Raw genomic sequence first — 55,930 nt, 5'->3', positions numbered from 1 at the left:
GCGTCTTCTTGGCGAATTCCTTCATCGCCGGGTCGTCGCCGGAATTGGCATAGGTGGAAAACAGCGCGACCGCGTCCTTATGCGCGTCGGTCTGCATCGTGATGTATTTGGTGTCGAAGTCCTTGCCGCTCGCAGCCTTCAATTCGTCAAGCATCTGCTGCTCCTTGGGCTGCAGTCCCGGCGCGGCAGGCTTGATCGAAGCCGTCGTCTGACCCTGGCTGAGTGCGGCTTTAAACTCCTCGCCGGCCTTGGTGTGGTCCTTGATCATCTGCGCGGCGAAAGCCTTGACGTCGGACGAGGCCGACTTTTCCTCGGCCAGCTTACTCGACTGGATCTCGAACGTGTTGGCATTCGGCACCGTCGTGACGAAGGTTTGTGTGTCGACCTTGTTCTCGGTCACCATCGGTCCCGCGGCGTCTGAATTGTCCGACTGGGCGAACGCGGCGGGCGCGCCGGCAAGAAGCGCGACGGCGACCAGGGGCAGCAGCGTTTTCATCTCAAATCTCCGATCCGAAACAGCCCCTCCGCCATCCCCAACGCGGCACCGGCGTCGGGGGTTGCGTGGAAAGAAGCCCCCACCGGCCCGCCGTCGGTCCTGCGTCGGCTGTTTCGCCCGCCAGGCGGCCTGAGACCGCGCCGCGTCAGCCCTTCACCCCACCGGCGGTGAGGCCGGACACGATGCGGCGCTGGAAGACCAGCACCAGCGCCACCAGCGGCACGGTGACGATCACCGAAGCGGCCATGATGTTGCCCCAGGGGATCTCGAACTGCGAGTTGCCGGAGAGCAGCGCGATCGCCACCGGCACGGTGCGCTGCGTGTTGGTTGAGGTGAAGGTGAGCGCGAACAGGAACTCGTTCCAGGCGCTGATGAAGGCGAGCAGCCCGGTGGTGGCGAGCGCCGGCCACATTAGCGGCAGGAAGATGCGCGTGAGAATGGTCCATGGCCCGGCGCCGTCGAGGATCGCCGCTTCTTCGATCTCGACCGGCAGGTCGCGCACGAAAGTGGTCAGCACCCAGACGGTGAACGGCAAGGTGAAGATCATGTATGACAGGATGAGCGCCAAGAGCGAATTGTAGAGGTGCAGCGCCCGGATGATCTCGAACAGCCCGGCCAGTGCCGCGACCTGCGGAAACATTGAGACCGACAGGATGGCGAGCATCAGCGCCGAGCGCCCGCGGAAGCGTATGCGCGCCAGCGCGTAGGCCGCGGTGACGCCGAGAAACAGCGAGATCGCGACGACCGCGCCGGAGACGATCAGCGAATTGACGAGATTGCGCAGGAAAGGGCCTTCGCTCAGCACGTTGCGGTAATTGGCAAGACTGAACGATTTCGGCCACAGGCCAGCCTGGAACAGTTCGGTTCCCGATTTCAGGCTGGTGACGATCGCGTAGTAGAACGGAAACACCGCGACGAAGACGATCGCCAGAAGCAGCAGGTAGAAGCCGGCGCGCTTCAGCAACCTCATGTCAGCGGCCTCCGTCCAGGCTCAGCCGGCCGATCCGGATATAGGCGATGGTGAGCAGGCCGATGATCAGGAAAAGCAGCGTCGAGGCGGCGGAGCCATAGGCGAACTTGTCGAACTCGAACAGGTTCTCGCGCGCGAAGATCGACATCGACTTGGTCTGCACGTTGTTGGGCGTCAGCACATAGATCAGGTCGAAGATGCGCAGCGCGTCGAGCGCGCGGAAGATCACCGCCACCATCACCGCCGGGCGGATGAGCGGCAAGGTCACCCGCCAGAAGATCTGCCAAGGGCTGGCGCCGTCGAGCCTGGCCACCTCGAGGATCTCGCGCGGCAGCATCTGCAGGGCCGCCAGGATCAGCAGCGCCATGAACGGCGTCGTCTTCCAGATGTCGACGATCAGCACGGCGATCATCGCTGTGTCGGCGCTGGCGGTCCAGGCGATCTTGGCGTGGATCAGGCCGAGATAGAGAAGCGCGGCATTGATGATGCCGAACTGGTCGTTGAGCATCCACTGCCACATCTTGGCCGAGACGATGGTCGGGATCGCCCAGGGAATGAGGATCGCCGCCCGCACGATCCCACGTCCCGGGAATTCGGCGTTGAGCGCAACCGCCACGATCATGCCCAGCACCGTCTCGCAGGCCACCGACACCACGGCGAAGCGTACCGTGTTCCACACCGCGCGCCACCAGACCGGATCGACGAGCAGCCCGTCATAGAGCAGGCGGCCGCTCGGCAGACGCAGCACCGAAAAGTAATTGTCGAAGCCGATCCATTGGCGCGCGTCCAGGTCGGCCAGTGAAGCATCGGTGAAGCTGTAATAGACCGTGCGCAGGAACGGCCAGCCAGCGACGGCGGCGAGCACCAATAGCATCGGCGCGAGAAACAGCCAGGCCGTGCGCACGCGTTGGCGCATCAGCGGCGATCGCCTTGCCGCACTCACCAGCCCTTGCCTTTCAGCCTGGTCAGCCTCGCCGCGAGATCGGCCAGATTGTCGGCGGCGGTGCCTTGGCCGGAGATCGTGTCGTGCACGGCAGTCCAGAACTGGCTGGATGCCTCGTTGTACTTGATCCTGGCGGTTGCCGAGGGACGCGGCCGGGCATCGAGGAAGATCGGTTTCCAGCGCGGCACGATCGGCTGCTGCCTGGCGATGTCGGGGTCGTCATAGAGCGCCGGGATGGTCGGCAGGTTGGATGTTTTGAGCGTCCGGTATTTCTGCATCTCGCGCGACGCGATGAACTTGACCAGCTCGATCGCCTCACCTGGATGTTTCGAATATCTGGAGACGGCAAGGTTCCAGCCACCCAGCGTGGCGACCGGCCGTCCGCCTTCGCCGGCCGGCAGCGGCGCCACGTCGAACTTGCCCTTGATCGGCGAATTCTCGCTGTTGCCGAGCGCATAGGCATAGGGCCAGTTGCGCATGAAGACGGCATTGCCGGTCTGCCAGACCCCGCGCGTTTCTTCCTCCTGATAGGCGAGCACGCCCGGCGGCGCGATGGTGCCGATCCAGCCCTTGACCATGTCGAGCGCCGCGGCCGCTTTTGGATTGTCGATGGAGATCGTGCCGTCCGGCTCGATGATCCCGCCACCGCCATTCGACATCACCCATTCGAGCGCGTTGCAAGTCAGCCCCTCATAGGCGTTGCCCTGGAAGACGAAGCCCCAGATGTCCTTGTTGCCGGCTGCCCGCTCCTTGTTCATCACAAGCTTCGCGGTATCGGCGAGCTCCTTCCAGGTGGTCGGCACCTTGGCACCGTATTTGTCGAGCAGATCCTTGCGGTAGTAGAGCGCCGGCGCATCGGTGAAGATCGGCAGGGCGACCAGCCTGCCGTTGACCGTCTGCGACTTGACAATCGACGGGAAATGCTCACCCACCACATCCCTGGTCGCCTCGGTCAGGTCGAGCAGCTGGCTGGCAAGCTGCGGCGCCCAGATCACGTCGGTCTGGTAGACGTCGATATCGCTGCTGCCGGCGGCGAGCCAGAGCCGGTATTGGCCGAACTGGTCGGTGGTCGAAGGCGGGATGACGACGATGTCGACCTTGTTGCCGCTCTTTTTCTCGTAACGGTCGAGTATCTTGCGCAGCACCTTGATGCCGTTGCCGGTGTCGCCCGACACGATCGACAGCTCCACGGCTCGCGCTTGAACGGCGCCGAGCATGATGCCGGCGGCCAGGAATGCCAAAGCAAGTTTCACGGGATTGCGGACCTCCCTGCGCGACCGGCGACGCGCAGGTCGCGGCTCATCAAGGCCCCTGCGTTGAATGCGCGACGCCGCTTAGGGTTCCCGCGCTTATGCGCGCCGACCGGGCCGGCGGGTCGGTGAAGCCGATCCCGGTTGGCCCGACCGTGTTGCTGGCCCGCTCCGTCCACCTCGCTTCACGCAAAGCGGACGGGCTCCGAAACCCCCGCCCCGGAGCCCGCCTGGGAGTGGCTGACGCATGCCGGCACAGCCTCCTCCGACGCCTTGCCCGCGTCGATCCGCCGATCGGCCGCCCGGCACGACGACGAATTAGCATGCCCTAACGTCAGCCTATGTGAAGCCGTTCACAATGCTCGCGCGCAGGTGATTGCAACGCCGCGCCGGGAGCCTCCAATCCGGCCCGCCGCGCCTTGGGCGTCAGCCTTCCCAGCCGACCGGGATCATGCCGAGCCGTTCGTAGAGCCGGAAGGCCGTGGTGTTCTTCACACTATTGGTCTTGAGATCGACATGCGTCGCCCCGCGCTCGCGAAACGTCAGGAACACCTGCCGCATCAGCGCCTCGCCGAGGCCCTGCCGTCTCGATTCCGGATGGACGGCGAGGTCCTTGACGAAACCGGACGTCCAGCAAAGCGCCGCGCCCGCCAGCAGGCCCTTGGCGTCGATCGCCAGGAAACAGAGAGCGGGATCGAACTCCGCATCGCCGGCAATGCGCGGCCACCATTCGTCGAACGGCCCGTCGGCGCCGTCGTCGAACACCTCTTCCAGCAGCGCGTGCAAAGCCTGCGCATCCCGGTGCTCGAACGCGCGCATGACGAAACCTTCCGGCCAGTGCGGCGCGGTAAGCGTATCGTCGAACAGCTTGCGCAGGCGGATGTCGTTGGCAGCCGGCGGGCGAGGCGTTGTGTTTTCATGCATGGCGCTGTCTCGAACGCCGCGCGCGACCTGACCCTCGGCTCAGGCGTCGGGTTGCAGGCGGCGGCGCTTGCGGTCGACGCCAAGGCCCGTCGCCTCGAGCAGGCCCTTGCGCTTGGCGTCGTAATAATAGCCGGTCTGGTAGAGCATGTCGGCCCGCTTGGCGTTGCCGCCCGAAACCAGCCAGGCGCCGCGCAGATATTTCACCGCGTATTTGAGATTGGTCTCGGCGTCGAATAGGCCGGTCGCCGGTCCGTCATAGCCCATGCCGCGCGCCGTCGCGTGCTTGATCTGCATCAGTCCCCAATGGCCATGGTTGTAGGCTTTCGGGTTGAAGGTGCTTTCACGATTGACGACATGGCGCACCAGGTCGATCGGCACCTCATAGATCGCGGAATATTTCTCGATCAGCCGTTCGATCTCGCCGCGCGGGCCGCTGGCGTGCTGCTCGGGTTGGCCGGGTGCCGCAAGCAGCGCCGGATTTTCCGGCAACACATAGGCGACCTGCTGGACGCCGGGCATCGGGGCGACTTTCGCCGACCGGCCGGTGACCGGCATGGCAACGCCCGCGGTCGTATAGACCGCCGCTCGGCTGATGGATCCCGGGCCGGTCGGCGAGCCACCGGCGGTCAGCACCGGCGGCGGCGGAAACTGGCCGACGAGCGGCGTCGAACCAGCGAAAGCCGCCGGCTGCGCCAAGGCTACTCCGGACTGGGGCGCACCGGGCTGGGCAGGTGGCGGCAACAGCGCGCTTTGCGTCGCGGGCGAGCCTGGCGTGGTTGCCGCCGCAACGGCATCGCCGGTCAGCGCCGCGGTCTGCACCTGCGCGAGGCCGGAAGGTTCTGGCAGCACGGCCACCGTTTCAGGCAGCGCGAGGGTCGGGGTGTCGTCCGCGGCGGCAGGTGTCGAGGCTTCCGCAAGCGCGGGCGCGGTCTTCATCTGCGAGGTCGAGGTGCAACCGCTCAGACCAGCAGCGGCAACGAGCACGCCGATCGCGGTGAATATGATTTTAGCGGGCAAGCCGTGCGGATCCGGTTTGTCGGTTGTTAAGGAGTCCTTACACCAGCGATTCACACCCGGCAATCGGGGCCACCCGGCGGTTTTCGGGTGGCGACAACAGGGCGGAAGTGCCATATTGTTCTGGATATGTACTCGTTTTTCGCTGTTTTGCGGAAGGAATACGTCATGAAACCCACATCCCAGATCACGGCCGGCCACGCAGTGTTAGAAACAGTGATCGGCTTCATGGGCGTCGCCTGGAGCGAGAAGGGCCTGATCCGGCTTTGCCTGCCGCAACGCAGCCGCGAAGCTGTCGAGCGCCGGCTGCTTCGCCACCCCGGCGTCTCAGCCTCGACAGACCAGCCGTCCTGGGTGGTCGATCTGATCGCCTCGATCAAGGCCTATGCGGCCGGTGAGGACGTCGACTTCTCCGGCGTGCCGGTCGATCTCGACGGCGTCGACGATTTCCGCCTCGCCATTTATGACGCGGCGCGCAAGCTCCGCTTCGGCGAGACCACCACCTATGGTGAACTGGCCAAGCGCGCCGGCCATGCCGGCCTTCCGCGCGAAACGGGCGCGGCGCTTGGCGCCAACCCGGTGCCGCTGGTCATTCCGTGCCACCGCATCCTGGCGGCCGGCGGTAAGATCGGCGGCTTCTCCGCGCCGGGCGGCTCGGCCACCAAGGAAAAGATGCTGGCCATGGAAGGCGTGCGCGTCGGCCCGCCGCCGGCCGTGCAGGCCTCGTTCGGGTTCTGAGAACACAGAGCAATTCCAGGAAAAATGCATAGCGGTTGGGCTCGGCGGCTGCGCCGTGGCGTTCCGTCCGGAATTGCGTCAGACAAAGAAGATAGAGCGGTTCGGCGTTTCCGTGAAACGCCGAACCGCTCTAGTCTTGCAGGAACCGGCGGCGGAAGCGCCGGTCGAAATCCGGACGCTTGCAGACATAGACCATGCAGGACCTGATGTCGGCGCTCGGCACGTAGGCGCGCGCCCTCACTTCGCCCGCGTTGCAGAAGCGCTCGTCGCGCACGTAGCGGTCGTAAAGCGGCAGCCCCGGCACGCGCGTCGACTGGTAGCGCAGGATGACGGCGCCCTGTCTGGCGATCGTCGCCTGCACCCGGTCGCAGCTCATGCGCGTCGGATCGTAGCGCGACACCGCCTGCGCCTCGGCGGCCAGCAGCAGGAAGCAGGCGGCAAGCAAAACGGTCTTCATGGTTCCTCTCCATGGAACGGCAAGCATCTCATCCCTCCACAACGCGCGGCCGCTGTCAAAACTTCCATGCAACCGCGAGCAGCGCGCCTGCAACCCGTCTTGTATTCCTTCGCAAACTGTCCTATATGCGGGCCATTGAATTTGGCCGATCGATCGGGCCTCGCGATCCCTCGCGTTTGCTGACGTCTCCAAAATTTCGATACCACCGGCCGGACTTCGGGTCTGGTCAAACGAAAGCAAATGTGGAAGGGCATTTTACATGGCAACTGGTACGGTCAAGTGGTTCAACGCCACCAAGGGCTACGGCTTCATCCAGCCTGACAATGGCGGCGCGGACGTTTTCGTCCACATCTCCGCTGTCGAGCGCGCTGGCATGACCAGCCTCGCCGAAGGCCAGAAAATCAACTTCGAGATCGAGCAGGACCGCCGCACCGGCAAGTCCGCTGCTGGGTCTCTTAGCAAGGCAGCCTGATTTGGCTTAAGCATTTTGCAGCCAAGCGGAATCGCTTGGCGTTGCAGAAATGCGGCTAAGCAAAGGCGCGCGCCGGACGAAGGTTCGGGGCGCGCGGCAAGTCACGGATGTACTGACGGTCGCGCGAGAAGCGCGCCGGAGCGAAAAGACCCGACAAGCTGGAACAGCAGATAGCTGCCAGCCCGGACCAGACGCTCCCGATCAGGCTACCGGCAGAGGAAGGCGGGCATTGCCCGCCTTTTTTGTTGTCCGGATTTTGGCGATTGGCCTCCTTCTCCCCGTTCACGGGGAGAAGTGCCCGGCAGGGCGATGAGGGGCAGCGCGACGGATCGGGAATAGCGTTGTTCGCTCCGCCCCTCCAGATCGCAAATTAACGTCAAAAGCTGGCGCCGCCCCTCATCTGGCTGCCGCCATCTTCTTTCCGTATAGTGTCGGGGAGAAGGACGCTCCCGCCAAAGTTTTAGCCAATCGCCGGCGCTGCCTTAAGGCACCCACTCGATCGGCACATGCCCCTTGTCCGCCTCGACCCGCTTCAGCCAGGCGGCGACCGCCGGATAGGCGTCGAGCTGGAAGCCGCCCATTCCGGCGGTGTGGGTGTAGGCGTATAAAGCAATGTCGGCGACGCTATAGGCGTTGCCGGCGAAAAATTCGTTCCGCTCCAGATGCTGGTTCATCACGCCGAGCGCCTTGTTGCCGCGCTCCAGCGTCTGCGCCAATCGTTCCGCCGTCGCGTCCTTCGCCCGCTCCGGAAAAGTCAAAAGCGCCTTGCGCACCGCGATATAGGGCTCATGGCTGTATTGCTCGAAGAACAGCCATTGGTAGGCCAGAGCGCGTTCATACTTGTCGGCGGGCAGGAAGCGTGTGCCTTCGCCAAGATAAAGTAGGATGGCATTGCTCTCGGCGATGCGCCTGCCGTCGTCGAGCTCGAGCATCGGCACCATCGCATTCGGATTCTTGGCGACATAGTCTGGCTTTCGCGTCTCGCCGGTATGCGAGCTCACCTCGACCCGGGTGAAGGGGATGCCGAGCTTCGCCATCAACAGCCGCGGCTTGTAGCAATTGCCGCTGTCGGCCATGTCGTAAAGGATCATGCCTCTTGCCCTCTCGAGTCTTGCCGGAAGGCTCTAGCGCGCGGGGTTGGGTCTCATCCAGTGATTTGTTTTTGAGAAGAACCATCAGCGATGCTGATGCGTCTTTTTGTGGTCGGCATCAGCGATGCTGATGCAGGGGCACGACCTTGTTGCCGGCGCCGAGCAGGGCGTCGACGGAAAGCGGTTCTTCCTTGAAGATCGTGCCGGCGAGCGCCGGACGGGCGAGATGGAAACCCTGCAAAAGGTCGACCCCGCCCTCGAGCGCGACGCGCAAATGCTGTGCGTTCTCGATGCCTTCGACCAGCACTTTGGCGCCGCGCTCGTGCAGCGTCGCCACCAACGGCCGGAAGAAGCGTTCAGCGGCGGCATGGCGGCAGAGCTCGCCAAACCAGGCGCCGTCGATCTTAACGATGTCGGGTGCAAGCAGATCGATGCGCGCCTCGGTCGAATGCCCCGTGCCGAAATCGTCGATGGCGATGCGGATGCCATCGCGCCGCATTTCGCGCACCAGGCTGGCAAGAACCTGGTCGTCGGCTGCCTGCTCGGTGATCTCGCAGACCAGCAGGCTGGGCTCAAGCTCCAGATCGTCGAGATGCCTGGTCATCAGCCGGATCTCGGCGAGCGCCCGTCCGAGATGGTCGTTGATGGTCGGATTATAGTTGAAGAACAGCGTCAATCCCTCGACGCCGATGTTGCGATAATTGCCGAGATGCAGCATCCGGCACATCGTTTCGACAAACAGAAGGTCGGGCGCGGGAATGCCGCCGAAGAAGACCGAAGAGGCTACCGGCTGCGCGACGCGGCGCGGCTCGATCAGCCCCTCGACGGCGACGGCTCTGAGCACCCTGCCCTCCGGCGCGAAAATCGGCTGATAGGCGCTCCACAGCCGGAACTCGCCATAAACGCCGAACTGGAGGCCGATCTCGTCGGCGAAGATCGCCTCGGCGACGTTGCGCCGCCTGTCTGGTTGTCCGCTCATGGCGTGACCTTGCGCCCGAATACCCTTGCCGGCCGTCCGTGCGGCGTTGGAGCCGCCGGGCTTGCGGCGGCCGATGCCTTGCTGTCTCCGGTCGAAGGCTGCTGCGTGCCCTTGCTGAAAACGCCAAAGCTGGTGGGGGCAAGTTCCGGCCGGGCAAGCACATAGCCCTGCACCATGGAGGCGCCAGACCTCTCGGCAAGCTCCAGCTGCCAGCCTTCCTCAATGCCCTCGAAGACGGTGCGGATGCCCTGGTTCTCGAAGCTCTGCACCATCGCCGTCAGCAAGGCAAAGCCCGCGCCGGACTCCATCAGATGGGTGATCCAATGCGCGTCGAACTTGACGATGTCTGGTTTGAGTTCCTTGATCCGGTTGATGTCGGATTCATCGGCGCCATAGTCGTCCACCGCGATGCGGAAGCCGTTGGCCCTCAACGCCTCGACAAAATCGTAGAGCGTTTCCTGCGAGGCCGATTTCTGCTCGGTGACCTCGCAGACGATACGGCGCGGATCGATGCCGGCTTCGTGCAGCACCAGCCGCATGTCGCGCAGGGCCTTGTCGGCGATGCTGCGATCCGTGAAGACCGACGGATCGAAATTGACGAAGATGGACGCCTCTTGTGGCAGGCAGGCGCCGGCGTTCAGAAGATGCAGAGTGCGCGTCAGCGCCTCGATATGCAGCCGGTCGGCCGCCGGGCAGGTACCGAAAAATGTCCCCGGCGACTGCGGCTCGCCGTCGCGGAACGGCCGGATCAGCCCCTCGAAAGCGGCGACCGAAAGCTTGCCCTCCTTGAAGGCGAAGATCGGCTGGAACGCGCTCTGCAGCGTATAGATGCCCCAGACACCGGTCGAGGTGCCGTCATCATGACGGATGAGGTGGGCAAGCCCGATGCTGCGCGACAAGGTTTCTCGCTCCGCGAACAGGCGCAATCCGATCTGCGATCCTGCCAGCCAAGGGTTTACCGGCCGTTGATGAATTTAGCGTTGCCGCTCACGCCTCCTTGACCTCTGGCTCATCGCACAATGCTTGCGCTCCGCGCCACGATGCGACATGAGAGGCGCCGCGGCCGCTCCTGGCCGCTTTCCTAGGAGACATTTTGTCATGGCCTTTCTCGCCGACGCCCTTTCCCGCGTTAAGCCTTCCGCGACCATCGCGGTGACGCAGAAAGCGCGCGAGCTGAAAAATGCCGGCCGTGACGTGATCGGCCTCGGCGCCGGCGAGCCGGATTTCGATACGCCCGACAACATCAAGAACGCGGCGATCGAGGCGATCCGCCGCGGCGAGACCAAATATCCGCCGGTTTCCGGCATCGTGCCGCTGCGCGAGGCGATCGCCAGGAAGTTCAAGCGCGAGAACAACCTCGACTACCGGCCGGAGCAGACCATCGTCGGCACCGGCGGCAAGCAGATCCTGTTCAACGCCTTCATGGCGACGCTGAACCCCGGCGACGAAGTCGTCATCCCGCGGCCCTACTGGGTGAGCTATCCCGAAATGGTGGCGATCTGCGGCGGCACGTCGGTGTTCGCCGACACCTCGATCGACAACGGCTTCAAGCTCACACCGCAAGTGCTGGAAAAGGCGATCACGCCGAAGACCAAATGGCTGTTGATGAATTCGCCGTCGAACCCCTCGGGCGCCGCCTACACGGAGGCCGAGCTCAGGGCGCTGGCCGACGTGCTGCTCAAGCATCCGCATGTCTGGACGCTGACCGACGACATGTATGAGCACCTGACCTATGGCGACTTCGTCTTCAAGACCATCGCCGAGGTCGAGCCGAACCTCTATGAGCGCACGCTGGCCATGAACGGCGTGTCGAAAGCCTATGCCATGACCGGCTGGCGCATCGGCTATGCCGCCGGCCCGGTGCCGCTCGTCAAGGCGATGGACATGATCCAGGGCCAGCAGACGTCGGGCGCCTGCACCATCGCGCAATGGGCTTCCGTCGAGGCGCTCGACGGGCCGCAGGATTTCATCGCCAAGAACAAGGCGATCTTCCAGGGCCGGCGCGACCTAGTCGTCTCTATGCTCAATCAGGCGCGCGGCATCTCCTGCCCGTCGCCGGAAGGCGCCTTCTATGTCTACCCGTCCTGCGCCCAGCTGATCGGCAAGAAGACCAAGACGGGCAAGGTCATCGACACCGACGAAGCCTTCTGTTCCGAACTGTTGGAGGCCGAAGGCGTCGCGGTGGTGTTCGGCTCGGCCTTTGGGCTGGGGCCGAACTTCCGCATCTCCTACGCCACCTCGGACGCGCTGCTGGAAGAAGCCTGCACGCGCATCCAGCGCTTTACCGCGTCGCTGACCTGATCGACGCCACGTTGTCACATTGGAGAACCCGGCTTCGGCCGGGTTTTTTGTTGGCCTTAGCCGCCATATTGCTCCGGCGTGACCGCTTCCAGCCAGTCGGCATGGACGCCGTCCAGCGCCTCCTGCATGGCGATATGGGCCATGGCGGTTTTCGCCCCGGCGCCATGCCAGTGCTTTTCGCCCGGCGCGAAGGAAATGACATCCCCTGCCCTGATCTCTTCGATCGGTCCGCCCCAGGTCTGGGCAAGCCCGGCGCCGGAGGTGACATAGAGCGTCTGTCCGAGCGGGTGCGTGTGCCAATGCGTGCGTGCGCCGGGCTCGAAGCTGACCAGCGTCGCCCTGAGCCTTGCCGGCGCCTCCTTCTCGACGATTGGCGTCTGCAACACGCGCCCGGTAAAGTATTTGTCCGGCGCGATGACTGTCGGCACTGAGCCGCACGCAATGATCTTCATCGTCCAATCCTTCTCGAATAATGCTTCGCTGGAGTAATTCCAGGAAAAGTGTGAGCGGTTAAGTTCGGCGCCTTCGCCGTAACCTTCCGTCCGGAATTGCGTAAAAACAAAGAGATGGAGCGTTTCGCCGTTTCCGCGAGACGGGTGAACCGCTCCTGCCTCGTCTTGCGAAGCAGTTTCATCCCGATGCGCTGTTGACGCAACCGGCCTTTTCAGCCGCCTGACGACCGCGTCGAGGCCCGCGATAGAGGCTCGTTAGCCGGTCAACAAACTGTCATAAATCGTTGCTTTTTAACCATAAAACGCCACCGCTCAATCCGGCGCTGATTAATGCCGCGGAACGGTCGCCGAACTCAGTGTTTGTTAACGGCTGAAGCCCTAGCCATGTCGCGTGCTGTGGGGGCGCGGACATGAGTATCTTGGCGACAATCAAGGATCACAGCGGCCGTATCTATCGCGGCATCCAGGCTTTGCTCGTGATGAGCATCGCCGCCACCTGGCTTGCGGCTTTCGCGCTGACGGAGAACGCCTCCCGCGCAGGCGCGCTGGTGGTATCGGTGGCATCGACCTTAATGGCGCTTCTGGTGTTGATGTATATGCGCGCGAGCGTCGTCCAGCGCCTGCAATCGGCGGCGGATGCCGAGGCCGAGAAGCATCGCTTTCTCACCGTCGATGCCATGACCGGGGCCATGACCCGGCGCTATTTCATCGAAGCGCTGGGCGACTGGTTGGGTGGCTTGCGCAACCGTCGCCAGGCAAGCCTGCTTTTGATCGACCTCGATCATTTCAAGCAGCTCAACGACACGTTCGGCCATCAGTTCGGCGATCTGGCGCTGGCGCACCTGGTCGCGGAAGCCCAGCGCATCTTCGAGGACGGCGTCATCGGCCGGCTCGGCGGCGACGAGTTCGGCATCATGGTTCCGCATGGCGACGTCGCCATTATCAACAAGGACGCGCGCCGGCTGCTGGACGCGATGCGTGCCGGCAAGAGGCATGAAGGCAAGATCATTCCCCTGTCGATCTCGGTGGGCGTCGCGCTCGCGCCGTTGCATGCTTCGAACGGCGCTGAATTGATGCTGCTGGCCGATCTCGCGCTCTACGAAAGCAAGGCCGCCGGTCGCGGCCGCATCACTGTTTTCGATGAGGAGATGCTGTCGGATAAGCGTTATCGCCGGCTGGTGGAACGCGAACTGCGCGCCGCGGTCTATCTCGGCGAGCTGGAGCTGCACTATCAGCCGATCGTCAATCCCGACGGCTCGGTCGACGCGCTGGAAGGCTTGATCCGCTGGCGTCACCCGGTGCGCGGTTTGATCTCGCCGGCGGAATTCATCCCGATCGCCGAGCGCTCGACGCTGATCGACATGATCGGCGAGTGGGTCTTCAAGCGCGCCTGTGCCGATGTCGGGCATTTTCCCGGACGGCGTATCTCGATCAACGTCTCGGGCGAGCAGTTGAAGCGCGACGAGATCGTGACGATGTGCAACCGGATCCTGCGCGAAACCGGCCGGTCCGCATCGCAGTTCATCATCGAGATCACCGAGACGGTGGCGACGGCCGCGACGCCCGAGGTTCTGAGGCGCCTGGAGGCGCTGCGCGGCCTCGGCTTCCACATTGCGCTGGACGACTTCGGCACCGGCCATTGCGGCTTCAACTATCTGAAGTCGCTGCCCATCGACAGCGTCAAGATCGACCGCTCCTACATCCGCAGCCTCGCCCATGACCAGGTGGCGCAGATCTTCGTTTCCGCACTTGCCCAGATCGCCCGCATCCAGGACATTGCCATCGTCGCGGAAGGCGTCGAAACCGCGGAGGAATTCGCCCTCGCCAGGACCGCCGGCTGCAGCCGTTTCCAGGGCTATTTCTTCGGCAAGCCCGCGCCGCGCGACAAGGCAAGCGCGTTGTGTGCAGCCGCCCGCGAACCGCTCGCCCTCACGGCCTGACATAGGAAATGGTGGCCTGACGACTCCAAGCCGGCGAACATCCTATTTTTCTTGCCCTCCCGGCGAACCCGTGTGACGATGGCTTTGGGAAGGGGTGGATAAACCCCGCCCGCGACGGCCGAACAGGCCGGCCGCCGCTCTGCATAGGGTGCGATCGGACGCAAAACCGGTTTCCACTTTTGCTGATCGCTCTCTTGGGAAACGCCTGAGTGGAGGTCAGCCATGGGTACTCGCGCCGGAGGACGACGCACGGGACCGAAATGCATCGCCATAATCGGTCCCTTCGCAAGCGGTAAGACGACACTTCTCGAAGCCATACTCGCCCGCACGGGCGCCATTCCCCGCCAGTCACCAGTTTCGTCGGGCAACACTGTTTCCGATCATTCGCCCGAGGCCCGCGCTCACGCCATGAGCGTCGAGGCGACCTTCGCCACCACCGATTTCATGGGCGAGCAGATCACCTTCGTCGACTGCCCCGGCTCCATCGAATTCGCCTTCGAGGCCGAACCCGTGCTTGCCGCTTGCGACCTCGCTGTCGTCGTCGCCGAGGCCGACGAGAAGAAGATCCCGGCACTCCAGCTCATCATGCGCAAGCTCGACGATCTCGCCATTCCGCGCATCCTGTTCCTCAACAAGGTCGACAAGGCGATCATGGGCGTGCGCGACACGCTGAAGATGCTGCAGCCGGCAAGTTCTGTGCCGCTGCTGCTGCGCCAGATTCCGGTGCGCAAGGACGGTGTCGTCATCGGCTCGATCGATCTGGCGTTGGAACGCGCCTACATCTACCGCGAATATGCCGAGAGCCAGGTCGCCGACATCGCGAACGACGACAAGGCGCGCGAGCTGGAGGCGCGGTTCTCCATGCTGGAGACGCTTGCCGACCATGACGATCACCTGATGGAGCAGTTGCTGGAGGAGATCGAGCCGCCGAAGGATGCGATCTTCGATGATCTCTCGGCCGACCTGCGCGCCGGCGCGGTGACGCCGGTGCTGATCGGCACGGCCGAGAAGGGCAATGGCGTGCTGCGCCTGTTGAAGGCCATTCGCCACGACGCGCCCGATGTCGAGGCAACCAGGAAGCGCCTTGGCGCGCCGGACGGCCAGACGGTGGTGCAGGTGATGAAGACCATCCACACTGCGCATGGCGGCAAGCTTTCGGTGTCGCGCGTGCTTTCCGGCCAATTGGCCGACGCGGCCGAGCTCTTCCTTTCCAACGGCGACACGGCGAAGGTTTCCGGCATCTACAAGATGCTCGGCAAGGACCAGACGAAGCTGACATCCGCCAAGGCGGGCGACACGGTCGCGCTCGGCAAGCTCGACGACGTCAAGACCGGCCAGACGCTGAGTTCGGCCAAGGGCGGCATCCGGCCATTGGTCACGCTGGAACCGCCGCAGCCTGTCTTCGCCTTCGCGCTTCGCCCCAAGGAGCGCAAGGACGAGGTCAAAATGTCCGCGGCGATCCAGCGGCTTGCCGAGGAGGATCCATCGCTCAGCCTGCGCCACAACCAGGATTCCGCCGAAACCGTCCTGTCGGGCCACGGCGAAATGCATCTGCGCGTGGTTCGCGAGCGCCTCGAGGGCAAGAACCAGATCCCGATCGAGGGTCATGCCCCGGCGGTGCCTTACCGGGAGACGATCCGCAAAGCAGCGCAGCAGCGCGGCCGCCACAAGAAGCAGTCCGGCGGCCACGGCCAGTTCGGCGACGTGGTGATCGAGATCAAGCCGCTGCCGCGCGGATCCGGCTTCCAGTTCTCCGACACCATCACCGGTGGCGTGGTGCCGAAAACCTACATTCAGTCGGTGGAGACCGGCATCCGCGACTACCTGAAGACAGGCCCGCTCGGCTTCCCGGTTGTCGACGTCGCCGTCAACCTGTCGGACGGCTCCTACCATGCCGTGGACTCCTCCGACATGGCCTTCCAGATGGCGGCGAAGCTCGCGATGAAGGAAGGCATGACCGCCTGTTCGCCGGTCCTGCTGGAGCCGGTGATGAAGGTCGAGATCGTCACGCCTTCGGACGCGACCTCGAAGATCATCGCGCTGATCCCGCAGCGGCGCGGCCAGATCCTCGGCTATGATGCAAGGCCCGACTGGCCCGGCTGGGACGTCGTCGAGGCGACCATGCCGCAGGCCGAGATCGGTGACCTGATCATCGAGCTGCGCTCGGCGACCGCCGGCGTCGCCAGCTACAAGGCCGCTTTCGACCACATGGCCGAGCTCACCGGCCGGCTCGCCGACGAGGCAATGAACGCCAACGGCAAAGCCGCCTGAGCAGGTCGCAGACTTCTGTTGAAGATATGAAAACGGCGTCCGGATGATCCGGACGCCGTTCCTATTGAGGACCGTTTTCCTGGGAGGCAACGGCTGGTCCGCCGCATCCGGAAAAATGGTTCGGACGCGGTGCTTGCCTGAGCCCGGTCTTCCGAGTGATGCCCCCATCTCCCGAACCGACCAACCGCGTCCTATCCTCTACTTAAACCATAGAGTTCGTCCGCGACATGTTACCCGATGTTACATGTCACTGTTACGTGGTGGATCCAGTCGTTTTTTTCCCGGCTCGAAGGCACGCGGGCAACAAAAAAGCCGGATCAATAAAGATCCGGCTGAGTTGATTGGAAGTGCCGATTAGGGCTAACCTCCAGAGGGGAACACTCGAGGGCGCTAATGGGAGGAGAACGCGCCCTGGAGATGACACTATATATGTGCTCATCATGCCCAAGAAACAAGCATCTATTTTGCAACACACGCATGCAAAAAGACGCAGGCTGTGGTCCAACCTATTCCTGGAACCCATAGGACCAGAAAAATCGCCGATTCCGGTGCGTTTCCGGCCCTAAGGCGACTGCTTAAATGCAAAATCGAGCTGATTTTGCTCGGAAATATGCGAATCGGCGAAATGATGTCGATTTCGGCAAGCCGAGTTTATTTTTACGGCAGGAGACCGACGATGCGAATTTTTTCGGCAATCGCCGGCAGCGCGCTGTTCCTTGTCGTTGCGCCCGGCGTCGTCGCCGGCCTGGCGCCATGGCTCTTGACCGACCGCTATCGCAAACCTCTGTCGGCTCTGCCGGGCTTCGTGCCTGCGGGCTCGCTTCTCGTGGTCGGAGCCGCCGCCATCCTGCTTCATGCCTTTGCCCATTTTGCCCTCGAGGGCCTGGGCACGCCCGCTCCCGTGGCGCCGACCGAGAAACTGGTCGTCGGCGGCATCTACCGCCATGTGCGCAACCCCATGTACGTGGCCGTCCTGGCGATCATCCTTGGTCAGGCGCTGATCTTTTCGAGCTGGGCGGTGCTGGTCTACGGCCTGATCGCCGCCGCGGCGATGGTCTCGTTCGTCAAGGTCTACGAAGAGCCGACGCTCGCCAACCGCTATGGCGCGGAATACGAAACTTACCGCCGCGCCGTCCCCGGCTGGCTGCCACGGCTGACGCCGTGGCGCGGGCAGTAGTTTCTAGGCCGGGCGCTTTTAGTAAGACCAGCTACGGGCCTTGGCGATGATGAAATCGCGAAAAACGTGCAGCTTCGCCTGGTTCTTCATCGCGTCGGGATAGGCGAAATAGGTATCGAAGGACGGCACCTCGGTCTCAGGCAGCAACTGCACCAGGTTCGAGTCCTTATTGATCACATAGTCCGGCAGCATGGCGATGCCGGCGCCGCCCTGCACGGCCCGCTTGATCGACAGGATGTCGTTGATCTGCAGCGTCGGCACCCGCTGCGCGCCCTCGAAATCGCCGACAGTCTCCAGCCAGTTCAGCTCCGACAGATGCGAAGGCACCGGCACGCCGAAGGTGACAATGCGGTGGTTTCTGAGCTCGGCGATCGAGGCCGGCCTGCTGAACTTGGCGATATAGGACGGCGCCGCGTAAAGGTGGAAATGCACCGTGAACAGCCGGCGCTGGATGAGGTCGGGCTGCTGCGGCTGGCGCAGCCGGATCGCGCAATCGGCCTGGCGCATGGTGAGGTCGAGCTCCTCATTGGCGAGGATCAGCTGCAGGCTGATCTCGGGATAGAGCTCGATGAATTCCTGCACCCGTTCGGTCAGCCAGCCGGCCCCCAAGCCCACCGTGGTCGTTACCCTGAGCACGCCCGACGGCCGGTCCTTGGTCTCGGTCAGCCGCGTCTTGATCGTCTCCAGCTTCATCAGCACGTCATGCGCCGTGCGGAACAGCATCTCGCCCTGCTCGGTCAGCACCAGGCCGCGCGCATGGCGGTGGAACAGCGCGACGCCGACATCATGCTCCAGCGCGCTGACCTGCCGCGAAATAGCCGATTGCGACAGATGCAGCGTCTCCGCGGCATGGGTGAACGACCCAGCCTCCGCCGCTGCGTGAAATACGCGTAATTTGTCCCAGTCCAGCGCCATGATTCCCCTCGCGTTGCCTTCGGCGTCTGAATGAAAAATCAGGCTTTTAAACGGCTTCTTTCAGCCGATCTGTCATTCCGCCGCTTCGCGGTGAACCTCGATGCCCGCCAGATATTTTTCCGCCTCGAGCGCCGCCATGCAGCCAAGCCCGGCCGCCGTCACCGCCTGGCGGTACACGTCGTCGGTGACGTCGCCGGCGGCGAAGACGCCGGGCACATCGGTGCGGGTGGAATCGGGCGCCGTCCACAGATAGCCGTTCGGCTTCTGCTTCAGCTTGCCGGCGAAGAGTTCCACCGCCGGCGCATGGCCGATGGCGACGAACACGCCGTCGACCGGCAGCTTCGATTCCTGGCCGGTCACCACGTTGCGCAGCGTCAGGCCCTCGACCGAGGGCGGCAGCGGCGCCTTGCCCGGCCGTCCGGTGATCTCGTCGATGACCGTGTCCCAGATGACGCGGACATTGTCCTTCTTGAGCAGCCGCTCGCGCAGGATGCGCTCGGCGCGGAAATCGCTGCGCCGGTGGATGACGGTGACGCTCCTGGCGAGGTTCGACAGATAGAGCGCCTCCTCGACCGCGGAATTGCCGCCGCCCACCACCGCGACGTCCTTGCCGCGATAGAAGAAGCCGTCGCAGGTGGCGCAGGCCGAAACGCCGAAGCCCATGAAGGTCTGCTCCGACAGGATGCCCAGCCACTTGGCCTGCGCGCCGGTGGCGATGATCAAGGCGTCCGCCGTGTAGACCGTGCCGGAGTCGCCTGTGGCGCGAAACGGCCGCACATTGAGGTCGACCTCGGTGATGATGTCGTTGATGATGTCGGTGCCGACATGCTCGGCCTGCTTGAGCATCTGCTCCATCAGCCAGGGGCCCTGGATCGGATCGGCGAAGCCGGGATAGTTCTCGACGTCGGTAGTGATCATCAATTGGCCGCCCTGCTGCAGGCCGGCGACCAGCATCGGCTTCAGCATGGCGCGCGCGGCGTAGACCGCCGCCGTGTAGCCGGCCGGGCCGGAACCGATGATAAGAACGGGCGCATGTTTGGTGTTCATGAAAGTCCCCTGCGGCGCGCAGCCGTGGTTGTCGCGCGTAATGTAAGTGTTGCCCGTGGGACCAGCAAGGCAGGTTGGCTTTCGTCCCCGGAAAGCTTCATCCCCTGCATATCGGGCCATATCGCCGCCCGTCACCGATGCATGTCGTCCAGAGATATGCGCGGCTCTGGGATCACGGCATGCCTCAAAACAGGGAGAAAATCATCGCAAAGCTATGGCCTCCGGCGCGAAACCAAATTACAAAATTGCGAAAGATTCTTGCGCGAAAGCCCTTCATGCCGCTGAAAGCCGATCTCGACGCCATCGACTGGAAGATCCTGCGCGAGTTGCAGGGCGACGGCCGCATGACCAATGTCGAACTGTCCAACCGGGTCGGTATCTCGGCGCCGCCCTGCCTGCGCCGCGTCAGGCGGCTGGAAGAGGCCGGCATCATCCGCGGCTACCGCGCGCTTCTCAACGCCCCGGCACTGGGCATGGATGTCGTCGCCTTCTGCCTGATCGGTCTGCATCATCAGGCCGATGCCGAACTGAAAGCCTTCGCCGAGCGCACGCGCGGCTGGCCGATCGTGCGCGACGCCTGGATGGTGTCGGGCGAATCCGACTTCCTGCTGCATTGCGTGGCAAGCGACCTCGGCACCTTCCAGACCTTCGTCATCGAGGAGCTGGCTTCGGCGCCTAATGTGGACACCGTGCGCACCGCCTTGACCATCCGTCGCGTCAAGGATGAGGGCCTGGTGGCTTTTCCGACTTAATGTGCCGGCTTCCGGAAATTCACCTGCAAAAACAAGCGGTTTAGCTCGGGGCTTTGAATCAAACCGCGATCAGAGCGACCGTATCGCGGTAAGCAGCGCCTCAAGGTCATGAGCGCCGCGCAACGGCAAAACCGAGAGCCCGTCCATCGTCGAGCCTTCGCCGTCGACCAGCCAGCCACGCGCAAGGCCGGCGCGCTGGCCGGCTTCCATATCGGCCGGCTTGTCGCCGACGATCAGCGATCGCTTGAGATCGAGGCCGAGCCGCCGGCCCGCCTCCAGCAGCATGCCCGGATTGGGCTTGCGCATCGGATGGTCGGCAACCGCTAGCGGATCCTTGCCGGCGTCGTGGTAGGCGCAGGCAAGAACCATGTCGACAAACGCGTTTTGTTCAGCCATGAGGCCGAGCACGCGCTCGTTGACCCTGGCGAACGCATCCCAGCCGAAATAGCCGCGTGCGATGCCGGACTGGTTGGTGACGACAACGACCGGAATCCCGCGCCGGTTCGCGGCCTCGATGGCAAGTATGATATCGTCGCGCAGCTCTACATCGGCCGGATTGTCGGGATAGCCAGTATCGACATTGATGGTGCCGTCACGGTCGAGAAACAGCGCCGGTCGGCCGGCCGCAAAGACCTTGCTACCAATCCGCTCCACCCATAGGCCGGGCTCGACGAGCGGAAAGGCGGACTCGCCCTCAGCCATTGCTGAGACGCGCTTCGACCGCCTCGCACAGATGATGATAGAGGCACAAATGCCCCTGCTGGATGATCGGCGTCGAGGTCGACGGCACGTTGAGCAGGATGTCGGTCAGCGGCCTGAGCTTGCCGCCGGTCTCGCCGGTCAGGCTGATCACCGTCATGCCCATCGCCCTCGCCTGCTCGGCCGCGGCAAGGATGCTCGGCGAATTGCCGCTGGTCGAGATGGCCAGCAGCACCGCGCCTTCCGAACCATGCGCCTCGACCTGGCGCGAGAAGACGGTGTCGAAGCCGTAGTCGTTGCCCCAAGCCGTCAGCACCGCGGCGTTGGCCGGCAGCGCGATGACGTTATAGGCCTTGCGTTCCTTCAGGAAGCGGCCGACCAGCTCGCCGGCGATGTGGATGGCGTCGCTCGCCGAGCCGCCATTGCCGCAGATCAGCAGCGCCTTGCCTTGCGACAGCGCCTTGACGACGGTCGCGACGGCGCGCTCCATTTCCGCGGTGAGGTCGCGCTCGACCATCGCTGAGATCGCCGCCGCGGAGCGGACAAGATAATCGTTCAAGTCAGACATGAGATCCTCAGTTTGCGGCACGCAGCTTGCCGATCGTGTTCGTCGTGCTCTTGCCGGCGACGAGATCGACCAGCACCACGCGCCCGCCCGCCTTCTGCACGACATCGGCGCCGACCACGGTCTCGACCGTGTAATCCGCGCCCTTGACCAGGATGTCCGGCAACAGCGCCTCGATCAGCTTCAGCGGCGTGTCTTCCTCGAAGACGACGACGGCATCGACCGACGCGAGCGCGGCCAGCACGCAGGCGCGGTCATGCTGGTTGTTGACCGGGCGCCCCGGCCCTTTCAGCCGGTGCACCGAGGCGTCGCTGTTGAGGCCGAGCACCAGCCGGTCGCACTGGCTGCGCGCGGCATGCAGCAGGCTGACATGGCCGGCATGCAGGATATCGAAACAGCCATTGGTGAAGCCGACGGTCAGCCCCTCTTCCTTCCAGGCTGCCACCATCCTGGCCGCCGCATTGGCGTCAAGAATGGCATCGGTATGAGACGTCGGCCCATGCGAGCGGAACAACGCGCCGGACAGTTCCTCGACGTTCAGCCGCGCCGTGCCGCGTTTTCCCACCACGACGCCGCCGGCGGCATTGGCGATGACGGCGGCATGCACCCGGTCGGCGCCGGCGGCGAGTGACAGCGCGAAACTGGCGATGACCGTGTCACCTGCGCCGGAAACGTCGAACACCTCGCGCGCCTGGGTGGAGATGTGGCGGGCATCCTCGGCGGAGACCACGCTCATGCCCTTCTCGCTGCGCGTGGCGACGATGAACTCGAAATCATGCGCGGCAATCAAGTCGCGCGCCGCGGCTACGATCTCGTCGTCGCCGAACACCTTGCGTCCGGCCGCCTCGCCAAGCTCCTCGCGGTTCGGCGTCACTGCCGTAGCACCTGCATAGCGCGCGTAATCGCGCCCCTTCGGATCGACCAGCACCGGCTTGCCGGCATCGCGGCAGATCGCGATCAGCTCGCCGGCGACGCCGTCGAGCAGGATGCCCTTGCCGTAATCGGAGAGGATGACGATGTCGGCGCGGCCAAGCGCGGCCTGGAAGTGATCGATAAGCTTCGCCCGCTCGGCGGAAGTGAGCGGTTTGATCTCTTCCTCGTCGAAACGCAGCACCTGCTGGTTGAGCGCGCTGAAGCGGCTTTTCGACGAGGTCATGCGGTCCTGGCGCTGCAGGAGCCCATCGGTGTCGACGCCGATGTCGCCCAGCATGCGCATCAGATTGTTACCCGCCTGGTCGGCGCCGATCACCGACACGGGTATGGCGGCAGCACCCAGCGAAACGATGTTGGAGACGACATTGCCGGCGCCGCCCATGTTGAGCGACTCGCCCTTACCATGCAGCACGGGGATGGGGGCTTCCGGCGAGATACGCTCGATCACGCCGCTGACGAAGCGGTCGAGGATGAAATCGCCCACCACTAGCACGGTGACGTCGCCGAACCGGGCGATGGTGCGATGCAAAGGTTCCGGAGAAGGCGGATTGTGCTTGATCATCTCACTCGAGGTCTGCCTGAAGACGGCCGGACTTGATTAGGTTTCAGCGCCGGAATTGTGGCGTGGGCTACTCAAGGCGATGCCGATATACCGCAATTCGGGCGAGCGCAACGGCAGGCCCGACGCGGACCCAAGCCGGAGATGGCTGCGCAATCAGCTCTTCTGCAGGGCGACATGAACGCCGAGCCCGACGAGCACGGCGCCGCCCGCCCGCTGCATCAGGCGCTGCGCTCGGCCCGAGCGCCGCAGCCGGGCGATCATCGCGCCGGCCAGGAACACGCAGGCGATGTCGGCCGAGGAAAACATCAGATTGACGATGGTTCCCAGCACCACGAACTGCAGCCAGACCGGCAACGCCGCCGAAGCGTCGATGAACTGCGGCAGGAACGCCATGAAGAAGATCGCCGTCTTGGGATTGAGCACCTCGACGGTGATGCTCTCGAAAAAGGCCCGGCGGGCCGATTTCCGCTCGATCGCGGGCAGCGCCGTCTCGCCATCCGCGCGCTTGCGGAAGAGACAAACGCCGAGCCAGATCAGATAGAGCGCGCCGATGAGCTTGACCGCCATGTAGAGCGGCGGCACGGCGTGGAACAGCACGGACAGGCCAGCGGCGGCAGCGAAGACATGGAAATAGCCGCCGAGATGGATGCCCAGCGCCGCCGTCAACCCCGACCAGCGCCCGCGCGCCATGGTCTGCGCCGCGGTGTAGAGCATAGCGGGGCCCGGGATATAGGCGAAAATCGCGGTCGTGGCGAAAAACGCGATGAGCAGCTCTGTCGACGGCATTCTTGGTTCCCTCATGGTACTGCGGGTAGCGAATGCCTACTGAAGCGGGAGCTTTTGCGGCTTCACTGTGATGCACCGGAGCGCCTGCTTTATCGACACTCCCGTCCACCTCCCCTATAAGGGCCGGAATCGGCAACGGAGCAAGGCTGAAAAGCATGATCATCGTCACGGGCGGCGCCGGCATGATCGGCTCCAACATCGTCGCCGCTCTCAACGCCGAGGGGCATGACGACATCGTCGTCGTCGACGACCTCACCGACGGCCACAAGATCGCCAACCTCGCCGACCTGCGCATCGCCGACTATCTCGACAAGGACGATTTTCTCGCCCGGATCGAGGACGGCGCGCTTGGCCGCATCGAGGCCGTCTTCCATCAAGGCGCCTGCTCGACCACCACCGAATGGAACGGCAAGTTCATGATGGAGGTGAACTACGCCTATTCCAAGCGCCTGCTGCATGCCTGCCTGGCCCTGCGCGTGCCGTTCCTCTATGCCTCCTCGGCGTCGGTCTATGGCGGCGGTAACGAATTTCGCGAGGAGCCCGAACTAGAGCGGCCGCTTAACGTCTACGCCTATTCCAAGAAACTGTTCGATGACTATGTCCGCCGCAATGTCTTCGACACCGACCATTCGCAGGTCGCGGGCCTGCGCTATTTCAACGTCTATGGACCGCGCGAGGCGCATAAGGGCGCCATGGCCTCGGTCGCCTTCCATCTCTTCAACCAGGTCGAACGCGGCGAAAACCCGAAGCTGTTCGGCGCTTATGGCGATTTCGGCCCCGGCGAGCAGAGCCGCGACTTCATCCATGTCGGCGACGTGGCGGAGGTCAATCTGTGGCTGTGGAAACGCGGCACGAGCGGCATCTTCAATTGCGGCACCGGCCGCGCCCAGCCGTTCCGCGCCATCGCCGAGACGGTCATCGACACACTGGGCAAGGGCGAGATCGAGTTCATCCCCTTTCCCGATCACCTCAAGGGCAGCTACCAGAGTTTCACGCAGGCTGATATGTCCCGCTTGCGCGCGGCCGGCTACAATGGCCAATTCCGTACAGTCGAAACCGGCGTCAGGGACTATGTCGAATGGCTGAAGGCCCAACGATCCTCGTGATCGGCCCACGCTGGGTGGGCGACATGGTTATGGCGCAGTGCCTGTTTGCGGCGCTGAAGGAAAAGCATCCGCACGCCGCCATCGACGTGCTGGCGCCGGCCTGGGCGGCACCACTGGTCAAGCGCATGCCCGAGATACGCAGCCAGATCGACTTTCCGCTGATGCCGGGAGCGCTCGAATTCCGCAGCCGGCGGCGCTTCGGCCGCCTGCTGCGCGGCCGCTACGACATGGCCTATGTGCTGCCGGGAAGCTGGAAATCGGCGCTGATCCCGTTCTTTGCCCGCATCCCGCATCGTGTCGGCAATCTGCGCGAGATGCGCTATGGCCTGCTGACCGATGTCGTGCCGCTGCCCGAAGCGCTGAAACGGCGCACGGCGCACGCCTATTTCGGCCTCGCGCGCGGCGGCACCTTTCGCGCGCCGAGGCTTACCGTCGACGAGGCCAACCAGGCGGATTTGCTGGCGCGCTTCGGGCTGGCGGGCGAGAAATTCGTGGCGCTCATGCCCGGCGCCGAGTTCGGCCCGGCAAAACGCTGGCCGAGCGATCATTATGCCGGGCTTGCCCGGGACATGATGGCCAGGGGACTGGGCGTCGTCCTGCTCGGCTCGAAGAACGATGCCGACGTGACCGGTGAGATCGCAGCACTTGCCCCGGGCGCCGTCGACCTTGCCGGCAAGACGCGGCTGGAGGACGCCATCGACCTGATCGCCGCGGCGAAGCTTGCGGTGTCGAACGACAGCGGACTGATGCATGTCGCGGCCGCCGTCGGCACCCCGATCGTGGCCGTCTACGGTTCGACCTCGCCGCAAAACACGCCGCCGCTCAGCGACCGCTCCGAACTGATCTGGCTGCATCTGTCCTGCTCGCCCTGCCACAAGAAGGTCTGCCCGCTCGGCCATCTCAACTGCCTGAAGACGCTCGATGTCACCCGCGTTACAGCCGCGGCCGACCGCTTGCTCGAGGTTCCGGCGGCCGCATGAAAGTGCTGATCGTCAAGACATCGTCGATGGGCGATGTCATCCACACCTTTCCCGCCGTCGAGGACGCGGTGCGCAACCGCCCCGACATAAATTTCGACTGGTGCGTGGAGGAGGCGTTTGCCGGGATCGTGGCGCTGCACCCGGCCATTGGAGTGATCCACAAGGTGGCGGTCCGGCGCTGGCGCAAGCGGCTTCTCGACGGCACCACATGGCGCGAGATGGCCGGACTGCGCAAAGCGCTGCGCGCCCCCCGCTACGATCTCGTCATCGACGCCCAAGGCTTGTTGAAGTCGGCCCTGGTCGCCATACAGGCCGGCGCGCCGATTGCCGGCTTCGATCGGGCGAGCGCCCGCGAGCCATCGGCGACGCTGTTTTATCAGCGCAAATATGCCGTGCCGCGCGACCTGCATGCCATTGAGCGCACCAGGCGGCTGTTCGGGCTGGCGCTTGGCTACCAGCCTGACCTGTCGACGCTCGACTCCGGCATCGTGCCGCCGGCGGGCAATCCGGCCGGCATTGAAGGCAGAACCGCCCTCCTGCTGCACGGCACCAGCCGCGAGGACAAGAAATGGCCGGTCGAGGATTGGATCGAAACCGCGCACCAGCTGGCCGACCGGCAGTTCACGCCGGTGGTCACTTGGTCGAACGAGGCGGAAAAGAAAGTGGCGGACGCCGTTGCCGGTGCCGTGCCAGGGACGGTGCTGGTTGCCAAATCGCCGCTCGCGGACATCGCCGCGCTCCTCGGCCGTTCGACGCTGGTCATCGGCGCCGACACCGGCCTCACCCACCTCGCCAGCGCCTTCGGCCTGCCGACGGTCGCCATCTTCCTGGCGACGGAACCGGGTCTCACCGGCCCGCGCGGGAGGTTTGCGTCGACCTTGATGGCGCCGGCCAGCGGCAAGATCACGGCGGCTGAGGTGATAGCGGAAGCGGAACGGCTGCTGGCGCTCCGATCGAAGGCGCCAGCCTGAGCTGCTAGATAAACTGCACCTGGACGATCTCGTAGCCTCTGGCGCCACCCGGAGCATTGACCTCGATGGCGTCGCCGACTTCCTTGCCGATGAGCGCTCGCGCGATCGGCGAGGAGATCGAGATGCGGCCGGACTTCACGTCCGCTTCCTGGTCGCCGACGATCTGGTAGGTCTTCTTTTCCTCGGTGTCCTCGTCGACGAGCACGACGGTCGCGCCGAACTTCACCTTGTCGCCGGAAAGCTTGGAGACGTCGATAACCTCGGCCCGCGCGATCAGATCCTCGAGCTCGTTGATGCGGCCCTCATTGTGGCTCTGCGACTCCTTCGCCGCGTGATATTCGGCATTTTCCGACAGGTCGCCATGCGAGCGCGCTTCGGAGATCGCCTCGATGATACGGGGACGTTCCTCCTGCTGACGCCAGCGAAGTTCTTCCTTCAATGACGCGAACCCCTCGCCTGTCATCGGGACCTTGATCATATGCCTGACCTTTCCTGCCGCCACCCCCGCTTTTCGGGAGCAGCCTTGTCAAATGGGTACAAAAAGAAAACGGTCCGGCAGCCTCGGGCTAACGGAACCGTTTCACCACAATTTCCCTGAATATAGCGATCTTCGCGCGATTTTCACGCCCAAAAATTGAAGTTCGGCAAAATGATCACCGCTTTCGCGGGCCTGCGGCTGACGGCGAACAACAAAAACCGGCTGTGAGCAATCACAGCCGGTTCGAGAGACGTCGAGCCCTGCTCAGCTCCTCAGGAAATGATCGATCTGCTCGGACAGCATGCCGTATTCGCGCGAGCCCTTGCCGGTCCGCTTTTCGATTTCCTGGAGCTGCTGCTGGGCGCCGGCGAGATCGCCGATCTGCAGATGCGCTTCGCCGAGATATTCGCGCACCAGCGTGTAGTTCGGGTCGATGCGAAGCGCTTCCTCGTAATAGCCAAGGCCGACCGTGACGCGGCCGGAATGGCGATGCGAATAGCCGAGATAATTGAGGATGCGCGGATCCTGCTTGTTGGCGGCGAGCGTCAGCACCGAGATCGCCTCGTCATAGCGCCCGGCCATCGCCAGATCGTGTCCGGCCTCATAGATGCTGTCGTCATCCAGCATGCCATATTGCGGCACGACGCACTTCTTCTTTTTCTTGTCCCAAACCTCGCCCTTCTTGCAGGTGGTCGTCGTCTGGCCACTGCCGCCTTCACCAGCTGCAAAAGCCGGCGCAACGAACAGCGGCAGCGCCGCAATAGCCATGACCTGAACAAGCAAACGTCTGCGCATCGAAGCCTCCATGAGCGTGACAATGCCAGATTAACGCCGCCTTGGCGCGGTTTCATCCCGAAATGCGGGTAGCTGCCGAACTATTTTGGACGGCCGGACAGAAGCCGTTACCGCCGGACGTGACGCGCGCTTTAATTCCGCTATCATCGGGGCCAAGCGCATCACGTGGAGAAGAATCGTGCAGCAGCGCCTCGAGAAGGAGTGGGACCTTTCGATCGATCCGGACACGGTGCGCCTGTTCATCCTCAAGGCCAAGGCGCTGAGCGCCGCCGTAAACGAGGACTATGACGACGGCGCCGAGCACGAGGTCGAGTTCGACGGCGACACCCATGCCAGCCATCACCATGACGGCCTTGTCGAGGAAGCCTCGGAAGACCTCACCGAGGAGGAATTCCGCGAGCTGATCAACGATCTCAATATCGACGAAGCGGCCGAACTGATCGCGCTCGCCTGGGTCGGACGCGGCGACTATGACGCATCCGAATGGGCGGACGCGGTGGCCGCGGCCAGGGAGCGTCCCAGGAAGCGCACGGCCAAGTATCTGCTCGGCCTGCCGATGCTTGCCGACTGGCTGGAGGAAGGCCTTGAAGCCGTCGGCGCGTAACGCGCCGGTAACCGATTGTGATCGGCAAGGCGGGTCGCGCAGGCAACTTCGCGACGCGACCGCCGTTTCCGGGCGATGGCAACGCTGAGCCTTTCACGATTTTGCAGACTGGCGCTGCCTGTGGCGGCTGCGATCCTGCTGGTTACGCCGGCCGCCGCCAAGCATCATCATCGGCATAAGAGGCACCTGCCGCCGGCCAGCCAGAGCGCCGCTCCGGCGCCGCAAACGCCTGCGGCGACACCGGTTCCGGGGTCGCGTCCGCGGGATATGGAGAACGGCGCCGATAGGTCCGGGCGAGACAAAAGCCGCCTCGACAGCAATGACGACTTTCTCAACCAGGACAAGTCGCATCCGAAATGGGATGCCCGCCCGCCACGTTCGAAGGGCGCTCAATCCGGGCCGCGGACGCAATCCGAACCGCAGACGCCGAATGTCGTGCCCACGCCCCCGCAGAAGCCCACCGAACTGGAGCCCGAGCCGCCGGAAACTGGGCCGCAACCATCGGAAAAACCCGAACCGCCGGGCGAGGAAAAGATGCCTCCCGATCCGCGTTCCGCCGAGATGCCGGCCGACAAGATGCCGGCGGAGGAAACCGCATGCCGGGAAAGGCTGAAGGCGCTTGGCATCGAATTCGAGGAGCACAAGGCCGAGCACGACGCGGAAATCGGCTGCTCGATTCCCTATCCGATAATTTTGAAAACGCTTGGCAAATCCATCGGTATCAGTCCCGGCACCGAGCTCAACTGCCAGATGGCGGAGGCGGCCGCGCGCTTCATGGCCGATGTCGTCCAACCCACGGCGAAGGCCGAACTCGGGGCCGACCTGAAGTCGATCAACCAGACTTCGGCCTTTGTCTGCCGGCCGCGCCACGGCACGCGCAAACTGTCGGAACACGCCTTCGGCAACGCGCTCGACATCGCCAGCTTCACCTTGTCGGACGGGAGGACGATCGAGGTCGGGCCGGCGCCGCCGGAGAAGGACGCGAAGTTCCTCAACGCGGTGCGCAAGGCTGCCTGCGGGCCGTTCAAGACGGTGCTCGGGCCGGGCGCCGACGCCGACCATGCGCTGCATTTCCACCTCGACCTGGAACCGCGCCGCCACGGCGGCACTTTTTGCCAGTAAGCGCGATATCGAAAGTCTCGGGTCACGTCCGGCAAGAACAGCGCCGCAATTCCGCCGCATGCGTGAATGGGGCCGCTGATCTTTCCTTTACTCTTGGCGATTAATCTTGTGCCATTCGGGGACAAGGACGCCTTTCAATGGCTCGAAGACTTGGCGCCATGCTTGGCTTGGCGTTACGGAACAAGCGTGTGCGCGTCACGATCGCAGGGCTGGCCGCGGGCGTTACCATCGCGACGATATCGGCCTGTACGACGGGCGACGTCTTTGCGCTGCAGCCGGCCGTCGATGTCGGCAGCCAGACGGCAGCCGTGCCGCAGCCCGACGCGCCGCAATATTCCGGAATGCAGCGCCTCGTTCCGTCCAATCCCTACATGACCGAGGCCGCCTATCCGCGCATGGACGAGCCGATGTCGCCCGGCGAGCAGTTGCCGGCCAGCGAGATCGACTGCCGCAACGAGTTGAAGCGGATGGGCGTCGTCTATCAGGACATCCAGCCGATCCATGAAGGCCAGTGCGGCATCGATTTCCCGGTAAAAGTCTCGGCCATCGGCAGCGTCGCCATGAAGCCGGCGGCAACGCTGACCTGCAACATGGCCGCCACCTTTGCCGCCTGGACGAAGAACGAGCTGCAGCCGGCCGCCCGCTGGCGCTATTTCTCCGGCGTCAAGGCGATCCACCAAGGCTCCAGCTATTCCTGCCGCAACATCGCCGGCGAAGGCGTCCTCTCCGAGCACGGCAAGGGCAACGCGCTCGACGTCATGAGCATCGAGCTCAACAATGGCGACGACATCGATGTCCGCAAGCCCGGCCTGTTCGCCTTCCGCACGCGCGGCTTCCTCAACAATGTGCGCGCCGACGGTTGCGAGTATTTCACGACGGTGCTCGGCCCCGGCTACAATTACGACCACCGCAACCATTTCCATTTCGACATCAAGAACCGCAAAAGCGGCTACCGCGCCTGCCGCTAGATCAGCCTGGGGCTTCGGTGGCAGCGATGATCTGCCGGGCGACCAGATCCTGGATACGCCAAAGGTTTCTGTCGCGAATCCCGCTTTCCTCCAGTTTGGCGACCGTTCGGAAAAGATATTGCGCCGAGGAGCCCCAATGCCCGGCGGCGCGCGCCAGCGTGTGCGCAACCTGCTCCAGCGCCAGCTTGCCGGCATAGGCCCTTCCTTGGGGTGCGGCGACAAAGGCCAGTGCACGCAACGGTCCGTCCTTGGTCCGGAGCTTGATCCAGCAGGGGGCACATTGGTCGGCGGGTTCGCGTCTATTTCGCGACGAAGCAGTTGGACGATTTGCCCAAAATGGTCCTCCGACGGCAGCCGGTAGGCGATGCCGTTGCAACTGCCTCCCCGGTCGAGCGCCAGCATCAGCGCCGGCAACTCACGCGTTCCGCGCCAACGTGTCAGCGTCAGGCAGAATGAGCGATGCCACCCTGGCGCGGTGGCTGGACGCTGTTCTTCATAGATGAACTCCGGATTCCAGATCAGCGAGCCATAGGCAAAGACCCAGAGCGTCTCAGGCCGATATTGCGCAAGCAGCTGTTCGGCCAGATCGTCAAATTCGGCATCGCTGTGTTCGTCAGTTCCGGGCTCGGGACCGGGATCGGGCTCCATGCGCTCGACCCTCGCGACAAGCTCCCCGGTCAGCGCCATTTTCCTGTGGCTTGTCTTTGTCCGCCCCATTCGCACCCCCCCTTTAGCGATAACTAATGATAAATGGTCTCCAGATCGCTGGCCATTGATTTCCCATGATTATAGCGCAACAGATGCCATACGGGTCGGGCGGCATTCATGAGCCAACGAAGCTTAAGACGGCGGGCGGCAATCTGGCTGGCGGCGTTTTGTGCCTTCTATCTGGCGCTCGCCTATCTCGCCGCGCCGGAATTTTGGACCTGGCGGGAGCGCGGCTTCCGCACGCGGCCCTTCGAGATGGTGACGCACACGCCGCAAGGCATTCCCGGCGACCCGATCAATGTCGGCCTGGTCGGCACCGAGAAGGAAGTCGTCCACGCCTTCGCCGTCGCCGGCTGGGATACGGCCGATGCCGTGACGCTGCGGACCGCGATCGACATCGGCGAAAGCGTCTTGTTTTCCCGCCCCTACCCCGATGCGCCGATGAGCCGCCTTTTGTTCGAGGGCCGTGCCCAGGACCTCGCCTTCGAAAAGCCGATCGGAGGCAGCGCCGACCGGCGCCACCACGTCCGCTTCTGGCAGACGGATACGGTCGGCGACGACGGCCGTCCGCTCTGGCTGGGCGCCGCGAGCTTCGATCGCGGCGTCGGCCTCAGTCACGATACGGGCGCCGTCACCCACCATATCGGCCCCGACATCGACGCGGAGCGCGACTTCCTGATCGGCGACCTGAAGGCTGCCGATCTGCTGGCATCCACCAGCGAGATACCGGGGATCGGCGCCACCAAGGCAGGACGCAACGGCGGCGGCGATCCCTATTTTACCGACGGCATGGCCGTGATCGGCGTGCTGAAGACGCCGCAATGACGGCGCACCCGTCACGCGCGCGCTGACGCCTAAGGTGCGCGTCGTCATCGACGCGCTTGTCGGGCATTTCTCGGCGCCGATCTGGGATGCGGCTTGAACAGCGCGCCTGTCATGTTCCAAAAATACCGACAAGCTATTTTCGAATGCACTGCAGCAATGCTATTGACCGCCCATGCTTTATGTTGAAATCGCCGTCGTTGCCGTCCTCATCTGCGTGAACGGCCTTCTGGCAATGTCGGAGCTCGCCATCGTCTCGTCGCGGCCCGCCCGCCTCAAGGCGATGATCGACCGCAACGTCAAGGGCGCCGGCCGCGCGCTGGCGCTGGGCTCGAACCCTGGCAAATTCCTGTCCTCGGTGCAGATCGGCATCACGCTCGTCGGCGTTCTTTCGGGCGCGTTCTCGGGCGCGACCCTCGGCGAAAGGCTGGCGCAATATCTGGCCACGACCGGCATCCGCGAAAACATCGCCGACCCTGTCGGCGTCGGCATCGTCGTCGCAATCATCACCTATGCCTCGCTGATCGTCGGCGAGCTTGTGCCGAAGCAGATCGCGCTGCGCGATCCCGAGCGCGTCGCCGTCCGCGCGGCGCCCGCAATGACCATCATTGCCACCATCTCGGCGCCGCTCGTCTTCCTGCTCGACATTTCCGGCCGCGCCGTTCTGTGGCTGCTCGGCCAGGCCGGCGAGGCGGAAGAGAAGGTCACCGACGAGGAGATCAAGATGCTGGTCGCCGAGGCCGAGCATCACGGCACCATCGAATCCGACGAGCGCCGCATGATCGCCGGTGTCATGCGCCTCGGCGACCGCGCCGTGCGCGCCGTCATGACGCCGCGCACCGAGGTCGACTGGCTGAACCTGCAGTCCGACGAGACCGCCGTCAAAAAGCTTCTGATGGATACCCAGCACTCGCGCCTGCCCGTCGGCGACGGCAATGTCGACGCCATGGTCGGCGTCATCCAGACGCGCGACGTGCTGGCCGCCCTTCTCGCCGGCCAGGTGCTGGATCCGCGCCAGCATGTGCGCGCCGCCCCCATCGTGCATGACCAGGCCGACGCGCTCGACGTGCTGCAGAAGCTTAGGGAATCGGACGTGCCGATGGCGCTCGTTCATGACGAGTACGGCCATTTCGAAGGCATCGTCACGCCGGCCGACATCCTCGAAGCCATCACCGGCGTGTTCCGCTCCGACCTCGAGGCGGGCGAGGAAGAGAACGCCGTCAAGCGCGATGACGGCTCGTGGCTGCTGGCCGGCTACATGCAGGCCGACGAGATGGCTGAGGTGCTGGGCATCGACCTGCCCGAAAACCGCGACTACGAAACCGTCGCCGGCTATGTGCTGTCGCATCTCCACCATCTGCCGACGACCGGCGAGTGCGTCGACGCGCAAGGCTGGCGCTTCGAGGTGGTCGACCTCGACGGCCGCCGCATCGACAAGCTGATCGCCACCCGCCTGCCCGGCGGCCATCGCCCGGTGGCGCGCTGAGTGGCCGGAAAGGTTCGATTGGGCGTCGGGGCGGTTGGCGCGGCAGCCAAGCTTCGCTTCCTCACTTAGGATTGACGGTCAGAAAGCTTTGAAGTGCTGCGAAAGCGTCTATATCGGCAACCATGGATGCATCGAGCGAACACGCGCTGAACGACGAGCTTCTTTCAGACATCCAACGTCTGTCCTTCGACTATTTTCTGAAGGAGGCCAATCCGGTCAACGGCCTGGTCGCCGACCGCAACACCGCGGCATCGCCCGCCAGCATAGCCGCCGTCGGCCTCGCTTTGTCGTCCTATCCTGTCGGAGTCGAGCGCGGTTTCATGACGCGCGTCGCCGCGGTCGAGCGGACGCTCGCCACGCTCCGCTTCTTCTGGAATGCGCCGCATGGGCCGGAGCCCGACGCCACCGGCTACAAGGGCTTCTATTATCATTTCCTCGACATGCGGACCGGACGCCGCGTCTGGAACTGCGAATTGTCCACCATCGATACCGCGCTTCTGCTTGCCGGTGTCCTGACGGCCGGCGCCTATTTCGACGCCGACGACGAGTTCGAACTGGAGATCCGCCGGCTCGCCGATGCGCTCTACCGCCGCGCCGACTGGCGCTGGGCCCAGCATGGCGGCGCCACCGTCACCCATGGCTGGCGGCCCGAAAAAGGCTTCCTGCGTTACCGCTGGGAAGGCTATGACGAGGCGCTGATCCTCTACATGCTGGGCCTCGGCTCGCCGACTTTCCCATTGTCGCCCGAGAGCTACGCCGCCTGGCTGCCGAGCTATAGATGGAAGAAGATCTATGGCCGGGACCTTGTCTATGCCGGTCCGCTCTTCATCCATCAGTTCTCGCATATCTGGATCGATTTTCGCGGCATTCGCGATGCCTTCATGCGCAATGTCGGCAGCGACTATTTCGAGAACAGCCGGCAGGCGACCTTTCTCCAGCGCGACTATGCCATCCGCAATCCCAAGGGCTTCACCGGCTACGGGGAGAATTGCTGGGGCCTCACGGCCAGCGACGGCCCGGGCCCGCAACAGAAGCAGGCCGGTGGACGCCGCTTCTTCGGCTATCTGGCGCGCGGCGCGCCCTTCGGTCCCGATGACGGCACGCTGTCGCCTTGGGCGGCGATCGCCTCGTTGCCGTTTGCGCCGGAGATCGTGCTGCCGGCGCTGCGCTACTTCCACGAAATCGACCTGCACGACGGCAATCCCTACGGCTTCACCGCGAGCTTCAATCCAACGATCGCCGCCATTGAAGGCCGGCCTTGCGGCTGGGTGTCGCCGGACCATCTCGGCATCAATCAGGGGCCGATAGTGTTGATGATCGAGAATTACAGGTCCGATTTCCTGTGGCGGCTGATGCGAAGCGTGCCGGCAATTGCCACGGGCCTGCGACGGGCCGGATTTTCGGGCGGCTGGCTGTAAGGATGAGCCTACTCTTCGTATGGTAGGGCAGCGTCCGCACCGGCCTCTGCCGGTTGCGCTCAATGGGCATCCGGCGGCGGCGCCTTCGGCGTCACGTTGGGCAGGAACGGCACCAGCGCCGTGGCGATGACGAAAGCCCCGTGATGACCAGGAACGCATCGGCATAGGCCATCGTCGAGGCCTCGCGACTTCCGCAAATTAAAAAGGGCGGCGCAAGCGCCGCCCCTCGGGAGGATAGTCCACGCAGGCTCTTTAAGCGGCCTGGGCTTCGCCGGCGATCGCGTCGGCGGCGCGGGCGGCCTTCAACACCTTCGCCCACCAGGCGACGTCGTTGACCAGCGCGGCGGCGGCCTGGTTCAGATGCTCGATGTCCTCGAGCTTCTTCTCGCCCTGGCGCACCGCAAGGAAATCGCTCCAGGCGATATGGACGGCCGACTTGACCGGCGCCATCTGCAGCTCGACGGCGATCAGGCGGAGCTGTTCGACCGCGCGCGCACCGCCGACCGAGCCATAGCCGACAAAACCGGCCGGCTTCTTGTTCCATTCATTGGCAGCGTAATCGATGGCGTTCTTCAAGACACCGGTCGGAGCGTGATTGTATTCGGCGGCGGTGAAGATGAAGCCGTCGAACTCGGCGACCTTCTTCTGCCAGCGCTGCGCCACTTCGTTCTGCGACGGCGCCCAGGCGGAGGAAGCGACCTCGTCGAAGAAAGGCAGCGGCCAGTCGCGCAGATCGACGATCTCGACGTCGATATCGGCGTGCGACTTGGCGATCTTGGCGATCCACTGCGTCGGCACGTCGGCGAAGCGGGCGGCGCGCGTCGAACCGACGACAATGGCGATTTTGGGTTTGGACATAAGGGGCTCTCCTTGCGGGAATTTCTGGTATCGTTTGGATACCGGCGCTATATGTGATACTGACAAATCGGCGCGCAAGGAGGCACGTTTTTGTTACTGAGGCACCCGCACATCACCGAGGACTGCCGTGCCGTGTCGGAGATCCTGCAACGGGTCGGTGACAAATGGACCGTGCTCGTGGTCGGCAAGCTGGGCGACGGGGCGATGCGCTTCAACGAGTTGCGCGCCGCCGTCGGCGGCATTTCGCAAAAGATGCTGACCACCACCTTGCGCGGTCTGGAACGCGATGGGTTCGTGACGCGAAAAGTGTTTCCGACCATTCCGCCACGTGTCGATTACGAGCTGACCCCGCTCGGCCACGAGCTGCTCGTGCCGGTCGGCGCGCTCGGCGAATGGGCGCGCAAGAACACCAATCGGGTCCGCGAAGCGCGCGCGAAATTCGACAGCCAGCAGGCTTGAAACCCTTGTAGTTCAATGGTTTCTGAACCATTGGATGAACCGTGCGGCTCGGCGCCGGCCCTGTCTCGCGTTTCGCTTCGATCAAATCCGCTGCGGTCTCGCCGCTAGCCTCGCTGGTGTCTCCGCGCAACCGCCTCGACAAGAAGGGCTGTCTTTAGCCGGCCACGCATCAGGCGTTTGGATTGGTGCTGCCGCAGCACGCCGTCGAGCAGCTTTCCGATTGCGCGGCCCTCTTGCCGGCCACCGCGTGATCCCGCATGCAGGCGACGCGTGGAAGGTCTTTCCTGACCTCCCTATAGGCCGTTATGCCGAGCAGGCAGACCAGGGCAATAAGGGCTGCCACGAGCCAGCCGTTCAGCATATGTTGACGCATTGTTGTCCCCTCGCGACCTCAAAGTGGGGCGCGAAGGCAACCATTGGATGTCGCGACGCGCATCTCCCACGCGGGCGTTGTTACAAAACGGCAAGCCTGGGGAGAATCGGGTATCCAGTCAGATCTCGGCCGGAACCGGCTTCGGGTTGCCTTCGCCGTCGAGCGCGACCATGACGAAATCGGCATGGGTGACCTTTTCCATCAGGTCGGAAAGGTAGCGCTGCGCCCAGGCCTCGACCTTGAGCACCATCGAGGTGCGGCCGACGCGCTCGACATGGGTGTAGATGCAAAGCGTGTCGCCGATCTTCATCGGCTTGGCGAAGGACATCTCCTTGACCGCGGCGGTGACCACGCGCCCCTTGGCGCGCTCGGCGGCGCGGATGCCGCAGGCAAGGTCCATCTGCGCCATAACCCAGCCGCCGAAGATGTCGCCGGCGGCATTGGCGTCGGAGGGCATGGCAAGCGTCCTCAAAGTGAGATCGCCGAGAGGTTTTCCGTCCGCGTAATGCACCATGGCGAAATCCTTGGAGGTCGGTTGCTGTTGCGTAGCAATGCGACCGCCATGTCGCAAGCTTTGGTGAAAGCGAAATGCACGCCGCTTCGCCGGTCGCTTTTTTCACAAGCCATGCCGGAAGCCACGGCGACGCCGCGAGCCGGCAATGTCTAGGGTAAGCCTGACATTGCGGAGCCGCCCACACCATCATGCAGACTTATGATTTCATCGTCGTCGGCTCCGGTTCGGCCGGTTCGGTCGTTGCCGACAGGCTGTCGGCGTCGGGCCGCTTCTCGGTGCTGGTGCTGGAGGCCGGCGGAACCGATCAGCGGTTCTACGTCCAGATGCCGCTCGGCTACGGCAAGACCTTCTTCGATCCGGCCGTCAACTGGAACTACAAGGCCGAGCCGGATCCCGGTCTCGCCGGCAATGCCGACCACTGGCCGCGCGGCAAGCTGCTCGGCGGCTCGAGCTCCATCAACGCCATGGTCTTCATCCGCGGCGCGCGCGAGGATTTCGACGCCTGGGCCGCCGCCGGCAATCCCGGCTGGGGCTATGACGACCTCCTGCCCTCCTTCAAGGCGATGGAAGACAATGCGGCCGGCGCCGACCGGTGGCGCGGCGTCGGCGGTCCGCTGCGCGTCACCGACTGCACGAACGCGGTGCATCCGCTGACCAAGCGCTATCTTGCCGCCGCCCAACAGGCCGGACTGCCGTTCAATCCGGACTTCAACGGCGCCTCCCAGGAAGGCGTTGGCGTCTACCAGATCACGACGAAGAACGGCCGCCGCATGTCGGCGGCCCGAGCTTTCCTGCGGCCCGCGATGAAGCGCGGCAACGTCCGCGTCGAGACAAAGGCGCTGGCGACGAAAATCCTGTTCGAGGGCAAGCGCGCCGTCGGCGTCGAATACGAGCAGAACGGCGAAACGAAAACTGTCCGCGCCGGCCGCGAGGTGATCCTCTGCGGTGGCTCGATCAACTCGCCACAGCTGCTGCAGCTTTCCGGCATCGGCCCGTCGGCGCTGCTCGGCAATCTCGACATCCCGGTCATTCACGCCAACGACAATATCGGCGCCAACCTGCAGGACCATGTCGGCATCAACTATACTTTCAAGGGCAAGGTCCCGACGCTCAACCAGATCCTGCGCCCATGGTGGGGCAAGCTGCTGGTCGGCATGCAATACATACTGACACGCTCAGGCCCGCTGTCGCTGTCGATGAACAATGCCGGCGGCTTCTTCCGCACCGACCCGTCGATGGCGCGGCCGAACATGCAGCTCTATTTCCAGGCCTTCTCGACCGTCATCCCGAAGAGCGGCGAGCGTCCGATCCTGACGCCCGACCCCTGGCCAGGCTTCTCGATCGGCCTGTCCAACTGCCGGCCGTCGAGCCGCGGCGAGATCATGATCCGCTCGAACAACCCGCGCGACTATCCCAGGATCACAGCCAACGCCTATTCGACCAATGCCGATGTCGACGAGATGCTGGCGGCGGTGAAGTTCGTGCGCAAGATCGCCGCGATGCCGGCGATGGCAGAGATCATCGAGGAAGAGGTGCTGCCCGGCCCCTCGATAAGGTCGGACGCCGACTTGATCCAGGATTTCAGGAAACGCTCGGGCACCGTCTATCACCCCGTCTCGACTTGCCGCATGGGGCCGGACGCATCGCGCGCCGTGGTCGATCCCCGGCTGAAAGTGCACGGGCTGGACGCCTTGCGGGTCATCGACGCTTCGATTTTCCCCGACAACATCACGGGCAACACCAATGCCGCTTCGATCCTGACCGGATGGAAAGGCGCCGACCTGATTCTGGAGGACCACAAATGAAAATCACCGACGTGAAGACCTGGGTTGTCGGCAACCCGCCGCCCGGCATCGGCGGCAAGTATTTCATCTTCGTCAAGCTCACCACCGACGGCGGGGTGGCCGGCTATGGCGAAGCCTACAACGCCACCTTCTCCGCGCATGTCACCGCCAGGATGATCGAGGACATGGCCGAACGCTATCTCGTCGGCCGCGATCCGCACGACATCGAGAATTTCTTCCGCCGCGCCTATTCCTCCGGCTTCACCCAGCGCCCCGACGTCTCCGGCATGGGCTGCTTCTCGGCGCTCGAAATGGCCTGCTGGGACATCGTCGGCAAGGAAGCCGGCAAGCCGGTCTACAAGCTGCTCGGCGGCCAGGTGCACGAGACGCTGCGCTCCTACACCTATCTCTATCCGCACACCGGCAGCGTCCATTCGGAAGATGCGCGCGGCAAGAACGTCTACAACGACCCCGACATGGCCGCCGCCTGCGCGCTCGAATATGTCGAGCAGGGCTTCAACGCCGTGAAGCTCGATCCGGCTGGCCCCTACACCGCCTATGACGGCCATCAGCCGCGTCTGATCGACATCGACCTTTCGGCGCGCATGATCAAGGCGATCCGCGAGGCGGTCGGCACCAGGGCCGACATCCTGTTCGGCACGCATGGCCAGTTCACCGCATCCGGCGCGCTGCGCATGGCGCGCGCCATCGAGCCCTATGATCCGCTGTGGTTCGAGGAGCCGGTGCCGCCGGACATGCCGGAGGTGATGGCGCAGGTCGCCCGCGGCACGTCGATCCCGGTCGCCACCGGCGAAAGGCTGACGACGAAGTTCGAATTCGCCCGTGTCATCGAGAACCGCGCCGCGACCATCCTGCAGCCGGACCTCGGCCGCTCCGGCGGCATCCTCGAAACCAAGAAGATCGCCGCCATGGCCGAGGCCTATCACATCCAGATCGCGCCGCACTGCTATTGCGGGCCGATCGTCGGCGCCGCCAACATCCAGCTTGCGGCGACGCTACCCAATTTCCTCATCCTCGAATCGCTGAAGCAGTGGGACGGTTTCCACGAAAAACTGCTCAAGAAGAAGATCGAATGGCAGGACGGCAACGTCATCCCCTCGAAAGAGCCGGGCCTCGGCGTCGAGCTCAACGAGGAAGTCTGCGACGCGCATCCCTATAGCGGCAAGGACCTGCATCTGCAGATGATGCAGACCCCGTTGATGCCGTGACCCTCGCCTACGCCTTCATTGGGCTTGGCCATCTCGGCGGCAACCTTGCCGCCAGCCTACTGCGCAATGGTTTTGCCGTCACCGTCGTCCGCGACCCGGCGGCGGTCGAGCGCCTCGTCGCGCTTGGCGCCACGGCGGCTGCGAGCCCGGCGGAAGCCGCTGCCCGCGCCGGCAACGCGATAACCTGCCTGCCATCGCCGAAGGTCAGCGAGGCGGTGCTCGCCGGCCCCGACGGATTGCTTCAAGGCCTGCCCGCGGGCGGCACCTGGATCGAGATGTCGACAAATGGCCGTGACGAGATCCTGCGGCTTGCCGCAATCGCCTCGGCGAAGGGCATCGAGACGCTGGAATGCCCGGTGACCGGCGGCGTGCATCTGGCGGCGGCGGGCAGGATCACCGCGCTGGTCGGCGGCGATGCCGCACTCTACGAACGCCATCGATTAGCCATCGAGGCGATGTGCGCGAAGTCGTTCCTGATGGGCCCTGTCGGCTCGGCGGCGGTGATCAAGGTCATCACCAACATGCTCGCCTTCATCCATCTCGTCGCCGCCGGCGAGGCGCTGATGCTCGCCAGAAAGGGCGGGCTCGACCTCGCCCAGGCCTACCACGCCATCGTCGCCTCATCCGGCAACAGCTTCGTCCACGAGACCGAAAGCCAGCTCGTGCTCAACGGCTCCTACGACATCGGCTTCACCATGGACCTGGCGCTGAAGGACCTCGGCTTCGCGCTGGCCATGGGCAGGGATTTCGGCGCGCCGCTCGATCTGGCGTCACGCGTCAACGCGATTTTCGAGGAGGGCAAGCGCACCTATGGCGGCGATGCCTGGTCGACCCAGATCGTCAAGCTTCTGGAGGATGCGGTCGGGACGGAACTGCGCGCGCCGGGCTTCCCTGCCAAGCTCGAACTGTAATCCGGCAAAAATTTAGCCAGCTATTTCAACCATCTGGCCGTGCCAGCGGAATCAAGCTCTCAGCCAGTTGATTCAACCTCGCAGCGTCAGCGCGCCGGGCAGGACCTCGAAGGTCGCCGGAATCCGGCCCGGGGACTCGCCGTCTATGTCGACCAGCGCGCCGTTCTTCTCGACATCGCCGAGCGGCTCGACCAGCACCTTGCGGCCACGCAGGATAGTGATTGCCGGATGGTTGCGATGGCGGCCGCCATAGAGCAGGCGAAGGTCGCGGATCAAGCCGAGTTTGCCGGCGGCCCGCAGGATAACGATGTCGAACTGGCCGTCGGCGAGCTCGGCGTCCGGCGCGATCATCATCCCGCCGCCGAAGAATTTGCCGTTGGCCACCGCCACCAGCGCCATGCGCGCCTCGACCGGCTCGCCGTCGTCGATGGTGATCCGGACGTCCTGGAAGCGGTAGCGGACGAACTCCAGCACGGTGCGCCAGAAGAACAGCGCCTTGGCCGACACCCTGCCCTTGCGCTTGTCGGCATTGATGGCGCGATCCGTCGCGCCGGACAGGCCAAGGCTGGCGATATTGATGAAGTGGCGGCTGGCCAGCGCGCCGTGGTCGTCGATGTAGCAGATGCGGCCGGCGTCGATCTTGCGGCCCTCGGCATCGGCGATTTGCTTGACCGAGGCGCCTATGCCGCGCGGCAGGCCAAGCCCGCGCGCGAAGTCGATGCCGGTGCCGCAAGGCAGAAGTCCAAGCGCGCTTTCGCGGCCGCTCTCTTGCCGTGCCTGCAGCAGCCCGTCGGCCACCTCGCTGGCGGTGCCGTCGCCGCCGGCCGCGATCACCAGGTCGCATCCGCCGGCGGCGAGGTCGATCGCCAGCCGCTCGGCGTCGCCGCAGGCTTGCGTCTCGCGCAGGTCGAAATCGCCGAAATTGGTCTTGAGCGACGCCGCCGCCTCCGCCCAATGCCGCTTGAGCCTGCCGCCTCCGGCAATCGGATTGAGCACCACCCCGACCTTCAAGCCGACCTCCCCCGAGGCACGTCGCGCAAAATGCGCGGCGGAATCCGCGCCGGCGCCCAAAGTCTTTTGCCGGCCCAAACTCTTTTGCCGACATTGAAACGCGGACCGGGCGGCGGAGCAAGGCTCGAACACCCAAGGTCGCTAAAAAAGCGGGGCAGGCTGTCTAAGGGGTTCGGCCGGCAGCTTCCGAAGCTTTTGCCATTGGTCCCCGATAATCCCGCTATCCACAGGCACGCCGGCATTCCCCAGACCCCTTATCCGGCGTACATTCAACCCATCTCAGGCGGCCACTGAACGCCCCAGCCGAAAGGCAAAAAGCGCAAGGCGGATTTCCTGAGGCCCGTACGGCCCAGAACGAGAGCAGGCTTGCCTGTTGGAGGGACGGATGCCGAGACCTACGGGTGCCGCGGAAAGCGTGCCAACGCCGACGGCGGACCGATGCTGCCATGAAGGCCGGTAAAAACCTTCGATGGCACGCTGGGCGAAGCCCGCAAGGGTGGAGATCGGCGTGGTCTGGAACGGGAGCTGCCCTCGGGTGGCGACTGGCAGGACCGTCAAAATCAAGGCTGGCCTGGCGCGACGACTTTACAGGAGTTGCTGCCTTAACCGGTTCCTGATCTGACAGGGAGGCGCTGGGAGAAATCCCAGCGCCAACTGTCTTTTTGGGAATGGCTTTCCAGGCAGTTTGGCGCGATGCCTCGCCAGCGGGCGAGTGCTGCCGGCGGAGATCGCCGGCGCCGGTAACCTGTTTTGCGCTTTGTGCGGAGCCGGGCTGTTCGCCGCGCCAAAATCGGCTAACGTTCAGCGTGACGTGAAGGGGGATGCTTCATGCCGCTGATCCGCAAGCTTGCCGTCGCCAGCATCTTCGCCGACCGTGCCGGCTTATGCATGGCGATATGCCGGCCCCTCGACCCGGGCGCGGCCTGACATGTTCCTGCTGCGCTGGCTGAGACGGCTCATCAAGACAATTCTCTGGCTGGTCGTTATCGTGGTGCTGATCCCAGTCGTCGGGCTTGCCTACGGCTTTCTCACCACCACCACACTCGACAAGATTCCATTGCCCGGCATCACCGACGGTGCTCCGCCGGCACAACTCGCCGCGAAGGTCCGGCAAGCGATACCGGATTATCAGTCGCCCGCGCCGTCGACCCGGCTGGCTTACCTGAAATGGGCGACCGTCCATGCCGCGCACGACTACGCCACCTTTGTCGAAAAGGATCAGCCGAGCGGCTTTCCCTATTGGGCCTATGTCGGCCATTACTGGCAGGACTATGCAACGATTATCCGTGTGACGTCCGCTCGCGGCATCGACATCCTCGATTACGTCGCGCCAACGCTCATCGGCACCGGCCTGACGATCAACTACGCCATCCAGTGGGCCTACGAGAACACGGTCGGCCGCATCACCGAGGCAACCGCCGGCAAGCGCGTCGCGGCCGACATCTACCAGGCCAGGGTCGCCGCCGATTACGCCGGCTTTCTCGACAGGGCGCCCTGGTACGCGTTTCCCTATGCCGAAGAGCGCGCCGGCCTGTTTGCGGTCGAGCCCGCCGCCGGCGACGACTCCATCCGCACCAGCGAACGCAAGCTCGCCTTCGGCCTGGCCGACACGGTCAAGCAATGGTGCGCCGATCTCAGCAAATCGGCGTTGGCCGCCGCCGGCGATCCGAGCCCGCCCGACATCCATGTCTGGGCCAAGGGCCCGGTCGGCGAGGCGGCGCGCAACGAGCCGGATACGCTTCTCGAGCGCGATCTCGGCGGCGACGGCACCATCTTCGTCACCAGCCGCTCGCAAGCCTTTACCGGGATGGTCCCGCGCCTGATCGACAAGGGAATCTCCTTCGTCGAGATCGGCGGCAAGGACGAGATCATGATCACGGCGACCTCGGGCGCGGAAATCATCGCCCCCGACGGCTCGCGCATCCTGTTCAGCCAGCCGATCCCTGTATCGCCCCGACACGCGCCGCACGGCGCTGACCGTCGCCGTGCGCAAGCTGCATTTGGTCCTGGCCGCTCTGGCCAAGGCCGGTGCCGAATTGGAACATGTCTACGCCGACGACTGAGGCATTTCGGCCACAGTCGCCGACTGAGCAACCTTCGGAAACGGCCCGTCATCCACATTTCACAATGGCGGCCAAATCCCGCCTTGTTCGGCGCGGATTGATGCAAGCGGTTGGGGAGGCAATTTCGAAGGGACAAGACCGTGATCAAGACCGCCCTTGTCGCCATGACCATCGTCGGCTGCGACTGCGATGCCAAGCTGTGCGAATATATCGGCGAGACGCCGGCCAAATGGACGACGATCGCCGACTGCGAGGCGGCGATGAAGAGCCAGATGCTGCACCAGCGCAATTTCAACTATCCGCTGGTTTCAGGCATCTGCCGCGTCAAGGGCTCGGCCTCTTCCTCCGAGCTTGCCGCGAAAGCCTCCAGGCCGGATCTGAAGCCCAGGAACCGCGTCGTCGAAACCATCGCCCCGCTGCCGCCCGAGCTCGACCATCGCCCGAGCGCCCCGGTCGGCGCAACGGTGACCGCCAGCGAAACGGAATCGGCAAAGCCCGTCGCCTTCGATAGGTCGGTCGATGGCGGCCGCGCCGTGCTTTACCGCACCAAGGCCGGCTATGCCGTGGTCAAGACCGATCTCAGCCGCGCCGCTGGCGCAACGGTGGACGCGGCGAAGCGCTCGGCGAACTGGCTGGCCGGCCTGACGGGTCTGTAAGCCAGTCCAAGGCGTGTGGAGATTCAGGGCGGGCCGGCCTCACCTGAAGATCGGACACCTTACAGCTTGATCTTCAAGGTCTCCCAGAACTTGTCGATCAGCGGTTGTTCGGTCGCATTGTCCTGATCGCCGATGCGCGTGATGAAGAGCAGTCCCCGATCGGCGGTGCCGAAGCCGACGATCTCGAAATCCGCACTGTCTGTGCGCGTTTTGACGGTGGCCCTGAGGCCCGTCAACTCCTTGCCGTCGGCAAGCTTGCGGCTCGTCGGCTGCTGCGTCAGCTGCCCACCCGCCTGGACCGTTTCCTTGGTCATCTCCTGCAGCATCAGCTGGTTGAGGGAAACCGGATTTATCCTGTCGTATTTCTGCACCACGACGAGGGTGCCGAGCGCCGAAGCCATGAGATACTGGGCGATGCCGTCGCCGAGATCGGTCTTGGTGACCGAATTGCTGCTCGAATGGACGAAGGAGAATGCGCCGCCGGAGAAGGTCGCGAAATCATTGTGATCGATCCGCACCTTGCTGGTCCTGTCGCCGGGCAAGGTCACGTCGACATCCTCGCCCGGATCGATGTCGATCGTCACGCCGTCGATGGTCAGCTTGAACGCCTTCGGGTCGTCGGCACGGGCAGGCCCGGCGCAAAGCACGATCGCCGCGAACGCCGCTGCCGCAAATCTCGGTCGCATATCCTGCCCTCTCCGCGCAGTTCCATTCAACGTATTCGATTTCTTCGGCAGCCGGGTCTTCCTGCTTATCATACCCAGCTGACGATCAGCGTGGGCCACTTAGCAAAACCACGGATGATTGTCGCAATGGCAGGCGTCCGCCGATGGCTTCAATAGCTTGGCGGCGAACCGCAGTTCGATTGATAATGCCGACATATTACAGGAAGATAGTGGCCTTGACTGGGGTTGGGGGGTGTCATGACAATTGCCGTTCGTATCGCGCTATGCCTGCTGCTGGCGCTCGCTCCTTTGCATGCCTGGGCGGAAGGCGACGACAAGGCCATGATGATCGCCTCCGACGACGCCGAGATGGCGGCGGCGATCGCAAGGGCGCGATCCAGCCTGGATGAATTCCTGGCTTTGGCCGACGCTCCGCCGCCGGGAACCGACAAGTTCAAGCTGAAGGTGATGATCGTCGACGGAAATGCGACGGAGCATTTCTGGGTCATCCCCTTCAAGCGGACCGACGCCGGCTTCGTCGGCATATTGGCGAACGAGCCGGAAATCGTCCGCAACGTCGCCCTCGGCCAGAAAATCGAATTCACCAGGGACGACATCTCCGACTGGGGCTACACCAGGAACGGCCGCCAGGTCGGCAGCTTTACCGTCTGCGTGATGCTCAAGAAGATGTCGAAGGAAGAGGCGGATTACATGCGTTCTGCATACGGCTTCGATTGCTGAACCCTATCCGGCCGCTTCGTCCTTCGCGCCGATCTTGCGCACCAGCGCCGCCGTCGCCAGCATGGCGCCGAGATCGGTGATCATCGGCGCGACATGAATGCTGTAGTCGATCGGCTGCGAGATATCCGGAAGCTCGAAGAAGTTCTTCGACCGCGGCATCAACAGAAAGCCGTCGCTGCCGCCGAGCGCCACCCGCGCCTGGTCGTAGGGCCATGTCTCGCGCAGCCAGGTCAGCGCCCGCGCCATCCGGCCGGTGACCAGCGGCCGCGCCGCCTCGACATTGTCGGTGCGGAATTCATAGGCGGCGTCGAGGTCTTCGACGCCGGAGGACAGTTCCTGCATCTTGCTGGCGAACATGCCGCGGAAGAAATGCGCCACCTTGCCGGCCTTGCGTGCGGCAACCAGTGTGCCCGGGAACGGCTCGATGGTCTCGAAGGCGACGATGACGCCCTTGAAGGCGATCGTCTCGCTTTTGCCGGAGCCTTCCCAGAGCTTGGCCTCGTAAAGCTCGAAGGGAAAATCCTCGTAGCGCCCGGAAATGACGTCGTCGAAGCTCTGGCGGTTGAAAGCGCCGACGGTTTCGCGCGGCATCCTGTCGAAGGAGTTCGGCCGCGTTCCGTGCTGGTAGCGCACGTCGCGCACGAAACCGAAGATCATCGGCAGCAGCGTGTCGCGGAAGGATTGCTGCAGCCGGGTCGCCGGCCTCAGCGCCTGGAAATAGAGCACCACCGCCGCGGCCATGCCGCCAAGATAGAGAAAGACATGCGGCGTGGAGAGCCACTGTTCGTGAGGATCGGCGGCGGCGTTGAACAGCCAGGCAATGAGCGCGACGAAGACGAGGGCCAGGCCGACGAACACGGGGATCCGCCAGCGGACCTGTTTCTGGGCTGACGCCCGTTTCGCCTCATAGTCCTCGATGCCGCGCCTGATGCCTGCGATCGCCGCTTCGCTCGGCATGAAATCCACTGCTTCCATGGCCACCCCCGGCCGCCGCTGAGATGCGGCCATGATAGCGGCTTTTGCGCGAAAGTCGCCTGCGCTCGCTGCGATCGGCGGCCAGAGCATTCCAGGAAAAGTGTGAAACGGTTTTTCCGTCCGGAGTTGCGTCAAAACAAATAGCTAGGGCAGTTCGTCGTTTCCGTGAAACGAAGAACTGCTCTAGTTCCGCGAGGCTGCGAAAATCGTCGCCAGCCGGGCCGTTACCCGCGGCTTGAGCGCCCAGTCGAGCGCCTCCACCGACACCAGCCGCTCATGGCTGCCTGCCCGCAGCCGCATGAAGAAATGCATCTTGTAGGCGGCGATGGCGCCGCGCGTGGCCGGATCGGCGCTGACATCGACAACGAATACCGAGCCGATGCGTGCCGGCCACGGCAGTCTGGCAAAGGCGGTTCCGAGGAAATCGCCAAGCCCATAGGCGATCACGCTGTCGCCGATGCGCTCGATGGGCTGCAAAACATGCGCGTGATGCCCTGCGATCAGCCGGGCGCCGCGATCCGCCAGTCGCCTCGCCAACGCCCGCGTCGCCGGCCGTGGAAAATGCCGGAACTCCCAGTCCCAGTGCGGCACCGCGCAAAGCAAGTCGATGCCGGAAGCGTCGCGCGGCCATTCGGCGGGATCGCTGCGCATCGAGATGCGTTCTTCAAACGGCGCGGCGTCCGTGTTGCGCCACAGCGTGAAGGCCGCAAAGCCGATCGTCAGCGATCCGGCCGCATGATGCTGGACCGGTCCGCCCGCAACCGTGCCGATGGTCCGGATCCCGAGTCGGTTCAGCGCCGCGAGCGTTTCCTCGAAACCGGCAATGTCCTGATCGAGCATATGGTTGTTAGCCAGGGACAGAACGAGCCTGTCGCGCGCGATGCCGGCAGTTGCAAGCGCATCGGCCAGGAAGCGCTCGCCCATCGCGTGATGCGTGCCGAGCCACGTGCCTATGATCGCGCGTGGGCGTTCGACGATCGGGCTTTCGCAATTGCCGACCACGAGGTCGGCGGATGAAAGCAGCGCGGCGATCGCCGGATCGCATTCCGGCGCATCGCGATTGGCGACTGCCGAAATGTCGCCGACGAACGCCAGCCGCACCTTCCGCGTTGGCTGCGGATCGATCAGCGTCGCCGCCGGCGCCGCGAAACCGTCCCGGTCGCCGGCAAGCGACGGTCGCAGCAGGCGCGGCAGCCACGACAGTTTGTAGGAAAGCGGATAATTCGACACGGGCAGGTCCAGTTTCGCCCTGTGTAGACTGTCTGACGGGCCGGTTGAAGCCGGGCGCCATTGCGAAAACGGACCCGCTGATCTGGAGGACCGGAGAACGCCTCGAGCCAAATACGTGTATGCTCGCGGTATGAGTGGAGGGCAATGACGATGCGTAGAGCGATCCTTGCAGCAGCCTTGTTTGCATTCCTGCCGGCATCCTTCGCGTGGGCGGAGATTCCGGACGCGGCCAAGTCCATGTTTGAGGCGAAGAGCGTTGCCGACCGCAACGCGGCGCTGTCGACGCTGGAGGCGGCAGCGGCCAGGGACCCGGCAGCGGCCTATGCCGCGGGCGCCGGCGAATTCTTCACCGCCCTGGAACTCCTCGCCACCGGCCTGCATCGGCATGGGTTCGAGAGCCCGAAATCCTTCATGCTGCCGCTGATGCAATTGCCCGTGCCGGACAATCCCAACCCGCAACCGCTGACCTATGAAGAATTCCGCGCCATCCTTGTCGCCTTCCGTGACCGGCTGGAAAAATCCGCTGCAACGCTGGGCTCGGTGCCGGCCGATGCCGATATCGGCATGATTGTCGACCTCACCCGCGTCGGCATCGACCTCAACGAGGATGGCAAGCTCGCTCCCGACGAAAGCATTGCCGCCATCATGACGTCGCTCGCGCATGGCAGCATCGACACCAGCGATGCAGCACCCTCGTTGACCTTCCGCTTCGACCGCGCCGACGGCTTCTGGCTGCAAGGCTACGCCGAATTCCTGATGGCGCAGGCCGATTTCTGGCTGGCGCATGACTTCAAGGGCATGTTCGACGGCTCCTTCCACATGCTGTTCCCGCGCGCGAAACTGCCCTTGCAGGATGCGCTGGTACCGCCGGATGGCGGCATGAGCGGCAACATCTTTGCCTCGGAATGGCGCTTCGCCGACTTCGTCTCGCTGGTGCACCTCGTCAACTGGCCGGTGGTCGAGCCGGAGCGCCGGCGGGCCGCGCGCCGCCACTTGCTGGAGATGATCCGGCTGTCGCGCGAGGACTGGAAAGCGATCCTGGCCGAGACCGACAATGACCGCGAATGGCTGCCTGGACCGCAGCAGAAAGGCGTCAATCCGCTGACCGGCCTCGAGGTCGGCGAGCAGCAGGTGACCGCCTGGCTCGCCGCGCTGACCATGGCCGAGGATCTTCTGGAAGGCCGCGTGCTGCTGCCGCATTTCCGCGTCACCGGCAGGGGCATCAACATGAAGCGCTTCTTCGACGAGCCGAAACCTTTCGACCTCGTGCTCTCGATCACCGGCCCCGGCATCGCGCCTTATCTCGAAAGCGGCAGGATCCTCGCCGGTGACGATTTCGACCAGATCCAGCGCGAATTCGGCGGCGCCGGTTTCCTGACTTTCGCGCTGTGGTTCAACTGAGGACCTATCCCACAGGCTAAAGAATAGCCCCCTGGTAAAGCACCGCCTGTGCCTCTTGCGGCGCGAAGCGACGGGCCAGCGTGCGGAACGCGCTGTGGACGCCGTCACGGTCGAGGTTGCAGCTTCTGAGGTGGCGGACCGCCAATGTCGGATCGAATTCGGTGCGCCCGTGCAGGACCCGCTGATTGTCGAAGACCAGCACCTCGCCGGGCTGCAGCTGGTGCCGGAACTGGTTCGCCGGATCGCAGATCAGCCGCGTCAGCTCGGCAAGCGCCTCGATCAGCCCATCGATCTCGTCGACGGCGCCGGCCTGCGGCGCCAGGCAGCGATCGTTGAAGCGCATGCCGGTGACGGCGCCGGTCGCGTCTAGGCTGATGACATGCGCCTCGGCGCTGAAGAACACGTCGCCGGCGTGCTCGCGATGGAATGTCACGCCATGCCGGGTCAGCAGGTCGAACAAATGAGGCGTGTTCGTGCGCATCTGTTCGGCGACCTGAAAACCGTCGACCATCAGCGATGTGCCGCCGCTGCCGGCGCCGGTCCTGATGGCATGGAAGAAGATGAAGCCCGGCGGCGAATAGCGGAACGGCTCGTCCGTGTGCGGGATCTGCGCCCGCGCCGTCTCTCCGGCCACCCGCGCGTCAGGTCGTGAGATGAGATCGAAGACCTTGCCGTAGCTGGTCTCGCGCACCGGACCGTAGCGGCCGGCGACACGCAGCGTCGCCTCGGGCTCGGCCGGAACGCCGGTCAGCATGGCGACGCCGTGGTCGCGCAAGGCGCGCAGCGAGTGGAAAAGCGCCTCGTCGTCCTCGACCACGGCATCGAAGGCGAAGCGACCGAGCCGCCTCGAGAGATCGCTGTTCCACAGTTTCGGATGGAAGCGTGGCGCGCCGAAATCGCCGACCCGTCCGGCATAGACAGCCAGAAAGCCCGCCGCGAAACGGGAGGCATGGCCGTCCTGCCAGACCACATCCATTGTCCCGTCGGACGAGATTTCGACCGACGTCGCCCGGATATCGGCGGGAACGTCGGCGGGCGTCAGCCAGCGCTTTCCGGAAGCGGTGTCGCCGCATATCTCGCATTCGCAGGCAAGCCGCAGCCAGCGCATCGACAGCCTGCCGGCGCTGCCGTCGTCGAATTCGACCGCGATGCGTGCTCCCTCGTTGCGCATCGATCGGAGCGAGCAGGGCGGCGCAAAAGCCTGATTAACGGGAATGGACTGCGTTTGCATATCGAGCATGACTTGGCATCCTAAGTTGAGCTGGCTTCAACGCTAGGTCGGCGGTAGCCCACATAGCAAACGAGTTTGTTTTCGTAAGTTTTGAGGTAAGCTCAATCCATGATGTTTCTTCGCCACCTCCCTTTGTCGGCTTTGCGGGCGCTCGCCGCCGCCGCGCGCACCGGCAGTCTCACGCGCGCCGCCGACGAGCTCGGTGTCACGCCGGGCGCCGTCGGCCATCAGTTGCGGCAGCTGGAGGACCGGCTTGGCGTCAAGCTGGTCAGGCGCGAGGGCAACGGCATCGCGCTCACGCGCATCGCCGAAGCGGCGCTGCCCGACATCGACCGCGGCTTCGACGCGCTGGCGTCCGGGCTGCGGCGGCTGCGTTTCGAGCGCCGCGCCGATACGTTCACCGTCGCAGCCGATCCGTCCTTCGCCTCGCTTTGGCTGGCGCCGCGCCTTGGCAATGTCCGCGCGGCTCTCGGCAGGCTGGATGTGCGCGTCGTCGTGTCGATCGCGTTGGATTCGATGCTGGAGGAAGGCATCGACCTCGCCATCAGCTACCGCAACAGCTCGGCGAAGCACCTCGCTTCGGCCGAGCTCTTCACCGAAAGGGTAGTCCCGGCCTGCGCCCCGGCGTTGATCGGGAACCGCTCCGACCGGGACGGCGCCGGGATGCTCGACCGCCTGCCTCTGCTGCATATCGATCAGACCATGGGCGACGACGTCTATCCCACATGGGAGAACTGGTTCACCGCCGCCGGCCGACAGCGCAAGAACATCGACCACGGACCGCGGTTCCCCTTGACCGTACTGGCCGCGCAGGCCGCGATCTCCGGGATGGGCGCGCTGCTCGCCAGCGAACTGGTACTGAGACAGCATTTCCGCTCCGGGCAGCTCGTCGAGATTGCCAGCGAGATTCCGGCATTGACCATCAGGCGCCGTCTGGTCTGGCCGGTGGATGGACCCAAGGCCCGCCGCGCCGCCGCCATCGCCGCGGCACTTGCCTCGACCGCGACAGCGGACGCCAGCGATCCCCAGCTCGCTACGTCATGACGCCTCTCCTGACAGCCTGCTGTCAGCAGCGTCCGCGCGCGGCCGGCGCCGTTTCACTCGGCTCTTTCCATTTTGGCCGAGTCCACCCATATTCCGGTCATGGCCAGACATCCTGACAAGAAGACGCCTTCGCCGGCGCAAGATGACGCGCCGAAGCGGCGCAGTCCGCTGACGGAATTCCTCGATGCCGCCGAGCCGCTGAAGCCCGGTGGTTTTGACGAGGCGCCGCAGGCCGACTTTTCCGGCGCGCCGCTGACCGGCTCGATCTCCGATTGGGCCGGGCAGATCGAGCGCGAGGCGGAAAAGCAGCCGAAGGCGAAGGTCCCGAAGAAGATCCCCGAGCGCTCGTCGGCGCCCGGCCGCACGGCGCGCGGCACCTCGATGGGGGGCGCTGCGTCGGCGCGCGAGCGCACCGCGGCCGGCCTCAATCCGATCGCCGGCCTCGACGTCTCGCTGGAAGAAGCCGAGACGATGACGTCCAGCGGCGTAACCGCCACGGTGGCAGCACTGTCGGCACTGATCGAATCCGGCAATCCCCTGCACAAGGACGGCGTGCTTTGGACGCCGCACCGTCCCGAGCGCCCGGAAAAGTCCGAAGGCGGCATCGCCATCAAGATGGTGTCGGATTTCGAGCCGGCCGGCGACCAGCCGACCGCGATCAAGGATCTCGTCGAAGGCGTCGGCAGCAACGACCGCACCCAGGTGCTTCTCGGGGTCACCGGCTCGGGCAAGACCTTCACCATGGCCAAGGTGATCGAGGAAACGCAGCGTCCTGCCCTGATCCTGGCGCCCAACAAGACGCTGGCCGCGCAGCTCTATGCCGAGTTCAAGAAATTCTTCCCCGAAAACGCGGTCGAGTATTTCGTCTCCTACTACGACTATTACCAGCCGGAGGCCTATGTGCCCCGGACCGACACCTTCATCGAAAAGGAATCCTCGATCAACGAGCAGATCGACCGCATGCGCCATTCGGCGACGCGTTCGCTGCTCGAGCGCGACGACGTCATCATCGTCGCCTCGGTGTCCTGCATTTACGGTATCGGCTCGGTCGAGACCTATACGGCGATGACCTTCCAGATGCAGATCGGCGACCGGCTCGACCAGCGCGCCCTGCTCGCCGATCTCGTCGCCCAGCAGTACAAGCGCCAGGACATCAATTTCGTCCGCGGCTCCTTCCGCGTGCGCGGCGACACCATCGAGATCTTCCCGGCCCACCTGGAAGACCGCGCCTGGCGCATCTCGATGTTCGGCGACGAGATCGAGTCCATCACCGAGTTCGACCCGCTGACCGGCCAGAAGACCGGCGAGCTGAAAAGCGTCAAGATCTACGCCAATTCGCACTATGTGACGCCGCGCCCGACCTTGAATCAAGCCATCAAGTCTATCAAGGAAGAGCTCAAGCTTCGCTTGCAAGAGCTTGAAAAGGCTGGCCGCCTGCTGGAGGCGCAGCGGCTGGAGCAGCGCACCCGCTTCGACCTGGAGATGCTTGAGGCGACCGGTTCCTGCGCCGGCATCGAAAACTATTCGCGCTATCTAACCGGACGCCAGCCGGGCGATCCGCCGCCAACCTTGTTCGAATACATTCCCGACAACGCGCTGGTCTTCATCGACGAAAGCCACGTTACCGTGCCGCAGATCGGCGGCATGTATCGCGGCGACTTCCGCCGCAAGGCGACCTTGGCCGAGTACGGTTTCCGCCTGCCTTCCTGCATGGACAACCGGCCGCTTCGCTTCGAGGAATGGGACGCCATGCGCCCGCTGTCGGTGGCGGTTTCGGCGACGCCGGGCAGTTGGGAACTCGACCAGTCCGGCGGCGTCTTCGCCGAGCAGGTCATCCGCCCGACCGGCCTGATCGACCCGCCGGTCGAGGTGCGTCCGGCCAAGAGCCAGGTCGACGACGTCGTCGGCGAGATCCGCGACACGACAAGGGCCGGCTACCGCACGCTGGTCACAGTGCTGACCAAGCGCATGGCCGAGGACCTCACCGAATACCTGCATGAGAACGGCATCCGCGTCCGCTACATGCATTCCGATATCGACACGCTGGAGCGTATCGAGATCCTGCGCGATCTGCGCCTCGGCGCCTTCGACGTGCTGGTCGGCATCAACCTGTTGCGCGAGGGCCTCGACATTCCCGAATGCGGCTTCGTCGCCATTCTCGATGCCGACAAGGAAGGTTTCCTGCGTTCGGAAACGTCGCTGATCCAGACCATCGGCCGCGCCGCCCGTAACGTCGATGGCAAGGTCATCCTCTACGCCGACCAGATCACCGGCTCGATGGAGCGGGCGATGGCGGAGACCAACCGCCGCCGCGAGAAGCAGATGGAGTGGAATCTCGCCAACGGCATCACGCCGGAATCGGTCAAGTCGCGCATCGCCGACATCCTCGACTCGGTCTACGAGAAGGACCATGTCCGCGCCGACATCTCGCAGTTCACCGACGATGCCGGGGCGATGATCGGCAACAACCTCAAGACCCATCTCGAGGCGTTGGACAAGCAGATGCGCGATGCCGCCGCCAATCTCGACTTCGAGAAGGCGGCGCGCGTCCGCGACGAGATCAAGCGGCTGCGCGAGATGGAGCTCGCCATCTCCGACGATCCGCTGGCGCGCGAGGTGGAAGGGCAAAGTCCTGCATCGGGCCGCGAAAAGGGCAAGCACAACAAGGGCGTGGCCAAACATCGTACGGTCGAGGAACAGGAGCGGTTCCGCAAGCTCGATGAAGCGCGTGCCGCCGACGAAGCGGCCAAAGCTGCCCGGCCCAACCTGTTCCGCAAGCCGCATCTCGACGAGATGGGCGCCGACGGTGCCGTGCCGGTGAAGAAGCCGCTTTTCGCCAAGCCGTCGATCGACGACATGGGCCCCGGCACCGACATGACGACCCCGGCCGGCGCCGTCTCGCGTTCGCTGTTCAAGAAGCAGAGCGCGCAGGAAGCGCATGGTTCCGATTTCGGCATTCCCGGCGACCGCAGCAAACCGCTGTTCCGCAAGAACTCGCTTGACGAGATGACGGTGCGCCGCACCGAGAAGCCCGTCGAAGGCAAGAAGCCGGCTAAGCCGCAGCCGATCTCCCCCCCTGGGGGCGAAATGTCCGGCAGGACAGAGGGGGGCGCGAAGGAACGCGACGACAAACCCATCGTCCGCCAGCGCGCCGGCATCGGCTCCTACGAGGATCCAGCCGACGAGCGCCGCCAGAAACGCCGGCCGGGCAAGACCGGGCGGCCGGGGCAGTAGCGCCTTTTCCTTCTCCGCTTGTGGGAGAAAGAAAGTGCGGCCCACTTGCCCTCACCCTCGCCTTTGATGTAGTCGCTCAGCATACTCGAACGTCTGGAAAGGAGGGCTGCGTGAACTACTATCACCATCGTCAGCGTGGCCCGATTTGTGCCCTGCGGGCTTGCTTGCAGGGCTGACCAGGACGGTCCGGGTTTTCCCGCTTCGATTTTTGGTCTGCCCTTCGTGGTGCCGCTGAGTGTGGCCTGATGGCCTGCCGGCGCACCGTCAAAGTGCATTGAGCCGCTAGGCGGTGGTGACGATTTAACTATTTGAGCCAGATGGCGATAGCGGCGAGTTTGACGAAGCCCATGAAGTTGGCG

54 protein-coding genes and 1 pseudogene (1 of these 55 cut by a window edge) are annotated in these 55,930 nt (G+C 64.3%); 26 read left to right on the top strand and 29 right to left on the bottom strand.

The window, feature by feature from the left end:
- The 6 genes from FJ424_RS15685 to FJ424_RS15660 all read right to left on the bottom strand — a co-directional run.
- A protein-coding gene (locus tag FJ424_RS15685; RefSeq protein WP_140653745.1) for a DUF4142 domain-containing protein crosses the window boundary here: on the bottom strand, positions 1-496 show its 5' portion. The gene continues 59 nt to the left of window position 1, outside the view; the window shows 496 of its 555 coding nt (coding positions 1-496); it begins with the start codon at positions 494-496; its stop codon lies off the left edge, out of view.
- 145 nt (positions 497-641) lie between these two features.
- The gene (locus FJ424_RS15680) at positions 642-1,466 is read right to left on the bottom strand and encodes a carbohydrate ABC transporter permease (protein ID WP_140653744.1); all 825 of its coding nucleotides are present in this window, start codon (positions 1,464-1,466) and stop codon (positions 642-644) included.
- Between the two features lies 1 nt (position 1,467).
- Complete coding sequence (locus FJ424_RS15675; protein ID WP_140653742.1) at positions 1,468-2,382, bottom strand: sugar ABC transporter permease; 915 nt, start codon at positions 2,380-2,382, stop codon at positions 1,468-1,470.
- Between the two features lie 23 nt (positions 2,383-2,405).
- On the bottom strand, positions 2,406-3,662 hold the full coding sequence (locus FJ424_RS15670; RefSeq protein WP_246677261.1) for an ABC transporter substrate-binding protein: 1,257 nt from the start codon (positions 3,660-3,662) through the stop codon (positions 2,406-2,408).
- 423 nt (positions 3,663-4,085) lie between these two features.
- Complete coding sequence (locus FJ424_RS15665; RefSeq protein ID WP_140653740.1) at positions 4,086-4,583, bottom strand: N-acetyltransferase; 498 nt, start codon at positions 4,581-4,583, stop codon at positions 4,086-4,088.
- A 39-nt stretch (positions 4,584-4,622) separates the two neighbouring features.
- Positions 4,623-5,600, bottom strand: coding sequence for a lytic transglycosylase domain-containing protein (locus tag FJ424_RS15660; protein WP_140653739.1), 978 nt, complete (start codon positions 5,598-5,600; stop codon positions 4,623-4,625).
- Between the two features lie 165 nt (positions 5,601-5,765).
- Here FJ424_RS15660 and FJ424_RS15655 point away from each other — a divergent pair, with 165 nt between their 5' ends.
- Positions 5,766-6,335: a methylated-DNA--[protein]-cysteine S-methyltransferase gene (locus FJ424_RS15655; protein WP_140653737.1), complete on the top strand. Its 570-nt coding sequence runs from the start codon at positions 5,766-5,768 to the stop codon at positions 6,333-6,335.
- A 130-nt stretch (positions 6,336-6,465) separates the two neighbouring features.
- Here FJ424_RS15655 and FJ424_RS15650 read toward each other — a convergent pair whose 3' ends face one another.
- On the bottom strand, positions 6,466-6,792 hold the full coding sequence (locus tag FJ424_RS15650) for a hypothetical protein (RefSeq protein ID WP_140653735.1): 327 nt from the start codon (positions 6,790-6,792) through the stop codon (positions 6,466-6,468).
- Positions 6,793-7,051: 259 nt separating this feature from the next.
- Between FJ424_RS15650 and FJ424_RS15645 the strand changes: the two genes are divergently transcribed.
- Positions 7,052-7,264, top strand: a complete 213-nt coding sequence (locus FJ424_RS15645) for a cold-shock protein (RefSeq protein ID WP_027168154.1) — start codon at positions 7,052-7,054, stop codon at positions 7,262-7,264.
- A gap of 482 nt (positions 7,265-7,746) precedes the next feature.
- On the opposite strand, the gene FJ424_RS15640 is transcribed toward FJ424_RS15645, so the two are convergent.
- From FJ424_RS15640 to FJ424_RS15630, 3 genes are all read right to left on the bottom strand, one after another.
- On the bottom strand, positions 7,747-8,355 hold the full coding sequence (locus tag FJ424_RS15640) for a glutathione S-transferase family protein (RefSeq protein WP_140653733.1): 609 nt from the start codon (positions 8,353-8,355) through the stop codon (positions 7,747-7,749).
- 118 nt (positions 8,356-8,473) lie between these two features.
- Positions 8,474-9,334 carry an EAL domain-containing protein gene (locus FJ424_RS15635; protein WP_140653731.1) on the bottom strand — a complete coding sequence of 287 codons (861 nt, stop codon included), beginning with the start codon at positions 9,332-9,334 and terminating at the stop codon, positions 8,474-8,476.
- Positions 9,331-10,233, bottom strand: a complete 903-nt coding sequence (locus FJ424_RS15630) for an EAL domain-containing protein (protein WP_140653729.1) — start codon at positions 10,231-10,233, stop codon at positions 9,331-9,333. Before FJ424_RS15630 ends, FJ424_RS15635 begins: the two co-directional genes overlap by 4 nt.
- A 199-nt stretch (positions 10,234-10,432) precedes the next feature.
- On the opposite strand from FJ424_RS15630, the gene FJ424_RS15625 reads away from it, so the two are divergent.
- On the top strand, positions 10,433-11,635 hold the full coding sequence (locus tag FJ424_RS15625; protein ID WP_140653727.1) for a pyridoxal phosphate-dependent aminotransferase: 1,203 nt from the start codon (positions 10,433-10,435) through the stop codon (positions 11,633-11,635).
- 56 nt (positions 11,636-11,691) lie between these two features.
- Here FJ424_RS15625 and FJ424_RS15620 read toward each other — a convergent pair whose 3' ends face one another.
- A complete protein-coding gene (locus tag FJ424_RS15620; protein ID WP_140653725.1) occupies positions 11,692-12,087 on the bottom strand; it encodes a cupin domain-containing protein in 396 nt (131 codons plus the stop codon).
- A 410-nt stretch (positions 12,088-12,497) separates the two neighbouring features.
- Here FJ424_RS15620 and FJ424_RS15615 point away from each other — a divergent pair, with 410 nt between their 5' ends.
- The 3 genes from FJ424_RS15615 (at position 12,498) to FJ424_RS15605 (ending at position 17,475) form a co-directional block, all read left to right on the top strand.
- Entirely contained in the window at positions 12,498-14,027 is a 1,530-nt protein-coding gene (locus FJ424_RS15615; RefSeq protein ID WP_140653723.1) for a bifunctional diguanylate cyclase/phosphodiesterase, read from the top strand.
- Between the two features lie 222 nt (positions 14,028-14,249).
- Positions 14,250-16,298 (top strand): elongation factor G, encoded by a 2,049-nt coding sequence (locus FJ424_RS15610; RefSeq protein WP_140653721.1) that lies wholly within the window; start codon positions 14,250-14,252, stop codon positions 16,296-16,298.
- A 676-nt stretch (positions 16,299-16,974) separates the two neighbouring features.
- A complete protein-coding gene (locus FJ424_RS15605; protein WP_140653719.1) occupies positions 16,975-17,475 on the top strand; it encodes an isoprenylcysteine carboxylmethyltransferase family protein in 501 nt (166 codons plus the stop codon).
- 18 nt (positions 17,476-17,493) lie between these two features.
- On the opposite strand, the gene FJ424_RS15600 is transcribed toward FJ424_RS15605, so the two are convergent.
- Positions 17,494-18,390: a LysR family transcriptional regulator gene (locus tag FJ424_RS15600; protein WP_140640770.1), complete on the bottom strand. Its 897-nt coding sequence runs from the start codon at positions 18,388-18,390 to the stop codon at positions 17,494-17,496.
- Positions 18,391-18,462: 72 nt separating this feature from the next.
- On the bottom strand, positions 18,463-19,437 hold the full coding sequence (trxB, locus tag FJ424_RS15595; protein WP_140653717.1) for a thioredoxin-disulfide reductase: 975 nt from the start codon (positions 19,435-19,437) through the stop codon (positions 18,463-18,465).
- Positions 19,438-19,712: 275 nt separating this feature from the next.
- Here trxB and FJ424_RS15590 point away from each other — a divergent pair, with 275 nt between their 5' ends.
- Entirely contained in the window at positions 19,713-20,189 is a 477-nt protein-coding gene (locus tag FJ424_RS15590) for an Lrp/AsnC family transcriptional regulator (protein ID WP_140640772.1), read from the top strand.
- Positions 20,190-20,258: 69 nt separating this feature from the next.
- Here FJ424_RS15590 and FJ424_RS15585 read toward each other — a convergent pair whose 3' ends face one another.
- The 4 genes from FJ424_RS15585 to FJ424_RS15570 form a co-directional block, all read right to left on the bottom strand.
- Positions 20,259-20,891 (bottom strand): HAD family hydrolase, encoded by a 633-nt coding sequence (locus FJ424_RS15585; protein ID WP_140653715.1) that lies wholly within the window; start codon positions 20,889-20,891, stop codon positions 20,259-20,261.
- Positions 20,884-21,456: an SIS domain-containing protein gene (locus FJ424_RS15580; RefSeq protein ID WP_140653713.1), complete on the bottom strand. Its 573-nt coding sequence runs from the start codon at positions 21,454-21,456 to the stop codon at positions 20,884-20,886. Before FJ424_RS15580 ends, FJ424_RS15585 begins: the two co-directional genes overlap by 8 nt.
- A 7-nt stretch (positions 21,457-21,463) precedes the next feature.
- Positions 21,464-22,948, bottom strand: a complete 1,485-nt coding sequence (gene rfaE1 / locus FJ424_RS15575; protein WP_140653712.1) for a D-glycero-beta-D-manno-heptose-7-phosphate kinase — start codon at positions 22,946-22,948, stop codon at positions 21,464-21,466.
- 153 nt (positions 22,949-23,101) lie between these two features.
- Complete coding sequence (locus tag FJ424_RS15570) at positions 23,102-23,734, bottom strand: LysE family translocator (protein ID WP_140653710.1); 633 nt, start codon at positions 23,732-23,734, stop codon at positions 23,102-23,104.
- A 155-nt stretch (positions 23,735-23,889) separates the two neighbouring features.
- Here FJ424_RS15570 and rfaD point away from each other — a divergent pair, with 155 nt between their 5' ends.
- From rfaD to waaC, 3 genes are read left to right on the top strand one after another with little or no spacing between them, the layout of a single operon-like run.
- Positions 23,890-24,840 (top strand): ADP-glyceromanno-heptose 6-epimerase, encoded by a 951-nt coding sequence (gene rfaD, locus FJ424_RS15565; RefSeq protein ID WP_140653708.1) that lies wholly within the window; start codon positions 23,890-23,892, stop codon positions 24,838-24,840.
- On the top strand, positions 24,813-25,820 hold the full coding sequence (gene waaF, locus FJ424_RS15560; protein ID WP_140653706.1) for a lipopolysaccharide heptosyltransferase II: 1,008 nt from the start codon (positions 24,813-24,815) through the stop codon (positions 25,818-25,820). The genes rfaD and waaF overlap by 28 nt, the downstream gene beginning before the upstream one ends.
- A complete protein-coding gene (gene waaC, locus FJ424_RS15555) occupies positions 25,817-26,791 on the top strand; it encodes a lipopolysaccharide heptosyltransferase I (RefSeq protein ID WP_140653704.1) in 975 nt (324 codons plus the stop codon). The genes waaF and waaC overlap by 4 nt, the downstream gene beginning before the upstream one ends.
- Before the next feature lie 4 nt (positions 26,792-26,795).
- Here the strand turns inward: waaC and greA are convergent, their stop codons facing one another.
- Both greA and FJ424_RS15545 read right to left on the bottom strand, forming a co-directional pair.
- Entirely contained in the window at positions 26,796-27,269 is a 474-nt protein-coding gene (gene greA, locus FJ424_RS15550; RefSeq protein ID WP_027168132.1) for a transcription elongation factor GreA, read from the bottom strand.
- A 264-nt stretch (positions 27,270-27,533) separates the two neighbouring features.
- On the bottom strand, positions 27,534-28,064 hold the full coding sequence (locus tag FJ424_RS15545; protein ID WP_140653702.1) for a tetratricopeptide repeat protein: 531 nt from the start codon (positions 28,062-28,064) through the stop codon (positions 27,534-27,536).
- Positions 28,065-28,242: 178 nt separating this feature from the next.
- Between FJ424_RS15545 and FJ424_RS15540 the strand changes: the two genes are divergently transcribed.
- The 3 genes from FJ424_RS15540 (at position 28,243) to FJ424_RS15530 (ending at position 30,758) form a co-directional block, all read left to right on the top strand.
- Positions 28,243-28,668, top strand: a complete 426-nt coding sequence (locus FJ424_RS15540) for a DUF3775 domain-containing protein (RefSeq protein ID WP_140653701.1) — start codon at positions 28,243-28,245, stop codon at positions 28,666-28,668.
- 120 nt (positions 28,669-28,788) lie between these two features.
- The gene (locus FJ424_RS15535) at positions 28,789-29,790 is read left to right on the top strand and encodes an extensin family protein (RefSeq protein ID WP_246677260.1); all 1,002 of its coding nucleotides are present in this window, start codon (positions 28,789-28,791) and stop codon (positions 29,788-29,790) included.
- Between the two features lie 158 nt (positions 29,791-29,948).
- Positions 29,949-30,758, top strand: a complete 810-nt coding sequence (locus tag FJ424_RS15530) for an extensin family protein (RefSeq protein ID WP_140653903.1) — start codon at positions 29,949-29,951, stop codon at positions 30,756-30,758.
- Between the two features lies 1 nt (position 30,759).
- Here the strand turns inward: FJ424_RS15530 and FJ424_RS34345 are convergent, their stop codons facing one another.
- A complete protein-coding gene (locus FJ424_RS34345; protein ID WP_281405436.1) occupies positions 30,760-30,996 on the bottom strand; it encodes a gamma-glutamylcyclotransferase in 237 nt (78 codons plus the stop codon).
- A gap of 122 nt (positions 30,997-31,118) precedes the next feature.
- Positions 31,119-31,406: pseudogene (locus FJ424_RS34340) on the bottom strand (gamma-glutamylcyclotransferase); the annotation flags it as partial.
- Between the two features lie 177 nt (positions 31,407-31,583).
- On the opposite strand from FJ424_RS34340, the gene FJ424_RS15520 reads away from it, so the two are divergent.
- From FJ424_RS15520 to FJ424_RS15510, 3 genes are all read left to right on the top strand, one after another.
- Positions 31,584-32,291 carry an LssY C-terminal domain-containing protein gene (locus FJ424_RS15520; protein WP_140653698.1) on the top strand — a complete coding sequence of 236 codons (708 nt, stop codon included), beginning with the start codon at positions 31,584-31,586 and terminating at the stop codon, positions 32,289-32,291.
- A 172-nt stretch (positions 32,292-32,463) separates the two neighbouring features.
- Positions 32,464-33,774, top strand: a complete 1,311-nt coding sequence (locus FJ424_RS15515) for a hemolysin family protein (protein WP_140653696.1) — start codon at positions 32,464-32,466, stop codon at positions 33,772-33,774.
- A 122-nt stretch (positions 33,775-33,896) separates the two neighbouring features.
- Complete coding sequence (locus FJ424_RS15510) at positions 33,897-35,192, top strand: glucoamylase family protein (protein ID WP_140653694.1); 1,296 nt, start codon at positions 33,897-33,899, stop codon at positions 35,190-35,192.
- Positions 35,193-35,444: 252 nt separating this feature from the next.
- On the opposite strand, the gene FJ424_RS15505 is transcribed toward FJ424_RS15510, so the two are convergent.
- Positions 35,445-36,050: an NADPH-dependent FMN reductase gene (locus FJ424_RS15505; RefSeq protein ID WP_140653693.1), complete on the bottom strand. Its 606-nt coding sequence runs from the start codon at positions 36,048-36,050 to the stop codon at positions 35,445-35,447.
- Between the two features lie 90 nt (positions 36,051-36,140).
- On the opposite strand from FJ424_RS15505, the gene FJ424_RS15500 reads away from it, so the two are divergent.
- A complete protein-coding gene (locus FJ424_RS15500) occupies positions 36,141-36,509 on the top strand; it encodes a helix-turn-helix domain-containing protein (protein ID WP_140647527.1) in 369 nt (122 codons plus the stop codon).
- 169 nt (positions 36,510-36,678) lie between these two features.
- Here FJ424_RS15500 and FJ424_RS15495 read toward each other — a convergent pair whose 3' ends face one another.
- Together FJ424_RS15495 and FJ424_RS15490 are read right to left on the bottom strand one after the other, a co-directional pair.
- Positions 36,679-36,882 carry a hypothetical protein gene (locus FJ424_RS15495; protein WP_140653691.1) on the bottom strand — a complete coding sequence of 68 codons (204 nt, stop codon included), beginning with the start codon at positions 36,880-36,882 and terminating at the stop codon, positions 36,679-36,681.
- A gap of 118 nt (positions 36,883-37,000) precedes the next feature.
- Positions 37,001-37,396 carry an acyl-CoA thioesterase gene (locus tag FJ424_RS15490; RefSeq protein ID WP_140653689.1) on the bottom strand — a complete coding sequence of 132 codons (396 nt, stop codon included), beginning with the start codon at positions 37,394-37,396 and terminating at the stop codon, positions 37,001-37,003.
- Between the two features lie 188 nt (positions 37,397-37,584).
- On the opposite strand from FJ424_RS15490, the gene FJ424_RS15485 reads away from it, so the two are divergent.
- From FJ424_RS15485 to FJ424_RS15475, 3 genes are read left to right on the top strand one after another with little or no spacing between them, the layout of a single operon-like run.
- Complete coding sequence (locus FJ424_RS15485) at positions 37,585-39,201, top strand: GMC family oxidoreductase N-terminal domain-containing protein (RefSeq protein WP_140653687.1); 1,617 nt, start codon at positions 37,585-37,587, stop codon at positions 39,199-39,201.
- A complete protein-coding gene (locus tag FJ424_RS15480; protein WP_140653685.1) occupies positions 39,198-40,409 on the top strand; it encodes a mandelate racemase/muconate lactonizing enzyme family protein in 1,212 nt (403 codons plus the stop codon). Before FJ424_RS15485 ends, FJ424_RS15480 begins: the two co-directional genes overlap by 4 nt.
- Positions 40,406-41,320, top strand: coding sequence for an NAD(P)-dependent oxidoreductase (locus FJ424_RS15475; RefSeq protein WP_140653684.1), 915 nt, complete (start codon positions 40,406-40,408; stop codon positions 41,318-41,320). The genes FJ424_RS15480 and FJ424_RS15475 overlap by 4 nt, the downstream gene beginning before the upstream one ends.
- Positions 41,321-41,392: 72 nt before the next feature.
- Here FJ424_RS15475 and FJ424_RS15470 read toward each other — a convergent pair whose 3' ends face one another.
- Positions 41,393-42,331 carry a diacylglycerol kinase family protein gene (locus FJ424_RS15470; protein WP_140653682.1) on the bottom strand — a complete coding sequence of 313 codons (939 nt, stop codon included), beginning with the start codon at positions 42,329-42,331 and terminating at the stop codon, positions 41,393-41,395.
- A 928-nt stretch (positions 42,332-43,259) separates the two neighbouring features.
- Between FJ424_RS15470 and FJ424_RS15465 the strand changes: the two genes are divergently transcribed.
- Positions 43,260-44,495 (top strand): hypothetical protein, encoded by a 1,236-nt coding sequence (locus FJ424_RS15465; protein ID WP_246677259.1) that lies wholly within the window; start codon positions 43,260-43,262, stop codon positions 44,493-44,495.
- A 39-nt stretch (positions 44,496-44,534) separates the two neighbouring features.
- A complete protein-coding gene (locus FJ424_RS15460) occupies positions 44,535-45,050 on the top strand; it encodes a hypothetical protein (protein WP_140647535.1) in 516 nt (171 codons plus the stop codon).
- 59 nt (positions 45,051-45,109) lie between these two features.
- On the opposite strand, the gene FJ424_RS15455 is transcribed toward FJ424_RS15460, so the two are convergent.
- Positions 45,110-45,736, bottom strand: coding sequence for a hypothetical protein (locus FJ424_RS15455; protein WP_140653680.1), 627 nt, complete (start codon positions 45,734-45,736; stop codon positions 45,110-45,112).
- Between the two features lie 237 nt (positions 45,737-45,973).
- On the opposite strand from FJ424_RS15455, the gene FJ424_RS15450 reads away from it, so the two are divergent.
- Positions 45,974-46,456, top strand: coding sequence for a DUF2314 domain-containing protein (locus tag FJ424_RS15450; protein ID WP_140653678.1), 483 nt, complete (start codon positions 45,974-45,976; stop codon positions 46,454-46,456).
- Positions 46,457-46,459: 3 nt separating this feature from the next.
- Here FJ424_RS15450 and FJ424_RS15445 read toward each other — a convergent pair whose 3' ends face one another.
- Together FJ424_RS15445 and FJ424_RS15440 are read right to left on the bottom strand one after the other, a co-directional pair.
- Entirely contained in the window at positions 46,460-47,431 is a 972-nt protein-coding gene (locus tag FJ424_RS15445; protein ID WP_140653676.1) for a DUF3137 domain-containing protein, read from the bottom strand.
- A 183-nt stretch (positions 47,432-47,614) separates the two neighbouring features.
- Positions 47,615-48,661, bottom strand: a complete 1,047-nt coding sequence (locus FJ424_RS15440; protein WP_140653674.1) for a CapA family protein — start codon at positions 48,659-48,661, stop codon at positions 47,615-47,617.
- A 144-nt stretch (positions 48,662-48,805) separates the two neighbouring features.
- On the opposite strand from FJ424_RS15440, the gene FJ424_RS15435 reads away from it, so the two are divergent.
- Complete coding sequence (locus FJ424_RS15435) at positions 48,806-50,062, top strand: hypothetical protein (protein WP_140653672.1); 1,257 nt, start codon at positions 48,806-48,808, stop codon at positions 50,060-50,062.
- Positions 50,063-50,078: 16 nt separating this feature from the next.
- Here the strand turns inward: FJ424_RS15435 and FJ424_RS15430 are convergent, their stop codons facing one another.
- Positions 50,079-51,302 (bottom strand): TauD/TfdA family dioxygenase, encoded by a 1,224-nt coding sequence (locus FJ424_RS15430; protein ID WP_140653671.1) that lies wholly within the window; start codon positions 51,300-51,302, stop codon positions 50,079-50,081.
- Between the two features lie 99 nt (positions 51,303-51,401).
- Here FJ424_RS15430 and FJ424_RS15425 point away from each other — a divergent pair, with 99 nt between their 5' ends.
- Both FJ424_RS15425 and uvrB read left to right on the top strand, forming a co-directional pair.
- Positions 51,402-52,337, top strand: a complete 936-nt coding sequence (locus FJ424_RS15425) for a LysR substrate-binding domain-containing protein (RefSeq protein WP_140653669.1) — start codon at positions 51,402-51,404, stop codon at positions 52,335-52,337.
- A gap of 99 nt (positions 52,338-52,436) precedes the next feature.
- Positions 52,437-55,571, top strand: coding sequence for an excinuclease ABC subunit UvrB (gene uvrB, locus FJ424_RS15420; protein WP_140653668.1), 3,135 nt, complete (start codon positions 52,437-52,439; stop codon positions 55,569-55,571).
- Positions 55,572-55,930 lie beyond the last annotated feature (359 nt).

It is taken from the genome of Mesorhizobium sp. B3-1-8, assembly GCF_006439495.1.
Classification (GTDB): domain Bacteria; phylum Pseudomonadota; class Alphaproteobacteria; order Rhizobiales; family Rhizobiaceae; genus Mesorhizobium.
The sequence above is the reverse complement of the archived record's forward strand: the minus strand, read 5'-3'. Positions and strand labels throughout refer to the sequence as shown.

Coding starts and splice junctions, on each gene's coding strand:
- FJ424_RS15430 (WP_140653671.1), bottom strand. CDS start 51,302: ATGCTCGATATGCAAACGCAGTCCATTCCCGTTAATCAGGCTTTTGCG.
- FJ424_RS15505 (WP_140653693.1), bottom strand. CDS start 36,050: ATGTCCAAACCCAAAATCGCCATTGTCGTCGGTTCGACGCGCGCCGCC.
- FJ424_RS15655 (WP_140653737.1), top strand. CDS start 5,766: ATGAAACCCACATCCCAGATCACGGCCGGCCACGCAGTGTTAGAAACA.
- FJ424_RS15580 (WP_140653713.1), bottom strand. CDS start 21,456: ATGTCTGACTTGAACGATTATCTTGTCCGCTCCGCGGCGGCGATCTCA.
- greA (WP_027168132.1), bottom strand. CDS start 27,269: ATGATCAAGGTCCCGATGACAGGCGAGGGGTTCGCGTCATTGAAGGAA.
- FJ424_RS15615 (WP_140653723.1), top strand. CDS start 12,498: ATGAGTATCTTGGCGACAATCAAGGATCACAGCGGCCGTATCTATCGC.
- FJ424_RS15665 (WP_140653740.1), bottom strand. CDS start 4,583: ATGCATGAAAACACAACGCCTCGCCCGCCGGCTGCCAACGACATCCGC.
- FJ424_RS15620 (WP_140653725.1), bottom strand. CDS start 12,087: ATGAAGATCATTGCGTGCGGCTCAGTGCCGACAGTCATCGCGCCGGAC.
- trxB (WP_140653717.1), bottom strand. CDS start 19,437: ATGAACACCAAACATGCGCCCGTTCTTATCATCGGTTCCGGCCCGGCC.
- FJ424_RS15510 (WP_140653694.1), top strand. CDS start 33,897: ATGGATGCATCGAGCGAACACGCGCTGAACGACGAGCTTCTTTCAGAC.
- FJ424_RS15605 (WP_140653719.1), top strand. CDS start 16,975: ATGCGAATTTTTTCGGCAATCGCCGGCAGCGCGCTGTTCCTTGTCGTT.
- FJ424_RS15650 (WP_140653735.1), bottom strand. CDS start 6,792: ATGAAGACCGTTTTGCTTGCCGCCTGCTTCCTGCTGCTGGCCGCCGAG.
- rfaE1 (WP_140653712.1), bottom strand. CDS start 22,948: ATGATCAAGCACAATCCGCCTTCTCCGGAACCTTTGCATCGCACCATC.
- FJ424_RS15585 (WP_140653715.1), bottom strand. CDS start 20,891: ATGGCTGAGGGCGAGTCCGCCTTTCCGCTCGTCGAGCCCGGCCTATGG.
- FJ424_RS15570 (WP_140653710.1), bottom strand. CDS start 23,734: ATGCCGTCGACAGAGCTGCTCATCGCGTTTTTCGCCACGACCGCGATT.
- waaF (WP_140653706.1), top strand. CDS start 24,813: ATGGCTGAAGGCCCAACGATCCTCGTGATCGGCCCACGCTGGGTGGGC.
- FJ424_RS15680 (WP_140653744.1), bottom strand. CDS start 1,466: ATGAGGTTGCTGAAGCGCGCCGGCTTCTACCTGCTGCTTCTGGCGATC.
- waaC (WP_140653704.1), top strand. CDS start 25,817: ATGAAAGTGCTGATCGTCAAGACATCGTCGATGGGCGATGTCATCCAC.
- FJ424_RS15515 (WP_140653696.1), top strand. CDS start 32,464: ATGCTTTATGTTGAAATCGCCGTCGTTGCCGTCCTCATCTGCGTGAAC.
- FJ424_RS15520 (WP_140653698.1), top strand. CDS start 31,584: ATGAGCCAACGAAGCTTAAGACGGCGGGCGGCAATCTGGCTGGCGGCG.
- FJ424_RS15625 (WP_140653727.1), top strand. CDS start 10,433: ATGGCCTTTCTCGCCGACGCCCTTTCCCGCGTTAAGCCTTCCGCGACC.
- uvrB (WP_140653668.1), top strand. CDS start 52,437: ATGGCCAGACATCCTGACAAGAAGACGCCTTCGCCGGCGCAAGATGAC.
- FJ424_RS15635 (WP_140653731.1), bottom strand. CDS start 9,334: ATGAGCGGACAACCAGACAGGCGGCGCAACGTCGCCGAGGCGATCTTC.
- FJ424_RS15545 (WP_140653702.1), bottom strand. CDS start 28,064: ATGCGCAGACGTTTGCTTGTTCAGGTCATGGCTATTGCGGCGCTGCCG.
- FJ424_RS15610 (WP_140653721.1), top strand. CDS start 14,250: ATGGGTACTCGCGCCGGAGGACGACGCACGGGACCGAAATGCATCGCC.
- FJ424_RS15480 (WP_140653685.1), top strand. CDS start 39,198: ATGAAAATCACCGACGTGAAGACCTGGGTTGTCGGCAACCCGCCGCCC.
- FJ424_RS15450 (WP_140653678.1), top strand. CDS start 45,974: ATGACAATTGCCGTTCGTATCGCGCTATGCCTGCTGCTGGCGCTCGCT.
- FJ424_RS15425 (WP_140653669.1), top strand. CDS start 51,402: ATGATGTTTCTTCGCCACCTCCCTTTGTCGGCTTTGCGGGCGCTCGCC.
- FJ424_RS15640 (WP_140653733.1), bottom strand. CDS start 8,355: ATGATCCTTTACGACATGGCCGACAGCGGCAATTGCTACAAGCCGCGG.
- FJ424_RS15600 (WP_140640770.1), bottom strand. CDS start 18,390: ATGGCGCTGGACTGGGACAAATTACGCGTATTTCACGCAGCGGCGGAG.
- FJ424_RS15675 (WP_140653742.1), bottom strand. CDS start 2,382: ATGCGCCAACGCGTGCGCACGGCCTGGCTGTTTCTCGCGCCGATGCTA.
- FJ424_RS15445 (WP_140653676.1), bottom strand. CDS start 47,431: ATGGAAGCAGTGGATTTCATGCCGAGCGAAGCGGCGATCGCAGGCATC.
- FJ424_RS15495 (WP_140653691.1), bottom strand. CDS start 36,882: ATGCGTCAACATATGCTGAACGGCTGGCTCGTGGCAGCCCTTATTGCC.
- FJ424_RS15465 (WP_246677259.1), top strand. CDS start 43,260: ATGTTCCTGCTGCGCTGGCTGAGACGGCTCATCAAGACAATTCTCTGG.
- FJ424_RS15590 (WP_140640772.1), top strand. CDS start 19,713: ATGCCGCTGAAAGCCGATCTCGACGCCATCGACTGGAAGATCCTGCGC.
- FJ424_RS15455 (WP_140653680.1), bottom strand. CDS start 45,736: ATGCGACCGAGATTTGCGGCAGCGGCGTTCGCGGCGATCGTGCTTTGC.
- FJ424_RS15435 (WP_140653672.1), top strand. CDS start 48,806: ATGACGATGCGTAGAGCGATCCTTGCAGCAGCCTTGTTTGCATTCCTG.
- FJ424_RS15530 (WP_140653903.1), top strand. CDS start 29,949: ATGCTTGGCTTGGCGTTACGGAACAAGCGTGTGCGCGTCACGATCGCA.
- rfaD (WP_140653708.1), top strand. CDS start 23,890: ATGATCATCGTCACGGGCGGCGCCGGCATGATCGGCTCCAACATCGTC.
- FJ424_RS15645 (WP_027168154.1), top strand. CDS start 7,052: ATGGCAACTGGTACGGTCAAGTGGTTCAACGCCACCAAGGGCTACGGC.
- FJ424_RS15490 (WP_140653689.1), bottom strand. CDS start 37,396: ATGGTGCATTACGCGGACGGAAAACCTCTCGGCGATCTCACTTTGAGG.
- FJ424_RS15485 (WP_140653687.1), top strand. CDS start 37,585: ATGCAGACTTATGATTTCATCGTCGTCGGCTCCGGTTCGGCCGGTTCG.